59 protein-coding genes (1 of these 59 running past the window's edge) are annotated in these 57671 nt (G+C 40.6%); 32 read left to right on the top strand and 27 right to left on the bottom strand.

Translation table 11 applies throughout. From position 1 onward, the window contains the following. A protein-coding gene (locus MHO82_RS15580; RefSeq protein WP_239185081.1) for an SDR family oxidoreductase crosses the window boundary here: on the top strand, window positions 1-454 show its 3' portion. 257 nt of this gene lie to the left of the window's left edge; 454 of the gene's 711 nt are visible here — the last part of the coding sequence; the start codon falls outside the window, past its left edge; the stop codon is at window positions 452-454. A gap of 168 nt (window positions 455-622) precedes the next feature. Here MHO82_RS15580 and MHO82_RS15575 read toward each other — a convergent pair whose 3' ends face one another. After that, window positions 623-784 carry a rubredoxin gene (locus tag MHO82_RS15575; protein WP_239185079.1) on the bottom strand — a complete coding sequence of 54 codons (162 nt, stop codon included), beginning with the start codon at window positions 782-784 and terminating at the stop codon, window positions 623-625. Window positions 785-1144: 360 nt separating this feature from the next. Here MHO82_RS15575 and MHO82_RS15570 point away from each other — a divergent pair, with 360 nt between their 5' ends. Further along, complete coding sequence (locus tag MHO82_RS15570) at window positions 1145-1747, top strand: TetR/AcrR family transcriptional regulator (protein WP_239185077.1); 603 nt, start codon at window positions 1145-1147, stop codon at window positions 1745-1747. Between the two features lie 445 nt (window positions 1748-2192). On the opposite strand, the gene MHO82_RS15565 is transcribed toward MHO82_RS15570, so the two are convergent. After that, window positions 2193-4667: a hypothetical protein gene (locus MHO82_RS15565; RefSeq protein WP_239185075.1), complete on the bottom strand. Its 2475-nt coding sequence runs from the start codon at window positions 4665-4667 to the stop codon at window positions 2193-2195. A 322-nt stretch (window positions 4668-4989) separates the two neighbouring features. Next, window positions 4990-5403: an alternative ribosome rescue aminoacyl-tRNA hydrolase ArfB gene (gene arfB, locus MHO82_RS15560; protein ID WP_239185073.1), complete on the bottom strand. Its 414-nt coding sequence runs from the start codon at window positions 5401-5403 to the stop codon at window positions 4990-4992. Window positions 5404-5656: 253 nt separating this feature from the next. Between arfB and MHO82_RS15555 the strand changes: the two genes are divergently transcribed. Both MHO82_RS15555 and MHO82_RS15550 read left to right on the top strand, forming a co-directional pair. Then, a complete protein-coding gene (locus tag MHO82_RS15555; protein WP_239185071.1) occupies window positions 5657-7642 on the top strand; it encodes a PAAR-like domain-containing protein in 1986 nt (661 codons plus the stop codon). A 180-nt stretch (window positions 7643-7822) separates the two neighbouring features. Continuing rightward, window positions 7823-8191, top strand: coding sequence for a hypothetical protein (locus MHO82_RS15550; protein ID WP_239185069.1), 369 nt, complete (start codon window positions 7823-7825; stop codon window positions 8189-8191). Window positions 8192-8233: 42 nt separating this feature from the next. On the opposite strand, the gene MHO82_RS15545 is transcribed toward MHO82_RS15550, so the two are convergent. The 3 genes from MHO82_RS15545 to MHO82_RS15535 all read right to left on the bottom strand — a co-directional run bounded on the left by MHO82_RS15545 (window position 8234) and on the right by MHO82_RS15535 (window position 10502). Continuing rightward, window positions 8234-8653, bottom strand: a complete 420-nt coding sequence (locus tag MHO82_RS15545) for a BLUF domain-containing protein (protein WP_239185067.1) — start codon at window positions 8651-8653, stop codon at window positions 8234-8236. A 74-nt stretch (window positions 8654-8727) separates the two neighbouring features. Continuing rightward, the gene (locus MHO82_RS15540; protein WP_239185065.1) at window positions 8728-9438 is read right to left on the bottom strand and encodes a transporter substrate-binding domain-containing protein; all 711 of its coding nucleotides are present in this window, start codon (window positions 9436-9438) and stop codon (window positions 8728-8730) included. 119 nt (window positions 9439-9557) lie between these two features. Continuing rightward, window positions 9558-10502: a LysR family transcriptional regulator gene (locus MHO82_RS15535; RefSeq protein ID WP_239185063.1), complete on the bottom strand. Its 945-nt coding sequence runs from the start codon at window positions 10500-10502 to the stop codon at window positions 9558-9560. 163 nt (window positions 10503-10665) lie between these two features. On the opposite strand from MHO82_RS15535, the gene MHO82_RS15530 reads away from it, so the two are divergent. From MHO82_RS15530 to MHO82_RS15515, 4 genes are all read left to right on the top strand, one after another. After that, on the top strand, window positions 10666-11859 hold the full coding sequence (locus MHO82_RS15530; protein WP_239185061.1) for a glycine C-acetyltransferase: 1194 nt from the start codon (window positions 10666-10668) through the stop codon (window positions 11857-11859). 148 nt (window positions 11860-12007) lie between these two features. Next, window positions 12008-13039 carry an L-threonine 3-dehydrogenase gene (gene tdh, locus MHO82_RS15525; protein ID WP_239185060.1) on the top strand — a complete coding sequence of 344 codons (1032 nt, stop codon included), beginning with the start codon at window positions 12008-12010 and terminating at the stop codon, window positions 13037-13039. A 277-nt stretch (window positions 13040-13316) separates the two neighbouring features. Further along, window positions 13317-14441 carry a M20 family metallopeptidase gene (locus MHO82_RS15520; protein ID WP_239185058.1) on the top strand — a complete coding sequence of 375 codons (1125 nt, stop codon included), beginning with the start codon at window positions 13317-13319 and terminating at the stop codon, window positions 14439-14441. 145 nt (window positions 14442-14586) lie between these two features. Further along, complete coding sequence (locus MHO82_RS15515; protein WP_239185056.1) at window positions 14587-15417, top strand: transporter substrate-binding domain-containing protein; 831 nt, start codon at window positions 14587-14589, stop codon at window positions 15415-15417. A 71-nt stretch (window positions 15418-15488) separates the two neighbouring features. On the opposite strand, the gene MHO82_RS15510 is transcribed toward MHO82_RS15515, so the two are convergent. The 5 genes from MHO82_RS15510 to yjjG all read right to left on the bottom strand — a co-directional run bounded on the left by MHO82_RS15510 (window position 15489) and on the right by yjjG (window position 21668). Then, entirely contained in the window at window positions 15489-18131 is a 2643-nt protein-coding gene (locus tag MHO82_RS15510) for a beta-N-acetylhexosaminidase (protein ID WP_239185054.1), read from the bottom strand. A 442-nt stretch (window positions 18132-18573) separates the two neighbouring features. Next, window positions 18574-18750, bottom strand: a complete 177-nt coding sequence (locus MHO82_RS15505) for a hypothetical protein (protein ID WP_239185052.1) — start codon at window positions 18748-18750, stop codon at window positions 18574-18576. Next, complete coding sequence (locus MHO82_RS15500) at window positions 18750-19748, bottom strand: histidine ammonia-lyase (protein ID WP_239185050.1); 999 nt, start codon at window positions 19746-19748, stop codon at window positions 18750-18752. Before MHO82_RS15500 ends, MHO82_RS15505 begins: the two co-directional genes overlap by 1 nt. A 267-nt stretch (window positions 19749-20015) precedes the next feature. Continuing rightward, a complete protein-coding gene (locus MHO82_RS15495) occupies window positions 20016-20672 on the bottom strand; it encodes a Qnr family pentapeptide repeat protein (RefSeq protein ID WP_239185048.1) in 657 nt (218 codons plus the stop codon). Between the two features lie 321 nt (window positions 20673-20993). After that, window positions 20994-21668, bottom strand: a complete 675-nt coding sequence (gene yjjG, locus MHO82_RS15490) for a pyrimidine 5'-nucleotidase (RefSeq protein WP_239185046.1) — start codon at window positions 21666-21668, stop codon at window positions 20994-20996. Window positions 21669-21783: 115 nt separating this feature from the next. Between yjjG and MHO82_RS15485 the strand changes: the two genes are divergently transcribed. Together MHO82_RS15485 and MHO82_RS15480 are read left to right on the top strand one after the other, a co-directional pair. Then, the gene (locus tag MHO82_RS15485; protein WP_239185043.1) at window positions 21784-22692 is read left to right on the top strand and encodes a LysR family transcriptional regulator; all 909 of its coding nucleotides are present in this window, start codon (window positions 21784-21786) and stop codon (window positions 22690-22692) included. Window positions 22693-22772: 80 nt separating this feature from the next. Then, on the top strand, window positions 22773-22985 hold the full coding sequence (locus tag MHO82_RS15480) for a VF530 family protein (protein WP_239185041.1): 213 nt from the start codon (window positions 22773-22775) through the stop codon (window positions 22983-22985). 63 nt (window positions 22986-23048) lie between these two features. Here the strand turns inward: MHO82_RS15480 and MHO82_RS15475 are convergent, their stop codons facing one another. Continuing rightward, window positions 23049-23249 (bottom strand): cold shock domain-containing protein, encoded by a 201-nt coding sequence (locus MHO82_RS15475; protein WP_239185039.1) that lies wholly within the window; start codon window positions 23247-23249, stop codon window positions 23049-23051. 380 nt (window positions 23250-23629) lie between these two features. Continuing rightward, window positions 23630-24535, bottom strand: a complete 906-nt coding sequence (locus MHO82_RS15470; protein ID WP_239185037.1) for a LysR substrate-binding domain-containing protein — start codon at window positions 24533-24535, stop codon at window positions 23630-23632. 91 nt (window positions 24536-24626) lie between these two features. Between MHO82_RS15470 and MHO82_RS15465 the strand changes: the two genes are divergently transcribed. From MHO82_RS15465 to MHO82_RS15435, 7 genes are all read left to right on the top strand, one after another. Beyond that, a complete protein-coding gene (locus MHO82_RS15465) occupies window positions 24627-25577 on the top strand; it encodes an EamA family transporter (RefSeq protein ID WP_239185034.1) in 951 nt (316 codons plus the stop codon). Window positions 25578-25729: 152 nt separating this feature from the next. Then, the gene (locus MHO82_RS15460) at window positions 25730-26320 is read left to right on the top strand and encodes a TrmH family RNA methyltransferase (protein WP_239185032.1); all 591 of its coding nucleotides are present in this window, start codon (window positions 25730-25732) and stop codon (window positions 26318-26320) included. A 110-nt stretch (window positions 26321-26430) separates the two neighbouring features. Next, window positions 26431-26784 (top strand): tRNA-binding protein, encoded by a 354-nt coding sequence (locus tag MHO82_RS15455; protein ID WP_239185030.1) that lies wholly within the window; start codon window positions 26431-26433, stop codon window positions 26782-26784. A gap of 123 nt (window positions 26785-26907) precedes the next feature. Beyond that, window positions 26908-27057 (top strand): hypothetical protein, encoded by a 150-nt coding sequence (locus MHO82_RS15450; RefSeq protein ID WP_239185028.1) that lies wholly within the window; start codon window positions 26908-26910, stop codon window positions 27055-27057. Between the two features lie 57 nt (window positions 27058-27114). After that, window positions 27115-27681: a hypothetical protein gene (locus MHO82_RS15445; protein WP_239185026.1), complete on the top strand. Its 567-nt coding sequence runs from the start codon at window positions 27115-27117 to the stop codon at window positions 27679-27681. Window positions 27682-27838: 157 nt separating this feature from the next. Beyond that, on the top strand, window positions 27839-28162 hold the full coding sequence (locus MHO82_RS15440; RefSeq protein WP_239185024.1) for a DUF2834 domain-containing protein: 324 nt from the start codon (window positions 27839-27841) through the stop codon (window positions 28160-28162). Between the two features lie 438 nt (window positions 28163-28600). Then, a complete protein-coding gene (locus MHO82_RS15435) occupies window positions 28601-29254 on the top strand; it encodes a class I SAM-dependent methyltransferase (RefSeq protein ID WP_239185022.1) in 654 nt (217 codons plus the stop codon). Between the two features lie 204 nt (window positions 29255-29458). Here the strand turns inward: MHO82_RS15435 and MHO82_RS15430 are convergent, their stop codons facing one another. The 6 genes from MHO82_RS15430 to MHO82_RS15405 all read right to left on the bottom strand — a co-directional run bounded on the left by MHO82_RS15430 (window position 29459) and on the right by MHO82_RS15405 (window position 34895). Beyond that, window positions 29459-29770 (bottom strand): AzlD domain-containing protein, encoded by a 312-nt coding sequence (locus tag MHO82_RS15430; protein ID WP_239185020.1) that lies wholly within the window; start codon window positions 29768-29770, stop codon window positions 29459-29461. Next, entirely contained in the window at window positions 29770-30483 is a 714-nt protein-coding gene (locus tag MHO82_RS15425; protein ID WP_239185018.1) for an AzlC family ABC transporter permease, read from the bottom strand. The genes MHO82_RS15430 and MHO82_RS15425 overlap by 1 nt, the downstream gene beginning before the upstream one ends. A 135-nt stretch (window positions 30484-30618) precedes the next feature. Next, complete coding sequence (locus tag MHO82_RS15420; RefSeq protein ID WP_239185016.1) at window positions 30619-31470, bottom strand: AraC family transcriptional regulator; 852 nt, start codon at window positions 31468-31470, stop codon at window positions 30619-30621. Between the two features lie 201 nt (window positions 31471-31671). Further along, complete coding sequence (locus MHO82_RS15415) at window positions 31672-32394, bottom strand: YebC/PmpR family DNA-binding transcriptional regulator (protein WP_239185013.1); 723 nt, start codon at window positions 32392-32394, stop codon at window positions 31672-31674. A gap of 383 nt (window positions 32395-32777) precedes the next feature. Next, window positions 32778-33317 carry a hydrolase gene (locus MHO82_RS15410; protein WP_239185011.1) on the bottom strand — a complete coding sequence of 180 codons (540 nt, stop codon included), beginning with the start codon at window positions 33315-33317 and terminating at the stop codon, window positions 32778-32780. A gap of 198 nt (window positions 33318-33515) precedes the next feature. Beyond that, window positions 33516-34895, bottom strand: coding sequence for an MATE family efflux transporter (locus tag MHO82_RS15405; protein WP_239185009.1), 1380 nt, complete (start codon window positions 34893-34895; stop codon window positions 33516-33518). Between the two features lie 152 nt (window positions 34896-35047). Between MHO82_RS15405 and MHO82_RS15400 the strand changes: the two genes are divergently transcribed. The 7 genes from MHO82_RS15400 (at window position 35048) to MHO82_RS15370 (ending at window position 43400) form a co-directional block, all read left to right on the top strand. After that, window positions 35048-35953, top strand: a complete 906-nt coding sequence (locus tag MHO82_RS15400; RefSeq protein ID WP_239185007.1) for a LysR family transcriptional regulator — start codon at window positions 35048-35050, stop codon at window positions 35951-35953. A gap of 559 nt (window positions 35954-36512) precedes the next feature. Next, entirely contained in the window at window positions 36513-37397 is an 885-nt protein-coding gene (locus tag MHO82_RS15395; RefSeq protein WP_239185005.1) for a hypothetical protein, read from the top strand. Between the two features lie 27 nt (window positions 37398-37424). Then, window positions 37425-38123: a nucleoside monophosphate kinase gene (locus MHO82_RS15390; RefSeq protein WP_239185003.1), complete on the top strand. Its 699-nt coding sequence runs from the start codon at window positions 37425-37427 to the stop codon at window positions 38121-38123. A gap of 16 nt (window positions 38124-38139) precedes the next feature. Then, window positions 38140-38679 (top strand): non-canonical purine NTP pyrophosphatase, encoded by a 540-nt coding sequence (locus MHO82_RS15385; RefSeq protein WP_239185000.1) that lies wholly within the window; start codon window positions 38140-38142, stop codon window positions 38677-38679. Further along, window positions 38676-40415 (top strand): hypothetical protein, encoded by a 1740-nt coding sequence (locus tag MHO82_RS15380; RefSeq protein ID WP_239184998.1) that lies wholly within the window; start codon window positions 38676-38678, stop codon window positions 40413-40415. Before MHO82_RS15385 ends, MHO82_RS15380 begins: the two co-directional genes overlap by 4 nt. A gap of 228 nt (window positions 40416-40643) precedes the next feature. Continuing rightward, window positions 40644-42107, top strand: a complete 1464-nt coding sequence (locus tag MHO82_RS15375; RefSeq protein WP_239184996.1) for an NTP/NDP exchange transporter — start codon at window positions 40644-40646, stop codon at window positions 42105-42107. Window positions 42108-42191: 84 nt separating this feature from the next. Further along, the gene (locus MHO82_RS15370; RefSeq protein WP_239184994.1) at window positions 42192-43400 is read left to right on the top strand and encodes an MFS transporter; all 1209 of its coding nucleotides are present in this window, start codon (window positions 42192-42194) and stop codon (window positions 43398-43400) included. A 67-nt stretch (window positions 43401-43467) separates the two neighbouring features. On the opposite strand, the gene MHO82_RS15365 is transcribed toward MHO82_RS15370, so the two are convergent. Then, window positions 43468-44661, bottom strand: a complete 1194-nt coding sequence (locus tag MHO82_RS15365) for a hypothetical protein (RefSeq protein WP_239184992.1) — start codon at window positions 44659-44661, stop codon at window positions 43468-43470. A 356-nt stretch (window positions 44662-45017) separates the two neighbouring features. Between MHO82_RS15365 and MHO82_RS15360 the strand changes: the two genes are divergently transcribed. Then, the gene (locus MHO82_RS15360; protein WP_239184990.1) at window positions 45018-45326 is read left to right on the top strand and encodes a hypothetical protein; all 309 of its coding nucleotides are present in this window, start codon (window positions 45018-45020) and stop codon (window positions 45324-45326) included. 251 nt (window positions 45327-45577) lie between these two features. On the opposite strand, the gene MHO82_RS15355 is transcribed toward MHO82_RS15360, so the two are convergent. Further along, window positions 45578-46933, bottom strand: coding sequence for a PLP-dependent aminotransferase family protein (locus MHO82_RS15355; RefSeq protein ID WP_239184988.1), 1356 nt, complete (start codon window positions 46931-46933; stop codon window positions 45578-45580). Between the two features lie 266 nt (window positions 46934-47199). Here MHO82_RS15355 and MHO82_RS15350 point away from each other — a divergent pair, with 266 nt between their 5' ends. The 3 genes from MHO82_RS15350 to nagA all read left to right on the top strand — a co-directional run bounded on the left by MHO82_RS15350 (window position 47200) and on the right by nagA (window position 51263). Continuing rightward, window positions 47200-48879, top strand: a complete 1680-nt coding sequence (locus MHO82_RS15350) for a methyl-accepting chemotaxis protein (RefSeq protein ID WP_239184986.1) — start codon at window positions 47200-47202, stop codon at window positions 48877-48879. A gap of 335 nt (window positions 48880-49214) precedes the next feature. Next, a complete protein-coding gene (locus MHO82_RS15345; RefSeq protein ID WP_239184983.1) occupies window positions 49215-49739 on the top strand; it encodes a hypothetical protein in 525 nt (174 codons plus the stop codon). A 381-nt stretch (window positions 49740-50120) separates the two neighbouring features. Then, window positions 50121-51263: an N-acetylglucosamine-6-phosphate deacetylase gene (gene nagA / locus MHO82_RS15340; RefSeq protein ID WP_239185189.1), complete on the top strand. Its 1143-nt coding sequence runs from the start codon at window positions 50121-50123 to the stop codon at window positions 51261-51263. An 89-nt stretch (window positions 51264-51352) separates the two neighbouring features. Here the strand turns inward: nagA and MHO82_RS15335 are convergent, their stop codons facing one another. Beyond that, window positions 51353-52108: a matrixin family metalloprotease gene (locus tag MHO82_RS15335; protein WP_239184981.1), complete on the bottom strand. Its 756-nt coding sequence runs from the start codon at window positions 52106-52108 to the stop codon at window positions 51353-51355. 399 nt (window positions 52109-52507) lie between these two features. Here MHO82_RS15335 and MHO82_RS15330 point away from each other — a divergent pair, with 399 nt between their 5' ends. Beyond that, on the top strand, window positions 52508-52876 hold the full coding sequence (locus MHO82_RS15330; protein WP_239184979.1) for a hypothetical protein: 369 nt from the start codon (window positions 52508-52510) through the stop codon (window positions 52874-52876). Between the two features lie 114 nt (window positions 52877-52990). Here MHO82_RS15330 and MHO82_RS15325 read toward each other — a convergent pair whose 3' ends face one another. From MHO82_RS15325 to MHO82_RS15315, 3 genes are all read right to left on the bottom strand, one after another. Continuing rightward, entirely contained in the window at window positions 52991-53128 is a 138-nt protein-coding gene (locus tag MHO82_RS15325; RefSeq protein WP_239184977.1) for a hypothetical protein, read from the bottom strand. 22 nt (window positions 53129-53150) lie between these two features. Further along, on the bottom strand, window positions 53151-53585 hold the full coding sequence (locus MHO82_RS15320; RefSeq protein ID WP_239184975.1) for a MarR family transcriptional regulator: 435 nt from the start codon (window positions 53583-53585) through the stop codon (window positions 53151-53153). A gap of 111 nt (window positions 53586-53696) precedes the next feature. Next, a complete protein-coding gene (locus MHO82_RS15315) occupies window positions 53697-54326 on the bottom strand; it encodes a cytochrome b/b6 domain-containing protein (protein ID WP_239184973.1) in 630 nt (209 codons plus the stop codon). Window positions 54327-54463: 137 nt separating this feature from the next. Between MHO82_RS15315 and MHO82_RS15310 the strand changes: the two genes are divergently transcribed. From MHO82_RS15310 to MHO82_RS15300, 3 genes are all read left to right on the top strand, one after another. Then, a complete protein-coding gene (locus MHO82_RS15310; RefSeq protein WP_239184971.1) occupies window positions 54464-54967 on the top strand; it encodes a cytochrome c in 504 nt (167 codons plus the stop codon). Between the two features lie 39 nt (window positions 54968-55006). Beyond that, window positions 55007-55471 carry a hypothetical protein gene (locus MHO82_RS15305; protein ID WP_239184969.1) on the top strand — a complete coding sequence of 155 codons (465 nt, stop codon included), beginning with the start codon at window positions 55007-55009 and terminating at the stop codon, window positions 55469-55471. Between the two features lie 94 nt (window positions 55472-55565). Continuing rightward, a complete protein-coding gene (locus tag MHO82_RS15300; RefSeq protein ID WP_239184967.1) occupies window positions 55566-56009 on the top strand; it encodes a YtoQ family protein in 444 nt (147 codons plus the stop codon). Between the two features lie 168 nt (window positions 56010-56177). Here the strand turns inward: MHO82_RS15300 and MHO82_RS15295 are convergent, their stop codons facing one another. Next, on the bottom strand, window positions 56178-57299 hold the full coding sequence (locus tag MHO82_RS15295) for a BspA family leucine-rich repeat surface protein (protein ID WP_239184965.1): 1122 nt from the start codon (window positions 57297-57299) through the stop codon (window positions 56178-56180). Window positions 57300-57337: 38 nt separating this feature from the next. Continuing rightward, on the bottom strand, window positions 57338-57671 hold a 334-nt coding region (locus tag MHO82_RS15290; protein ID WP_239184963.1), incomplete at its 5' end, for a DUF285 domain-containing protein.

Below are 57671 nucleotides of genomic sequence, written 5' to 3'. Positions count from 1 at the left end.
TTGCTCTGGCATTTATACCTGGAGCCATTGGACTGATGTGGAGATCAGTAAGATGGTTGAATTGTGGAATGCGAACTTTATGACGGCATTTGTCTTCGGGAGGGAAGTGTTTAAATTAATGGAGGAACAAGGTGCAGGTTCACTAATGTTTGTTTCTGCGCGTGATACCGTGCGTAATATACCAGCAGGGTTTGGGCCTTACATGGCTTCAAAAATGGCATTGAACGCGTTAATTGAAAGCTTAGCGGCAGAGGGGGCACCCTCAAATATTCAAGTGAATGCGGTATTACCAACGATTGTTGATACTGAAGTGAATCGAAAAGCACTCCCTGATGCTGACCACACGACGTGGGTAGCGCCATCTGATCTAGCGGAGTTAATGATCGAATTGGCTCAACCAAATAAAGTGTATCTAAGTGGTTCCCTGATAACGGTGAACAATAAGATGCATTAACGCCCACACTCATGTTTTTAAGCGTGTTTGTATTCATAATAAGCTAACTCTTTCTTACGAAAGATGAGCCTGAGACCCAGAACTCAATCTAACTATCAGATAGAGAACTTTAGTTGCGGCTAAAGTTTGGGTCTCATTTTCCCCTTATTTGTTAGTTATTATTTATACCTAAAGTGTTCTTTCAAATTGCTCTTTACCGAATAAGCAAACAGGGCAACGCCAATCTTCGTCAACACAATCCCAAGGGGTTCCAGCTTTTATGCCCGATTTCGGGTCGCCAATCTCAGGGTTGTAAGCATAACCACACACTTTACAAACATGTACTTCCATTGTTTTACCTCTCATCTAGTTATTATTCTGGGGTACGCAGGTCTTTTTTCTGAGTACTTTCATGATTGCCCCTTGCTTCCACATACATACCCCGCTGATTGTCAATATGGGGATAGCTACCCACATGACAAAGCTAGAAAAGTTGGGATTTGAGCTCCATGGTGAATACACATATGTTCCTAATAGTGCAGCCATTATGAAGTGAATAAGTCTTGTTAGATGTCTAAATGTTAAGCTATTCATATTTTTACCTCCTATGTTGACGTTGTCTACATTTTTTACGCTATCCCAAAATGTTGACTCTGTCAACATAAGGTGAGAGCATGATCAGGAAGGTGAGTAACGAGGTGTAAAAGAAAAATGAGTAATAATAGTTATCACCACGGTGATCTAAAAAGTGAGTTGATGAAAGCAGCTACAGTAATACTGAGAAATGAAGGAATCGATAGTATTACTATGCGCGGTTTGTCCTCTGAGCTAAATGTCTCTAGAACTGCTCCTTATCGTCATTTTAAAGATAAGGAAGAGCTGTTATGTGCTATCGCGAAAGAAGGCTTTAGAAAATTTGGTGCAGTCATGGCTAAAACTTGGGAGCAAAATATAGAGCGACCAGCCGCTGAACGTTTTGCTGAGGTGGGGTACAGTTACATTAAATTCTCTAGTGAATATCCTGAATATTATAGTTTGATGTTTGGGAATCATTCTCTGCTAAAGCATTCAAACTCTCAACTGAAGGAAGAAGCTGACTCAACATTTAACTTTCTCAAAGACATGCTCTCTTACTGTCAAGATGAGGGGGTATTTGAAGTTGAAGATAAGGTTCTCCAAGCTCGCTTTGTATGGTGTGCGTTACATGGTTATTGCAGTATTATCACTACTAATACGAATGAGATAGCGGCTTCTATGCTAGATGATAGCCGTCTATTTTTAGATAAGATTATTTGTGGTCTAACAAAGAAATAAAAATTTGTTATTTCAGTGATATGGGGCTGGGTAAGTCAGGTAAGCGTCTAAGCTACAAGACTAATACAATGGCTGTAAACCTGTTGAAATGCCCCTAGATAGCACGAATCAGTTCAAGTTCAGCTTCTATCATTCAGTTTTCTGATAAAAATGAAGCAATGAGTAGTCAAATACCTAATTTTTGCTCTGTTAATGTGTCGTAACTCATAACTGGACAGAAGTTCGTTAGAGTTAATCGTCCAGAATCCTACTTTCAGATAACTTCTCGTACCCTAAACACCAGAACGGCACCACTTCTCAGGGGGCCGTTGATGAAAAGTTATGGACAGAAATGAGCTAGATTAATTTGTAATACTCGTCCTTTAGAAAATTCATTTCTTAATCATAACAAACTGTAAAGTAGCGACAATTGTGCAACCATGACCTATGCTCTTGTGCTCATTATTTACTCATCCAACCGCTCAAAAAACGCATGTGTTCTTTCACCGTAAGGCCCTAGCTCAGTAGGTACCTCAGTAAAGCTATCTACCTCATTCGCAACAATAACCTTCACTTCAACATTAGAAACTTTTTCACGAATATTATCAGTTACTTTCTTTATTTTTGCCTTGTATTCATCAACATCAATCTGATCTTGGCAGTATTGCTCACAGATAAGAAAAGCTATATCAGGGGACAACCTTTGAATTTCATCAATAAACGCAGTGACTTCGTTTGGATTGTCTATAAAGCTAGCTGCACTTAGTTTAACTTCTGCCGCAACAAATCTACCATCAATGACAGCAAGTAAGTCAATCTCATTATTCTCATTGCGTTCACGATTTTTAAATAGGTTAACTTCGGGTAAATAAAATGCCTGTGCACGACGAAAAATATCCATTAAATGATCGATAGCCCATAGTACGGTCAATCCATTTTGCTCTATAAGTGCGGAGGCTATAAATGGAGAAACTTTGTACTTCCATTCCATATCAATTGGCGTTTTATGCAGCTTCTTACAAATTGAGCAATTGTTATCCAGTTTGATTGTGTCTAGAGTCAATCCATTTTCATTACCGCAGTATGAGCAACGCCATCTGTACTCCTGAATTAATATGTTTTGATGAACTAAGTATTCGATGGTGTCTTTAAGGTTGTTTTTTAAATACTGTTTTGTTTTACCAACGTTTCCAAGTCTCATTTGATCAGTAATGTGTGCGAGGCTGACAGGAGTATTTTGATCAATTATTGATGTTAGCTTATTAAGAGAAAATGACGCTTTGTCATTGTCAATCGACTTTCTAACTATTTTTCGCCAGTAAGAATTAGCTAAGATGCCCGCATGAGATAGGTCACCGTTAAATAATGAGATAACACCACGGTGTTTTTGACCTTTGTCGGACAATTCTAAGTCATAGTATTTTTCAGTGACCAATTGTATACGCATATCACGTTCAAACCTCATCCTGTGGGTATGCTCTAGAACGAGACACCGCAATACTTCTTCTTCACTAGGTATGGACAAAGTAATAGTTAACTCATGTTGTGGTATTCCATTAAAAATTTGCTGTGGTGCATCAGGGATTACGGTAATGGAACCTTGTCTAGATACTTTCGCACGATTTTTAGTGAACGCTAATGTCACCTCAAGTCGTCTCGGTAGCTTCCAATCATTGAAACCACCTACCACTTGATAATTTTCTTTTGGTTTCTCTATATATAGGTTGGAGACACATTGCCCTATTTTAAAGTCATATAGGTCAGGCGTTAGATATTTAAAGTGCTCAACTTCATCTACTACAAACTTATTATCGCGCTCATAGACTTTTAGAGACCTTGTTTTTCCTGACTCAATACTATAATGACGACTGAAAGCTCGCTCACTCGGTAATGCAGGACTGTCGAAATTGCTTGGCACCGTAACATGACTATAAGTATAGTTTTGCAGTTGTTGGGCTAGTTGTTGGCAGTCCTCTTTGGTAATAGATAAGCTCCGTAGGCTTAAAGAATTAGGGCCATTGCCGTGTCCTTTGAAATTATGAGCATTAATGAACGTACCTAATGCTATTAAAAAGTTATCGTCATCAAGGTGAGATTTTGAAATACAGAGAGCGCTGAAATAATGTCGTTCGTTGTTTTCAGACAACAACCTGCTATTCCAAAAATTCAGCCTATCTGCTGCGGTATCACCAACAAATAAATTAAAGCTATTTGACCATTCATAATCATTTGGGTGATTAATTGTTGATGTATGAATGCCCGAAAGCGTTGAGAAAGTTTTGGCCTGTTTTTGGGCCAATTTACCCATAAGTTCAGCTAAGCTATGACAACGCTCATTACCAACATTGTTATATGTGGGCAGATCTTGTGCACAATAACAAACAGTGCCGAAAATATTCTGCCGCCCAAGATTAGCACCACCTCCTCCCTGAGATATACCAAAGTTATCTGGTAAGAATCGATATTCATCATTTTCATAGTGTTGCGTTATGTACATATTTGGCTGAGTTTCATTCGACCAACCTTGGTACTTCGCATAAGGGCTGTTAATCGTAGAAATTGCTCTAATAGGAACGAAGCCATAAGGCCAACTAGGAATGAATTGATTCCACCTCTCAACTTCACCATGAACCTCATGCTTTATCATTTCAATAGGTAGAGATTTCTTATTGATTATATTGACTTGTTCTGGTGTTAGATCTGCGTAGGAATAAACAAAATCCGCATCATATCGTTCTAGCCAATCTAAATATCTATCAGGTATGAAACCGTCATTACTGAAAGGGATTAATAAAGATTTAACACCACCCCAACGAGAGTATGCTTCGTCAAAAATGCCATCTAAAATCCAATGAGTGTTGTCATCAGCTAAAGGAACAATAAATGCAACTTTAACTGGACGATTTGAGTATCTTACATTGACGCTTTTTTTATTTTCCATTTAGCAAAACTTATCAAAACCATAGTCCTGTTAGCACTCTGCAATAGTGTTGAAGTTTGGTCAAATCGTTCATCATAAAAAGAAGTCGAAACGCTTTGCTAACAAGCTCTGGGGCAGAACCGATTTAGGGCAACCTATTAGGTCTAGTCACATTGGGAAACGAAACTGACAGTTTCCCTTGGTAGTGAGCCTAATCCAGTTAATGATGGCCCACAATGATCAGGCTTGGAGTCCATGCGTGGATCACTTCTACGTTGATCATCATGTCTATGCCATCTTTGTTATTAAGTGGCGCTAACAAGTCTATGGAAGAACTGATTTACTACATCTTAACTCTGCCTCTGAGGCTTTTGGTTTGTCCTCTTTGCGTTTTCTTATCCATTCGCCGCTTTTGAGAGCCTTTGGTTGGCTTTGTTGCACGGCGCGCTTTTTGTTGTATTGCTGAATCTTGAATTAACTTTTTCAGCCTTTCTAATGCATCTTCTCTGTTTTGCTCTTGGGTACGAAAGCTTTGTGCTTTGATGATGATCACCCCTTCTTTTGTGATCCGGCTATCGGACAGCTTTAATAATCGTTCTTTGTAGAAGGCTGGCAGCGTAGATCGTTTTATATCAAAGCGAAGGTGGATGGCGCTGGAAACTTTGTTCACGTTTTGCCCGCCAGCACCTTGTGCACGAATGGCGGTTAATTCGATTTCCCAATCGGCGAGTTGAACATTATTAGAGATGGTGATCATGACTATTTAGAGGGTGATGAGTGCGTTACCTACCAGTATATCAAAGAGCGCTTTTGAGGTAATTAATATCTTAATTTTATCTCTTAACTCTAACTATATCATGCGGTTATATTTACAGGGCTTATGGTTTTTATGCCTATCTTTTTTGTTTAAATGACAGGTTTCTTGACCTTATTACCTAGATTTTTAGTGAAATTTTATGCCCATGTTTTCATATAATATTCCACCTTGAAAACTCTGTAGTGGAATAAAAATGGGCGTAACAATAAGTGCGGATGGGTTAAGCGTTATTCATCAAGGCTCTGGTGGTGAGGCGGCGGCGACTTTGCCGGATGTGTGTTTAACCACAATGGGAAATTCAACGGTTGCTGTTGCTTACGGGAATAATGCGAAATCGGCAGACTTAGCCGATGGCTCTGCCACGGTAAAGGCTGATGGCGGGCAAAGCCTTGCGATTAAAGGGAGCTCATTTTCGAAAAGTAGTGGCGATGCTGGTGGCGATAAAAAGGGAGTGACTTCTGGCACGATTGAAGCAGAAGCTAAGTTTATTTCTGCGTCACCGACGGTAAAAATTGAAGGTAAAGGCGTGTGTCGTTTATCAGATCAAATGACCATGAATAAAGCCAATACCATGTGTTTAGGTGGGGCTCAAAACCCTTCTGTTTCCGTATCTAAAGATGAAGTAGGGACTTTTTCTTTTACGCTTCGGTGCCGTTACCCAAGTGAAGGGGAGCCGTTTAAGAATGCGGCGTACACGATTAAAGACGACAAAGGCAAGGCGCTAAGTTCGGGAGTTACTGATGACAAGGGAGAAGCTGTTGTATCGAATATGCCGCCAGGCACGACTTGCCATGTGGTGTACCAGGAGTCACAAGACCCATTTACACTGAAAGATAAGCGACTGCATAACCGCTACCGTAAGTCTTTTTTTGGCGATGATGATTTTTTTGAATGTGCGTTAGGGGGAAGTAATCTTTTTTGGCGAGCAGCAACATCCAGTGCTTCACAAGATCCATTTGATTTTGAAGTCGCTTTTATTCCAGTCTTGAAACTGCACATTTTAAGTTCTGTGACATTTAACGCCACAGAAGAAGTCGTTCAGGGCATTGTGAACAATTTACAGCTTCTGTCAGTGCAAGAGTCTCCATCTCTTTTATCTAAACTCACTGTTTTTGTGGGGATCTCTGTACTGCAAGATAAAGAAGGGGAGGTAATTGAGCTGTTAGCAAGCCTAACAAGAAAAGAGACGAAACATAACCTAATGGCGATGCTAAGACGCCTTGGTAGCGGAAATGTTGAGGAATATATTAAGGCGTTTAAGTGGGATGACATAAACCAACGCATAACAAAAGAGACTCTTGAGTTTATAGAGAAAGCGCTCGTGTCTATGCAGGTATTGCAACATTATGCCTCGGTGCATAAGGGATACACCGTATATGAAGAATCTTTTGCTAAGCAAATCGACCAACTTAAAGTAATGAAATCCAAGTTGACGGATTGGTATCAAGATGTGGTGAAGCATTTAAGTGAAAGGGTCGAGGATATCTTTTTTCAGGCTGGTGAAGTCTCGGTGGTGCTTCCTCATGCCCATTTTTCAGAAAGCCACGTATTAAATACGATTGTGAAGACAATGCGTTATGAACCAAATCTGTTTGTGGATGACGTTTCTGATTGGTCGAATAATTCAAGAAAACGGTATATTTTCCAAGTTGGCGAAAGGGGAGGCAGTAATTGGCAAGACTTTGAAAATTATGCCAAAGACTCGGTGAAGCATAATGGCATTCCTCGAGAAAACATTTTTACAGAATACCCAAAGGCGGATGTTAACGGGTACTATAATCAGCCAACTTCCAACAGTTTAGCCAAACTGGATAAATTTTGTCGTATCGATATTCCGGTTCATGGTAACAGCAGTGGCCCTATAGATGCTGGTAAGGCGATCACTGTTGCGGCTTTAACTAAAACGTTGATGGACGCTGGGCTAAAAGAAGTTGGGGTATTGAGGCTGGATTCTTGTAATGTTGGCGATGGCCCGTTTTTATTCTTATTGCAGAATCACTTCCGAGATAAGGGCATTAAAGTTGGGTATTTTGCTGCTCCTAATGGGTTGCTTAACATTACTCACTTACCACTGACTGATATTAGGCCGGTATGGAAATTACCGTTTATTGGGGACAGTTGGTCCGTGAGGAAAGGAACGTTGGACATCGCCTTTCCAGGAACGCGCTATGTGAGTTGAGCTGTTTTTCTCCTCTCATTACTTTGTAAGCTGAGGTTCGCCTTGGCTTTTTTATGGTTAACTTTTGGAGCGTGGTAACAAGTTTGAGCAGTAAGTTTGATCTGGTGTGCAACAATAAAATGCGAAAAGCGTAGTATGGATTTTATCGTAACTGGTGGATATGAAGCGGAGTGACATATTATGTTAATAAGCCATACCGAGCTAAGTTCAACCCAGCTAACAGACAAGCTACACCGTATTCTTGTTGGTACAAACTCGAATTTATCTTTCAATCGTAATGATTGGAGTGGCGAAGAAAAAGAAGTGGCTCAGCAGTTAGAAGAAACGTACCCCAATGGGATTGTGTTTTTGAACTTAACGGATCAAGAGCGGCTCATTGCTGTGACGATTTTTGCGCCAGTGGGGTACTCTGAATACGCTTTAGTTGAAGTGTCTCCCTCTTCTTTGTGCCGTAGAACGTTAAAAGAAAACTTTGATGGGCGGTGGGTGCTGCTTGATGAGCATGAGGCTAACCATAATTCTTGGCCTGTGGTGGCTTGTGAAATGTGAGGATATAGAAAAAGCAGTTGGATACTTTTTCTATATGTACACTCAGATAATGCCAATTTCTTTGCTTAGGTGACTCAGCAAATTATGCGCACTTTCGCCGGACATGTGATAGGGGTTAAAGTGAGTGTCTCCGGAATATTTCAGGTTGAGGTTTTTTGTAAAAGCGATATCTGGCACATACCCCATGCTCCACTCAGAGAACTCACGACTGGAAATCTCTTTATATTCTAACAGCATGAGGTTTTCATGCCTCTGATCGTTAAGAATTTGATGGTACGTTTGATTCACTTGTTCTCTAGGCCCTTCCAAGCATTGTAAAAAGTAGCTGCGATTGAAAAACAGCAGTCCCGTAATGTGGCGTGGGGCGTTGTTGTCTCTGGCAGAGATTAAAATATTTTGGATGTCTGCTTCCGTAAATCCGTCTGAAATGGTGCTGGTGTAAACTAAGCGTACTAAGTGCATTTCTACTCGTCCTTTTTAGTCGTTATAGAAAAACTATAGAAAGGATATTATGCATTGCAATGCTTATTTGGTGCTTACTCTACCGCTTGGTATTTAATGATTAATGACTGTTGAGTTCCATCTTGAATTAGTCGATCGAGTTCAGCTTGAAGTTTTTTAATGATGTTATCGTGTACTGATTTATTGCAAGCAAGCCCCATTTTGATAGAGAAAATATCAATGACTTTTTCGACAGGCCTGCCTTCGTACTGCATTGACAAGAATCTTGCTTCAGCCATTGCGACCATATCAACACGTTTGGCTTTCAGTTTTAAAATAGACTGATTGACGTCTTTTGCTTCGTCCAGTTGAGTAAACCCTTTATCCGCCAGATAGACACCACCCACATCTTGGCTTTGGACACCAATTCTGTATTGTTTTGCTTCCTCAAGTGTAGACAAATGGATGGGGTTGCCCTGCTCTTTCACTAATATAGAGGTATCGAGAAATAAAGGCTCTACCCACTTGAAAAGATTGGTTCTTTTCGGTGTGTTCGACGTGGTGAAAACACAGGTATTATCATTTGTTATTGCCGTATTGTAAGCTCTTGTCCAAGGGAGTACCGTCATCTGATATTCAACCCCAGCGAGTTCCATGATCAGTTCGACTTGTTCTGTCGCTATCCCTTTAATCTGTCCCGCTTCGGTGTAGCTGAGAGGTGCGTATTCTTCCGTATTAATATTTAATGGTTGAGCCAGAGTAGGTATGGAACAGAGAGTGAAGCAGATAACCAATGAAAATTTCATCAAACCTCCTTTGTCCTTCTGGTAGGTATAGTTAGAGCAAGGGGAATTTTCAATCTCTCATAGATGAGCATCATTGGTTGCCCCGTAATGTGGCGTGGGGCGTTAGTGTCTTGGCTTTCCTATTCGGTGTACGTAAAACTTGAACCTTGCAGCATAGGCGATAGGTGCTCCATGACGTAGTCTACAAATAAACGTAGCCGTGCTGGCATGTATTTGGTGGGAGCGTATTGCAGGGCAATTACTCCATGATAATTTCCTTTGATGGTCCAGTCATCGAGAACGGGCAGAACGCTACCATCCGCTAACGATTCTTTGATCACAAAGTCGAGAAAAATACCGATCCCAAGGCCATCTTTTACTCCATTTAAACGCATTTGTGAGTGGTTAACGGCATAGCGACCTGTCACTTTTACAGTGTGAGTTTCTTCTCCTTTTTCTAGATTCCAAATGTGATCGGTACTGGTCTCACCTAAGTACAAACAATCGTGATCCAGTAAGTCGGTTGGTACTTTAGGTGTGCCACGGCGTTTTAGGTAGTCAGGGCTGGCACACAACGCAAGGTTTACTTTCCCTACTTCTTTCATTACCAAGCCTTCTGTCGGTGTTTCCGTTAGGTTAAATACCACGTCAATACCTTCGGAAATAATGTCGATATCGCCATCTGTGGCTTTTAGTTTTAATTCAATGTTGGGGTATTGGTTTAAAAAAGGCGTCACGATAGGTTGCAAGACAATACTTAAAAACGCTTTTGGAGCCGCAACGGTTAATGAACCCACGGCTTCGGTGTGCTCGGAGTTCGATATATCGACAGCTTGCTGGGCCGCATTCACCATGGTGACACATTGGTCGTAAATTTGCGTACCGGCTTCGGTAATGATCAGTTTCCGTGTGGTGCGTTCGAATAATTTTACCGACAGAGCGTGCTCTAATCGTGTGATGAGCTTGCTTAAGGCCGATGGGGTGACCCCCAGTTTTTTTGCCGCGCCAGTAAAGCTCCCTTCGTTCACGACTAAGATAAAAGTGGCTAGATCGGGTAATAGGGCTATCAGTTTATTTGTGACCATGATTCATTAATGTTTTTCCAAGTAAGGGGATAATAGTCGTAATCGTGATCAATTAGAATCACTGAAAAAGGTCTTCTTGCATGAATATGGCCCCTAAGTGCGCTTTTGCGCAGGGTTTCATCAATAAGAGCATTACCTAGAACAATAACGATAGGGAAACATTATGTCTTCTGCATTCTACGAGCAAATTAGTCAGCAAATCGAAGAAGTAAAAAGTGAAGGTTTGTACAAATCTGAGCGTGTTATCACCTCTGCGCAAAAAGCGGCAGTATCGATTTCAACAGGTGAAGAGGTATTAAACTTCTGTGCAAACAACTACCTTGGTCTTGCGAACCACCCAGAGTTGATTGAAGCAGCAAAAGGTGGCATGGATGAGCACGGTTTTGGTATGGCTTCAGTACGCTTCATTTGTGGTACTCAAGACTCTCACAAAGTGCTAGAGCAAAAATTATCTACGTTCCTAGGTAAAGAAGACACAATCCTATACACGTCGTGCTTTGATGCGAACGCTGGCCTATTCGAAACCATTCTAGGCAAAGAAGATGCAATCATTTCAGACGCACTAAACCACGCTTCAATCATCGATGGTGTTCGTCTGTGTAAAGCGATGCGCTTCCGTTACGCGAACAACAACATGGAAGAGCTAGAGCAGCAACTGATCGCGGCTAAAGAAGCGGGCGCTCGTCACACGCTTATCGTTACTGATGGTGTGTTCTCAATGGACGGTGTTGTTGCGAACCTTCCAGCTATTTGTGACTTAGCAGATAAGTACGATGCACTAGTGATGGTTGATGATTCTCACGCAGTGGGCTTCATGGGCGAAAACGGTGCAGGTACGCACGAGTTCCACAATGTTGTTGATCGTATCGACATCATCACAGGTACGCTAGGTAAAGCAATGGGTGGCGCTTCAGGCGGTTACACATCTGGTAAGAAAGAAGTGATTGACTGGTTACGTCAGCGTTCTCGTCCATACCTATTCTCTAACTCTGTTGCACCAGCAATTGTATCGGCATCTATCCGCGTTCTGGATCTTCTGGCTGAATCTGGTGACCTACGTACGCAACTTTGGGAAAACTCGGCACATTTCCGTACTCGTATGGAAGCGGCTGGTTTTACTATGGGCGGCGCTGATCACGCTATTATCCCTATCATGCTTGGTGATGCAAAAGTAGCGGCTGAATTTGCAGAGCGTGCACTTGAAAAAGGCATCTACGTTGTTGGTTTCTCTTTCCCTGTTGTGCCAAAAGGCCAAGCTCGTATCCGTACGCAAATGTCAGCGGCACACTCGCGTGAGCAACTAGATCGTGCGATTGACGCGTTCATCGAAGTGGGTAAAGAAATGAAGCTAATCTAAGCTTTGTTCATCGAAAAAGTTTAAGGCGAAAGGGCTGTGGCTCTTTCCCTTAATGTTGTCTATTTCGAATACAGATTAGCGCGTAGAAAAATAACATTATCGCCCAGTAATAGCGGTTAGCCCCTGTATTCATGCATGAGAAAAGAAAATGAAAATTAAAGCATTATCAAAATTAAAACCAGAAGAAGGTATTTGGATGACCGAGGTTGAAAAACCGGAAGTTGGCCATAACGATCTTCTGATCCGCATTAAAAAAACCGCGATTTGTGGCACAGACGTTCATATCTATAACTGGGATGAGTGGTCTCAAAACACAATTCCTGTACCTATGGTTGTGGGTCATGAATACGTAGGTGAAGTTGTTGGCATGGGCCAAGAAGTGCGTGGTTTTGAAATTGGTGATCGCGTATCTGGTGAAGGTCATATTACTTGTGGCCACTGTCGTAACTGTCGTGGCGGCCGTACTCACCTTTGTCGTAATACAACGGGTGTTGGTGTAAACCGCACTGGTGCATTTTCTGAATTCTTAGTGATTCCTGCGTTTAACGCATTTAAGATCCCGGCTGAAATCTCAGATGATTTGGCTTCTATCTTTGACCCGTTTGGTAATGCGGTTCACACTGCATTGTCTTTTGATCTTGTTGGTGAAGACGTGCTGATCACAGGCGCTGGCCCGATTGGTATCATGGCAGCAGCAGTTGCTAAACACGTAGGTGCTCGTCACGTTGTAATTACTGACGTTAACGAATACCGCTTAGATCTTGCTAAGAAAATGGGCGTAACACGCGCTGTAAACGTGATGGAAGAGAAGCTGGAAGACGTAATGGCGGATCTTGGCATGACAGAAGGCTTTGATGTGGGCCTTGAAATGTCTGGCGTACCTTCTGCGTTCAACAGCATGCTAACAAACATGAACCACGGCGGTAAGATCTCTCTGCTAGGTATTCCACCATCAGACATGGCGGTAGACTGGAACCAAGTGATTTTCAAAGGCTTGGTCATTAAAGGTATCTACGGTCGTGAAATGTTTGAGACGTGGTACAAGATGGCTTCACTGATTCAATCTGGCCTAGATTTAACGCCTATCATCACTCACCACTATAAGATTGATGATTTCCAGAAAGGCTTCGATATGATGCGCTCAGGTATGTCAGGTAAAGTTATTCTAGATTGGGAATAATATAATACCTGATTAATAAGCGTAATTGATGAAATCCAGCAAGACGTTGTTTTGCTGGATTTTTTGCTTTTCAAGCGAAAGTGACTTCAGTTTAATCTTTATTTATTAATCACTTAGTATAGTTTTGTTGAATGTCTGACCATTGTTTTTGGACTCAACATCCCATTTTTCCCATCTCGTGAAATTTTATAAATCCAGCGTGATGTAAATCAAATATACTCGCCTCTTTTCTGTCACATTGACGTTGTCATTCGTAAAATTTACCGCAGGAGAGAGCATGGCTCTGGACTTTGAACTGAAAGAATATCTGTCGCATTTATCCCGTTTAGTAAATGTAGATTGTGGGAGTCATACTCCTGATGGTATTCAGCGTATTGCCGATATTCTTACTCCTATGTTTGAAAATATCGGCTTTACGGTTATTCGACACCAGCCCCATCCTGAGTCGGGTCCATGCTTGGAAATCACCAATAACCCTGAAGCAGATCATTATGATGTGATGTTATGCGGGCACATGGATACCGTGTTCCCTGTTGGTACTGTGGCTGAGCGACCGTTTAGCCATGATGATAAAAACGCTTATGGCCCTGGCGTGACGGATATGAAGTCGGGGTTACTAAGCGCGTGGTACGCGTTAAAAAGCCTGTCAGAAGAAAAACGAGCATCGCTGGACATCGTGATGGCGATAAATTGCGATGAAGAGATCGGCTCGGTGTATTCCAAAGAGTGGCTGCAATCTATCGCGAAAAAAAGCACCCAAGTCTTGGTGTGTGAAGCCGCAAGGCCAAGTGGCAATCTGATTCGAGCGCGCAAAGGTAACGCCAAGTACCAACTGGAATTTCATGGTATTGCTTCTCATGCGGGGTCGGCGTTGGCGGAAGGCGTGTCAGCCATTTATGAGTTGAGCCGATGGTCGCTAGCCATTAAAGACATGGTGAACCTAGACACTGGAACAACACTGAACGTTGGCCTAATTGAAGGTGGTATGGCGGTTAACGTGGTGCCTGATTACGCAAAAGCCATGGTGGATTTACGTTTCTGGAATAATGAAGAAGCAGAGCAAGTACACCAAGCATTGGTTAACATGGCGGAAAACCCGTTTGAGGCAGGTGCTAGAGTCACGGTAACCCGCCAAAGCTTTAAGCCATCGATGTTGCCTACCTCAGACACTGAAGCGTTAATTCAGTTAGTAAGCAAAGAAGCTGAAAGTTTGGGCATTCAATATGGCTGGGAAGACGCTGGTGGAGGCTCTGATGGTAATTTTACTGCGGCAGTCGGTGTGCCAACATTAGACGGTTTTGGCCCAATGGGGGCGGGTTTCCACAGTGAGAAAGAGTATTTAATATTAGATTCTATTAAGCCTCGGATTGAGCTTCTGGTTAATGTATTAGAGCAGCTGTAATTTCCTTCTTTAACGGCCTGATTGTGTTTTAGCGATCAGGCTGTCTTTTCATCCTTCCTTTCTTCCTTTCACATTCGATTAAGTCAGTCATATCTATACTCATAGTTACACAACTTGAGTTAAATAACCTGATTGGGTGATGGCGATGCAGAGAGTGGTTGTAGTGATGGTGTGGGCAATGCTTTTTTCACTGCATGTGACTGCGAAACCAAGCATCCCCTCGCTTTCTGAGCCCATCCCCATTCTTTTTTATGAAGACTTCGAGCCTTTTTCTTACCTAGACAGTAATGAGCAAGTGGCTGGCTTATACCCTTTTTTAGTTTCGAAACTTTTTGAGGAATTAGGCCATGACATTGTATTTAAAATTTACCCATGGCAGAGAGCTAAAGCCTTAGGGATGACGGGGCAGCATATTCTTGCGGGAGTGCTAAAAACCCCGTTGCGAGAGAAGGTAATGGATTATAGTGAAAACTTTTATACGGAAAAGTCGGTGGTGTTTTCCAATGTCCATGACACCAAGATTATGTTCCGTCCTGACGATATGCTCAGCTTAACCTTTGTTGTGGCAAAAGGGTGGAGCCTTGGCGACCAAGTGGACAAGATGATAGAGAAATCGCACATAAAAACGCATGAGGTGATCAATAACTCTCAGGTCATTCAAATGGTTAATGAAAGGCGGTTTTCTCATGGCATTACCGAGAAATTCATGGGGGAGCTATTTATTAAAAAAGGCAGGCTTAGGGATACAAAGTTACAGCCTTTTGTATTGCATGAAGGAAGGATTTATTTGGCGTTTGGTAAAAAATCCCCTCATCACCATTTACAGCCACAAGTTGATCGGGTGATCAGAAAATGGAAAAAACAAGGAAAATTGGATTGGTTGGTGCAGGTGTATAGTAACCGAATGAGTCCGCATGAAATCAAATCCAACGAAGCTGTAGATGCTCATCCTCAGCTTGAGGCCAATGGTTTTTAAATGCGTAAAGCGTAAGAAAGCCGACGAATGAACGTCGGCTTGTAGGTATAAAAATTATTAAGGTAATGAGCTTAGTTTACGCTAATTACTCGGCTTGCTCGTTCTCCTGAGTGGGAAATAGAGCGTACTGTAACCGCCCCTGTAACTTGTGGTTTATCACTATCACGGTAGTCATTCCAAGTTTGCCCGTTGTTTGTTGAGTATTGCAAGGCAACACCTGGGAATGGTGCGTTCATGGAAAGCACGCCATTGCTGATTTTTGCACCCGGAACAGGTAAACGGTAATCAATGCCTGCTTTTTCTAGTTTTGCAAGCTCGCGTTGACCCATGACATTAGCAAATGAAGCCCAATCTGAAGTGCGTTGGGCTTTATCGACTAAATTAGAATCTTGAGAGTACTTAACGCCTGTCTTGTAGTCGTTTTCCCAGCTTGCTTTGTGCCATGCGCGCTCTGCGGCAGCCAGCACGCGTGGGAATACCATGTATTCGTATTGTTCGTCGGTACGAACCGTTTCACTCCATAGCTGGGCAGATAATCCATAGAATGGCTTGGCGTTGATAGTGCCTTCACCTGTGAATCCGTTACCATCACGATCCAGCGAGGTTTCCGCATTCTGAGGCAGGTTTTCTGGTGCAAAGCCGAACATTTTGCGTGTGTCTGTGGCACGGGTTGCCCAGTAGTAACCGCGCTCTTTTGGATCGATCTCGTAAGGCATGTCCATGTAGACGTAGTCTGGGTTAGAAATAATGACGTCATAGCCTTTCTTCGACCAATCATACGCTGAGGCGGTGCCACCCCAGTACAGTACATCCCAGAAGTTAACTTTTACGCTCTCAGTATCAAAGGCGGTGGCATCTTTCGAGTATTTCAGCCCGTCTTGCCATGCTTGGAAATGAGGAATATTGTGCTTCGCAACGATTTCTGACACTTCTTCTGCAAAGTAGCTTGGTAAGTGTTTGTAATTTTCAACGATGCCGCTTTGGATTACGGCTTGGCACTGTGGTGATTTTGCAAAAGGCGCATCTTGCTTGGCGAGGTCTAAGTCACCTTTCCATGCGATTTTTTCTTCATCATTAATGTCTTGGAAGCCAGCATTCAATTTGATGTTTTTTGCTTCATCGCCCCCAAAATGCCAAGTTGTCAGTGGTACACCTGCTTCATTGTGCATGGCTGCAACTTCTGAGACCACCTTATCAACAAATGTTTTAGAGGACTCTAGGCAAGGGTTAATAAAGCTTTGGCGGTTGTAGAACTGCACGGTAGTGACGTTGGAAGTATCTTGCGGGTCTAGTAAGCGGTATTCGTTCGCTTCCGCCATTTTTCCTTCAGCACTTAAACGAGCGTATCGTGCTTCCATTGACATCACAGCAGCACGGGAGTGAGCTGGCATGTCTAGCTCAGGGATCACTTCAATATTACGGTGTTTGGCGTAGGTTAAAATGTCTAAATAGTCGTCTTTGCTAAAGTAGCCTGAGCCGAAGTTATCTGCATTTGCCCCTGAACCAAGTTGTGGTAACAAACACTCTTTTTCAGAAGGATCAAAGCAGCGCTTTCCACCTACGTCTGTTAGCTCTGGCAACCCCGGGATTTCTAAACGCCAACCTTCATCATCTGTTAAATGAAGATGCAGTTTATTGAGTTTGTACGCCGCCATTTGATCAATGGTTGCTAAGATGGCTTCTTTTGAATGGAAGTTACGCGCTACATCCACCATGATGCCACGGTATTCAAAGCGTGGCTCATCTTCGATGCGTAATGTTGGAATGGTGGCGTCATCAATACTGACAAGAGCAAGCAGTGACTGAACCCCATAAAAGGCACCTGCGTCATCAAAAGCAACGATGGTGGCTTTTTCTTTTGTTACCTCCAGTTTATAAGCGCCAGAGACGCCATTTTTAAATTGGTTTTTATCGAAATTAATACCGACTTGATAATCACCATTGGTGTTTAAACCAAGTAGGGCAGCACGTTTATTTAAGGCTTCTTTTTGTTCTGCTTGAATGCCAGCAGACACAATAGAAATGCCTTGGGAAAGATCGGCAGTGCCATGGGTTAAGGTTGTTTTTAGCGGAGTAGGTATGATGTGGCTAGCGACATTTTGTTGTTTAACGTCCGCATTTTTTTCAAAGCGAGATGCCGCTGTGGCAAAAATGTTGTTATCGCTAGGGGTTCTTTTTAGTAGCTCACCGTTGAGCTCATCAATGTATTGGCTGGTTTCTTCTGTATCTAGAGAGACGATATTACGTGGTTCTGCGTTAGGAGCGGTAACGAAGGCTCGTGGCATGAAGTCGGTTTCAAATAATTGCCAATACTCACCAATCATTGGAATGACAACCGTTTCACCAGCAGCAAAACCATCAAAGTTTTCGGTTGGTTCTAGTTTGTGTAAATCGCCCGTCACACGGCTGATTTTAAATTGATCGTTATCGGTTTCTAAAATTAAACGAATGCTGTGAAAGTAGATGGTCCAGTCTTTAGAATCGACGGCATTTCCTGTGTTAACTAAGGTCATATTTACCTTATTACACGATGCCCACTCTGCTTGTAGTTCCTTACAGTTAAGCCCTTCATTAGCACCGTGGTTTGTTACTACGGTGTAGTTAATGTCAAGGTTATTCGCTAGATCATCCACGGGATCTTGGGCTGTTGGGGCCATAGAGCACGCCGTTAAGCTTGCTAAGATCATGCTTGGTAGTATTGCTTTTTTAAACATCATTCACCCAGTATTTTTTTATTGAAAATTAAGTTTGAGTGAATCCTAACTAGCTTTATTTTTAGCGTGAATTAAATATTTGATAAACTTTGCTGTTAATCACAAATGCATTTTAATATTGTTAACTAGATCAATATTTACCATATATACGTATATTCATATCGTTTTGTTTACATAATTGATAATAACTTTTCTGTCATTTTTAGATCTTAATTTTGCGAGTTACTTCAATTTATTTTTGTTTTTAAGTGACTGTTATTACTATTTTTATTGAATATGATAGTGGGGAATTTAGGTGATGTGTTGTTTATTTTATGTCCTAAAATATATGAATATTAACGATGCATATAAGTTTTTTATTTGTTGTTTTTTAACATAAAATTAAATCTTTTTAGGAGTAAAAAAACGCCAGCTTACACTGGCGATTTTTGTTCTATTTGGGTTACTGCTTGAGTAGGTCGTGGATAAATAAGGCTTCCGTGACGCTGATATCGAGTTCCCAACTGTACTTTATGGCATCCCAGTCCAATTTTGAGAGCGGGTAATCACTTTCTTTACACGCTTTTTTGATATTTTCAGAAAATTCATCCCAGCTTTCTGCTCTGTTGTATTCGTTCATTAGCTTTTATTGGCAAAAAACCATTTAGTTAAGTAGCTATCAAGTGGTTTAAAAGCAGGGTTTTCCCAGCTGACCATTTGGTTCTGTGTTAATGATCCTAATGCGCCAGTATCTGAAAAGGAACTGCCATTTGAGCCACGCAGTTCTCCAGCTGGTGTATTTCGCGCTGAGTCAACTTTGTACTCATAAACTGTGCCCAGTAATGCCCCTGGGTTTAAGTTAGTAGCTAAAGTATGTACTGAATCTGGCTTTCCGTTGGAAATATCATCACCGTCATCATTAATGGTACTACCATTTTCTGTGCATGGATTTGGGGTGCCAAGTGCTCTGTTATTATCTAGTTGCTGGTTGCCATAGTTGCATTCATCGTAAGTTAAATATTCTTGATTGTTTGCTTGAGCAATAGGCTTCATCGTGGTGAGTGCAAGCTTAAATTGGTCGTATGCTTGGTTTAGCTCTGAACCCGGAGCTGAGTTTGTGTTTTGATCTATATAGTAATCATATAGTTGCATCAATTTTTGGTAAGTTGTTGGGTATTGAGTCTCATCTTTTCCTTGGTTGGTGTAGATAAGTTCAATGCCATCGATAATGGTTCCTTTTTTGTTATTCAGTTCTAAAACAAATTCCCCTAAAGGCCCATTAAGTGACTGTTCGTTCTCTATCACACCAATGACAATGCGCTTTGCTGCAAATTGATCTCGGACATCTTGGTGAGCCCATTGCATCATGTTGTTTGCTTGGTTAACAACGCGCTGTTGCTGAGCATCGTTGATCGTATTTCCGAGCTTTATAACATAAATACCATTACTAAAATTACAGTTTGGGACATCTGCTTTTGTTGAGCAGTTACTAATTGAGTCAAATACTTTTACTGTCGTTTGTGCTTGAGCAGAAGATGTAGACGAAGCTGAAGGCACGGTATTTGAGTTTGTATCTCCATTACATGCAGTAAGTGCTGAGCAAATGAGTACGGACAGCGTTGTACGGCCTAAAATCATAGTGAATCTCTTATTTTTGTTGTTGTTCTGAAAGTAATTGTTTTTTTGCAACTAAAAATAAAACGACGTTCATTTTTGGTGGATGTTACTTTATTGACCAGTTAAATAAGAAGTCAGACCACATATTGTATGTCAATAGTGTGATCTATGTCACTATATTTTTTGGGGTTAATGATCATTTATCTGAGAGGCTGCTTATTAGACTGTGGCTGTATCAGAGCTTATAAAGCAGCGTAAAATGATATTTTATGAAGGTTATAGCGATGCTTAATTGCTTTCTATGATCAGACCAAGTTGGCTAAGTAATTGTTCTTGCTGCCATTCACAAATGATGACGCCTTTTAAATTGATGCGTCTAATATCAAGCCCGTAAAGATCGGAATGTGATAGGTTGCACCCTTCGATGTTAAATTGCCCCCAGCTTTCTTCTGAAAACTCCCCACGGCTTAAGTCGGATCCTGTGAATGATGCACCTATTAAATTGGCTCCGGTCCATCGGTTTTCAAACAGTTCGCACTTCTCTAAACGGATATCTTCTAGGTTACTGTAAGACAGGTTACACCCAGTAATGTAGGCCGAACAAAAGTAGGTATGTGGAGTAATGTAGTTTGTAAAACTGGCTTGCGAAAAATCAGCGCCACTTAGATTACAGTTTCTAAATTCGGCTCCAAAACATTGGGTACCTTTAAAACTTGTCATGCCTAAGTTGCAATCTTTGAAGCTGGCTTCTTTGAGTTTGGTGTAATTGAATAGGCACCCTGTGACATCACCTGATTCTAAAAATACGCAGTTAGAAAATTCGGCCTCAGTAAGGTTAGCTCGGCTAAAATCACAACGATAAAAATGACATTGGCTGAATGTGGCCGCTTGCAGATCTTGTTCTGAAAAATCTTCGTCGTAAAAGGTTTTATTGGTAATGTTCATTGGCTAAATCTGGTGGTTGTTTTGGTGCAGAGTACTACTAAATTCGAGGGGAAATCCATTAAAAAACATCAAAAAAACAGAAAAAATAGCAGTGTTTATTTAGTGCTTATTATTGGCTCCTAATGGTGTGTTAATGCGCTTTTGTTAACGCTATTCTTATGCTCGGGTGAATTGTGTTGTTATGGCTTTATAGGTGGATTTAGGGCTGTATTTGGCGATGTGTTATTTTAGTGGCAATAAAGGTCAGAAATAGTGAAAAATGCGCCGGATTTTCAGCCACGCGCATTGAGAGAAAAAATCGTGATACCAAGGTAATGATGGCTAAGCACACAGCAAAGTTTGTAGTTCCGATAAAGAACTCACTTGGTAATGAGGTTTAATGTGTTCTGGTTGTGGCGTGTTGTGAACATTAAGCCAGCAGGTATGAATCCCCGCATTGAGTCCCCCGAGAATGTCTGAATGCGGGTTATCCCCAACCATTAGGATCTGCTCTTTAGGTGGGCGGCCGATCTGGGCAAAGGTGTGATCGAAGATCTCGATATCGGGTTTAGCAACACCGACTTGCTCAGAAATGATCAGGGCAGAAAAAGCATCTTTTAATCCGGTACGCTCTAGGCGTATGGTTTGAAGTTCGGTGAATCCATTGGTAATGATGCCCATTTTCACTTTTCCAGATAAAGAATCAATAAGCTCTTTTGCTCCCGGCAGCAGTGAACAAATGTCCGCCATTGCATTTAAGAATTCAGTATTTAACCGTTGGGTTGAAACGTTGAGCTTTTTTGCCCAAGCGTCAAAGCGAATGTTTTTAAGCTGCTCGGCAGTAATGCGTCCATCTTGGTAATCAACCCATAATGGTTTATTGACGGTTTGATATTCGGCGTAATCTTGCTTTGTAAAATCCACATTAAAGCGAGAAAACATCAGCTTTAAGCCTTGGTAGGCATCAAAGTGAAATAGGGTGTCGTCTGCATCAAACAGAATCCATTGGTACTTCATTTAGGGTCACTATTATTTATTTGGGTTGATGATGGTCACTTTATATTGTTTTTATTTGACTGATAATCCTTGCTCAAGGAAACTGATTGTTGAGTTTTAGTTGACAAAGGCCGTAATGAAAAGTTTTTCTGCAATACCTGTATTTATTGCCGTGGTGGAATGCGGAAGCTTTTCTGCCGCAGGACAAAAGCTGGGTACTTCAAAATCGGCGGTGAGTAAGCGCATTAATCAGTTAGAACATGATTTAGGGGTTCGTTTATTACATCGTACGACTCGTCGGTTAAGCTTAACGGAAGCCGGAGAGCATTATTACGATTACGCGCGCAAAGCATTTTTTGCTGCTTGTGAAGGGGAAGATGCCATTACGCAATGGCAAGGAAAGCCTAAAGGTATGCTGCGTGTTAGTGTTCCTATGTCGTTTGGTCGTCTTCATATTGCGCCCTTAGTGTCGAGATTTTTGTCGGAATACCCTGATATTCAGCTAAACATGACCATGGATGACAAAATGGTTGATTTAGTAGAAGGGGGCTTTGATATTGCTATTCGTATTGGCGATTTACCCGATTCCAGCTTGATTGCTCGGCGCATTGCTCCATGTCGAAGTGTGGTATGTGCGTCCCCTGAATATGTGGAACGCCATGGAACACCTAAAACCCCTCAAGACTTACAACAACATAATTGTTTAGTTTATTCGTATTTTCGTGGCGGCTCTGAGTGGCGTTTTTCTGGCAGAAATGGTGTGGTGAAAGTGCTTCCCAAAGGCAATTATCAAGTGAATAACAGTGCGGCAATAAGAGAGGCACTGATTACTGGGCTAGGAATAGGCCAAATGCCGACTTTTATTGTGGGGCCTGACTTGGCGGATGGGAAGTTGATACCATTATTAGAAGGCTACTCGTTACCTTTACATGCCATTTACGCGGTTTTTCCTGAGCGAAAACATTTGCCCGCTAAAGTACGGGTATTTTTGGACTTTGTGGTAAAACATTTAGGTGAAGAGCAGCCTTATTGGGACCAGTATTGACGGTTGATCCTGCCATCAGGTAGGAATTGAAAAAGAAACTGATATACTGCGCGCTCATTCACTAATTGGCATTGTAGTACATGACTCAGGCAAACAACCCATTGCACGGGATTACACTTGAAAAACTTCTGACAGAATTGGTCGAACATTATGGCTGGGAAGAGCTAGGTGCGCGCATTAACATTCGTTGTTTTAACGATAATCCAAGCATAAAATCGAGTTTGAAGTTTTTGCGTAAAACCGAGTGGGCAAGAACCAAAGTTGAGAACTTGTATATTAAAACAATGAAATGACACTAGGCTGTGCTCAGCCGCCTAGACTGCCACCGAGTTTGACTGGGTGGCAGTAACGATTTGTTAGATAAAGCGAATTTTGATGGCTTGTAACTTAACGGCTGAGTCATCCATGATGAATTCCACTAAGCGGCCAGACATTGGCTGGTTGTTATCACATACGCTGCTAGCATCGAATTGAATGTCGCCACCAAGATCGCAAGTAATAAAACCATTTTTTTGTTGTGAATTGAACGAGCGGATAATTCCGGTTTGTAAGATCATAGTATTTCCTTTGCCCAAACAATGCTTTTTAGCGTTATGTTTGTGGCTATTTCATTGAGTAAAGTTGTTTATCGCATCGCGTTATTTTTCGCGGCGGTACATATCTTTTAACTCACTGACCTTTTGTCTCTTACGCTATGAGTGATCACCTAAACTCAATAGCTCATCATTGCTCTCATGTGAAATTAATCGGCAATGGAAAGAAATCACTTCCATGATATTTTTAGTTTCTTCTATGCAGTAGGCTCTATGGAAAAACAGAGAGTTCGAAGGGTTCTTAGAAAATCACGAATAGGTCTGAGTTACAGACCACTACAGCCTAGATCAGTTAATAGTCTCTTGTAAACACTTATTTTCATTTTTATGTGATTAATATCACCTTATCTATCTTCAGAGAAGGCCTGTCGGAGCCAATTTCTGAGGCTAAGTACGCTTTCTAATTTTAGTTTTTCGGGAGCACATGCAAAATAAAAGGCTTTGTGCGGGTTTAAGACGGGGGAGCCAATTTGAGTGAGCATACCCGCCGCTAGATCATTTTTAATAAATTGATGGTGGGTAACCAGTACGCCAAGCCCAGTAATTGCGGCTTGCATTGCTTGAATGGTGGCCGCAAAGTTCAAATTATTATGATGAGTGGGTACGGAGTGCCCTGTAGCTTCACACCAAATCGTCCAATCGTCTTTTCGCCTTGGGTTGGTTACGTAGATTGCAGGGTACGTAGCTAATAATTGAGTGGTGAGATTTGTGTGATTTTTTATGGTGTTCAGCAGTTTAGGGCTACATACGAGCACTAAGTTATCGTTCCCTAAATGTTCAAGGTGGTATTGTCCCCAATCTTCTTTTTTACCGTGGATCAAAGCGACATCTACACCTTCTTTAGATAAATCAAATACAAAGGGTAAATTCGAAATTCGGATATCTATGTGCGGGTAATTTTGCTGGAATTGATCAACTTGGGGGATCCACCAGTGCAGAGCCAAAGAATTGACCATGTTTAGGGTTAAGCGATGATCATAACTGGGTGCGCTGATTTCTTCGCTGGCGGCCACGATTTCTTCGAGGGCGGGGGCCACTTTTTTGTAGTACTTCTTTCCTATGCCATTTAACCGAACTTGCCTTCCTATACGATCAAATAGTGTGCAATTAAGCTGAGTTTCCAGTGTTTTAATGGCTTGGCTGACGGCAGAGTGACTGACGTTCAGCACATTAGCGGCTTCTGTCATGCTGCCTGTTTCTGCCACCGCGACAAAAGCATAAATGGATTTGAGAGGAATGAGCTTTTTCATCTGTAAGTTTTTCTAACAAATATGGTCAATATTACTCGCTTTTTCTATGTCTGTAATCACCTTACGCTATAAGTCTGTAGAAGGAGTGTGTATGTCGTTATCTATCAAGCCTGTTACCTTTATGTTGGTGTCTACCTTTAATTTGTCATTGAGTGGGTTATTAGCCAAAACGTTAACTGGTGTTATTAGCGTAGAGTTGTTGAATCTAATCCGGTTTTTAGTACCTGCATTGATCATGTTGTGGCTGCTTTTATTGATTAAATGGGAATTGCCAACCAAGGCGAATATACGTCCATTACTGTTTCGTGCGTTTTTTATTACCCTTACTCAGTTGTGTTTTTTATATGCGATTAACGCTTTGTCTTTGGTAGAGGCGGTGGTGCTTTTTAGTACTGGGCCACTGTTCATGCCATTGTTAGAAAAAATAATATTTAGAGCCGCCATAAGGCCCATCACGATTGTAGCGATCATGATTGCGTTTGTCGGGGTGGTCATTCAAGCCGGAGTCGGGAGTGGCTTTCAGTGGCGGGTAGAGTTACTGATTGGGCTCGGCTCCGGACTGTGTAATGCTTTGTCTCAGGTGTGTATGTATCGTTCGAGTAAGAGCTCGTTATCTGCTTTGGCGGTTAATACGTGGTGCATGGTGTTTGCAACGGGGCTTGCCCTGCCAGTATTTTTGATGCATTCGATGGTGGTTAATGTCGATTCAGTGGCACTGTTTAGCGCATTAGAGAATCCAGTTTTTGTTCTTGGTGCCATTCTTATGCTCTCTATTACGGTCATTAATACGCAAATGTTTCGCGTGCGAGCTTATCAGTTAGTGGAGTCTGGTACTCAGTTAGCCCCTCTCATTTTTACTAACTTGATTTTCGCTTTTATCTGGCAGGTGGTATTTTTCGAACAAGCGCTAGAGAGTCATAAAATTATGGGAGTGATGGTTATCGTGAGCGCCATTATTTTGAATATGTTGGACTCGGCTGCATGGCTAAAGAAGTGGGGCACATATATTGTGGATAATCCTCATCGAGTGAAGCTAACCTGATGTGTAATTTTATTTTACTCAGTTTCAGTGGAGATTGAGTTCAGTGATCTAAAGGTCTGGACATGCTTTTAAAGCGGTGTACTTTACTAAGTATAAGATATATAGATATTAATTAATATATTCAGTATTAGGTGTTTAGGAGAAAGTGTTTCGTGTTACAGGATCAAAGCAAAAAACGAGCTTTAAGAAAGAGAGCGGATGAAGTAAAAGACTTTAAGTGTAAAAACCTTATCGTGGTTTTAGAAAACCCTAAAACTCTCAAAAATATTGGCTCTGTTGTTAGAAATGTAAACGCCTTAGGTGCTGAGAAAGTCTATATTGTTGATGAAAGTGGCTCGCTACCAGATGACTGGCAAGACATGCGTCATTGGAATCCACTCGTGAAGCCATCAGCCTCTGCCGTTAAGTGGAGTTTTGTAAAAAAATTTAACTCCACGGCGTCTTGTCTTGAACATCTAGAGAGTAATAAATTCGAGTCAATTGCTACTTCGCCTCACGTAAAAGGAAAAGTAAACGTAGAGTTAGGTAAAGGTAACTATACGCAAAAACGGTTGGCAGTGTGGTTTGGTAATGAGTCTAAAGGGCTAAGTGAACAAGTGATTGAATCTAGCTGTTTCTGCATTAATATCCCAATGTTTGGAATCGTTGAAAGTCTGAATTTGGGGACATCGAGCGGTATAGTTTTGTATGAAATTACAAAGCAACGCAGAGAGTTTCAAGACCGTAAATACGGGCGGAGTTAACATAACACTTAACCATATTTGCATTTAAGATGCTTTTAGATATTGCGGCATTGAGTTGTTTTCTGCCGCATACATAGACATGCGTTCTAGATAATGTTGAGGTAATAGGTATGGAACAGGCTCCAATTAAAGATGAGATCACATTTGATGACTTCGCAAAAATTGATATTCGTGTAGGGCAAATTATCGAAGTTAGCGACGTCGCTAAATCCGATAAACTCATGAAGTTAACGGTAGACTTTGGTGATCATACACGTTCAATTTTAGCCGGCATAAAACAAGAGCGAGAAAACCCAAAAGAAATCGAGGGAAAACAAGCTCTGTTTGTAGTCAACTTGCCTGAAAGAAAGATGGCAGGAGAAGTGTCGCAAGGTATGCTTTTTGATATCGGCTATGAAGACAAACTACAGCCATGCTTAGCTTGTCCGGAAACCAAAATGCCGAATGGAGCGAGAGCTGGGTAACCTTTCGGGTAGAGCTCTTTACCACATAGCTTAAATATCTGCTTAGATGTGTGTGATTTTTACTTTACCTCAACCTAGCTTGAGGTATTAAGCTTCCCTAAACGATGAAAAAGGAAGCTTATTATGCAGAATAACTATGTAAAAGAACTCGCGATTAAAACATACCAAGAAGAGCCAAAGAAGATGTATGTTGAGGCCAAGTATCAAACATTTCATACTCTTAGCTTTGTGGGTGGTATGTTATTGTCGGTAGGGTTAGTTGGCTTGTTCTAATTCTTAATTTTGCGGATTAATAAAGCGTTATACGAGGCTTTAATAGGTAGGAATATAATGAGTATTGAAAAGGATTTGATTGAGCACTTTAGTGGGTTAGATATACCTAAGAAGCTTTTATCATTACTACGTTTTGATAATGAAGTTGCGCAAAGTACGTATTTTTCTGAGGGCTTTGAGTTTTCGATTGATAGAGAAAGGTTTGGCTTAAAAACATACTCAGAGCATGAAGCCTTTCTCGATTCCATTTATGAATTTGCATGTGCAGATGGAAGCGGATCTTCCTATGGTTTTTGGTTAAAAGATGGGAATGCGAACCTTGATGTTGCACCCATAGTTACTTTTGGAAGTGAAGGCGGTTTTCACGTTGTTGCTAATAACTTTAATGAGTTGCTTCAAATACTGACGTTTGATAGTGAGCCGATGATTGATTGGGATGAAGTTGATTACTTTAAAGATCCTGACGACTTTGAACCAAGTGAAAAAAGTAAAGAATACCGAGAATGGTTAAAAAGGGTATGTGGTTTAGAGCCTATCAGCAATGCAAATGATATTGTTAAAAAGGCACAGCAAGAGCATAAAACGTCTTTTGATGCTTGGGTTGCGAATTTTTATGAAGGTTAAGCACCGAATCCGAGTGACTGCCTCACGTTTATAATCATTACAATTAAGGTGATGATTTTTACGCGTCACCTTGGATATGGATGCCAGTATGCTTGGTTAATGTTGTTCGGCATACTTGATTGTTCGTTTTACGATAAAAATCAGCAAGGATGGTGATATGGCAAGGTTTTACTTAGTTCTGACTTTTTTAGGAATACTGCTGCCTTATGGGGCGCTTATTCCGTGGTTATTCACTAACGGGGTGGATCTTCCTTTATTACTGAAAGAAGCGGTAGTAAACCCCATTAGTGTATTTGCGTGGTTAGATGTATTGGTTTCAGCGGTAGCTCTTTTGGGATTTATTGCCGTTGATGGTGGTAGAAATAAAGTAAAATATCGGTATTTGGCAATGCTGGGAACGGTGTCCATTGGCGTGTCTTGTGGTTTGCCTTTGTATCTCTATCTTAAAGAAAAGCAGTTAACACCGCTGTTGAGTGGGTAAGGTATCATTGTTGATGCTATAAGTATGTTTCGATACATGAGCCTATGGAAAGTAAAAGAAGTTGTTGTTGCTGTAGGTATTGGGTTAGCCGCTTTGATTTCAAACTATATGACATCGTATGATTTAAATTTTGAGGTTGGCTTTCCTAATACGTAGTAGCAGTTAATATTTTTATAATCCTGAATTGTTCTTATGTAAGCGTCATCCTGCTTCCTTATATTACGAGTTAGGCAATAATATTCACAGGGGTGATTATAAGTTTAAATAATATAATTAGGTAAAGGTTATGTTTTATATTTAACTTGGGTTATGTTGTTGAACGAATATTTATTGAATCTTTCTAATATCCTTGTTGCATATCTTTCTCTGGTACGCTTTGCCTTCTTCATTTTTTAGTATAGATTAAAGATTAACAACTTATAACTATATGAAACTAAGATGAATAAAGAAGCAACTATTGCTGGGCAAGCTGTTTACTCAAAAAAAGTACTTTCAATATATGATTTTTGGGTTTTAGGGGTATCAAATCATTACTTTTGGAAATGTCCAACTCGATTTATTAGTGAGCAGTTTTCAAAAAAAGTATCATCTAATCATTTAGATGTGGGGGTTGGCTCTGGGTATTACCTTAAGAATTTCTTACCTCAAACAACAAATCGTATCGCTTTATTAGATTTGAATGAGAATAGTCTTGATACCGCGTCAAAAGTAATTAGTCATTTTCAACCAGAAGTTTACAGTGGGGATGTACTTGAGCCGCTTCAGTTAAATATTGAAAAATTTGACTCTATTAGTGTTAACTATTTACTTCATTGTTTACCTGGCGATATTGCCGAAAAGGGCATCATTTTTAAGCATTTGAAAAGTTATATGAATAATGGTGGAGTGTTGTTTGGCAGTACGATACTTGGCAAAGGTACGGATAAAAACTTCTTCGCGAAAAAATTAATGGCTATTTACAATAAAAAAGGAATATTTAGTAATCATAACGATGAACTTGATTCACTAATAGCATCATTAAATGAACACTTTACAGATGTTGAAGTTAAAGTAATAGGTTGTGTAGCGTTATTTTCAGGGAAGAAGATATAACAAATACATCAGCGTTATTTATTATCTGAATCCAAGTTATACTCGGCAACCTAAGTGTGCCGAGTTTTTCGTTTTGGGTATGTTTATATTTTAATCATGAATATCTGAGCTTTAATGCTTTTCTAAGGGATATGTTATTTTTGTTACGGCCTCATTATTCCAAACTGGATGACCTTAAGGTAATTTCGAAATGTAGTCTGATTTTTAGAGTATTTTCAATAAAATAAAAAAGGCGCTCATGCTGACGATGGTGGTTAGGAGCGTGTTCTTTGTTTTCCAAGCAACCATAAAAGCAATTATTGCCGCTAATAAATAAGGGTTTTTCAAGCCAATGTCGAGGTTGCCATGTGGAAGAAACACAATAGGAGCCCAGATGGCGGTTAAAATAGCCGGACTGGCGAAACTTAAAAATCGTTGGGCTTTGTGGTTTAAGCGCAAAGGTAGCTTGGGTTCTAGAAAGACATATCGACTTGTGAACACGATGGCGGCCATCGCAAAAATAGTTAACCAAATCATTATTTTTTCTCCTTGGTTGAACAAAGGTAGCCACAGGTCATAGCCCCTAGGCTAGCAATGATTAGCCCTCCTTCGATTTGTGCCCATGAGCATAAAACTGACAGCACAATAGCCGTGATCACCGTAAGCAGAACCGATAGGCGTTGTATTGTCGGTACAACAATAGCGATAAAGGTGGCTGCAATGGCGAACTCCAGCCCAAGCTGATCTAGGTTTGGAATGTATTTACCGGCGATGATGCCTGCGAGTGTGGCTAGATTCCAACACAGATAAAACCAGAAGCCTACACCAAGGGCAAACCAACGATTAAATTCATGCTTTTTTTGGTGGCCGCAAATGGCGAATAGCTCATCTGTTAATAGAAAGCCCAAACCTAAGCGCCATCGTAAAGGTAATGAGCTGATGTGCTGTCGCATAGAGATGCTGTATAACAAATGGCGGGAAGTAATAAAGAGTGTGGTCAGTAAAATGGTGGCAACTCCTGCCCCTGCTTTTAACAACCCTAGTGCCACCAATTGTGCTGAGCCAGCAAACACAATAGCAGACAGTGCTTGGCCCTCAATAGGCAGCAAGCCGATTTCTACGGCGAACGAGCCTGCAAGCAAGCCCCATGGAATAACCGCAATACAAAGAGGAGTGACGGCTAAGGCGCCTTTTAAAAAATGCTGGCGATGCGTATGTTCTTGAGGTGATTGAAAGGTTTGAGTATGCATATTGAGCTCGTGTTATTGTGTTTGTTATTAATTCACATTACCGCGCTCGTTATTGGAAAACTTGTACATTCTTGCTCAATTGGTGCCAGTTTACTGATTGGAGTCGTGTTTTATATGGATAGAAGCGTATGCCAATTAGCTTTTTAATTGCTTGGCGTATTGGCCTGGCGTTATCCCCATGGCCTTTTTAAAGTGGCGATGCAGATGGCTTTGATCGTGAAACCCTGTTTCTTGGGCTACATGAGAGATTTTGTTCCCGTTTCTGATCAGACTTTTTGCAAAACGTAATCGAGCCTGAATTTGGTAAGCATGAGGCGGAAAGCCAAATTGCTTTTGAAAGGCCCTTACTAAGTGACATGGGCTTAGCGAAGCCAGTTTTGCTAGATCTTGTAGTGAGACATCGGCGGATGGAAAGTCATCTAAAAACTCTTTGACTAGCAGCACTTGGCGCTGTGCTGGGGTTGGTGTGTCTAGCGGTAAACGCTGTTTTCCATGTTGCGCCATCAGCTTGGTAAGCACACCATAAATCAAAGTTTCTCGTAGTAGCTTGTTGTCTGACTGAGCCAGAGTATTAAACACAAGCTGGAGCTGGCTGGCGAGTTTGGGATCATGAACCACAGGAGAAGGGAAATAAGGCGCACCATGTTGTGACAGCCCCAACTCTTGGCTAATTTGTGCAAATTGTTCAGGCAGTGGATACATCGCCCGATAAGACCAGCCTGCTTCTGTGGCTGAATGGCCATTGTGCACTTCATCTGCGTTAACCAGAATAATACTGCCCTGAGGCGCTACATGATTGCCCCCAGTTCGGTAAAAACGCTGAGCACCATCATCAATTAAGCCAATGGTATAACCTTCATGGCTATGGCGAGAAAAGTTTTGGTGATGGTAGCTGGCAGACAGGACCTCCAGCCCTCCTAATTCTTGAGCATAGCTATAGATTGCACTTTCTTTTGAAGGGGGCGTCGCTTGATTATCCGTATCCATTTGAGTCCTTACTGCAATCTATACATGGCGGTTTTCATTTATCATAAAACATTTTGGTATGATTTTTTTGTACAAAATTGCTCATTTTGAATCGAGTTGAGGTTGTCAGATGAGTAGGAGCGGTGGTGGTAAAAAGAAAAGAGCAGGTATAAAAAAACCGAGCAGTCGTTGCTCGGCTTTCGTATTTTATAAGGTATATGATTACGCTTTGATTTCTGCGTTGTGGTATACCTGTTGTACGTCATCACAGTCGTCTAGCATGTCTAGGAATTTCTCGAACTGTGCTACGTCATCACCAGTTACCTCAGTCATTGTTTGAGGTACAAACGTGATTTCTTCAACGTCCAGTGTTACGTCAGGCATTTCAGCAGTGATTGTGCTTTTCACTTTGAAGAATTCAGTGTGAGGAGCAAATACTGTGATTACGCCGTTTTCTAGTTCGATGTCGCTCACGTCAACGTCAGCCATCATTAGTGTTTCTAGTACTGCTTCTTCGTCATCACCTTTGAACTGGAATACAGCTTGGTGATCGAACATGTGAGCAACAGCGCCAGGGCCACCGATTTTTGCGTAGTTTTTAACAAAACATTGGCGAACATCTTGGAATGTACGGTTGCCGTTATCTGTTAGACAGTCAACGATTACGCTACAGCCACCTGGGCCAAAACCTTCGTAGCGTGCTGCAGAGTAGTCTTCACCACCGCCGCCAGCAGCTTTGTCCAGTGCTTTGTCAATAACGTGAACAGGTACGTTGTCTTTTTTCGCTTTTGAAATCAGATGACGTAGAGACAAGTTCATGTCTGGATCTGTACCACCGTTTTTAGCACAAACGTAAATCTCTTTACCGTACTTAGAATAAACTTTGATTTTTGCGCCTTGTGTTTTTGCCATTGAGGCCTTGCGCACTTCAAAACTTCTTCCCATTGGAATGTTCTCTCTGTTTTTGTTAGGGATAACTTAGCGCTGATTTTATCAGAACCAAGGTGGTTTGGGCTAGCTCCCCTTGTTGTTTGCCGTTTTTACGAGCTTTATTTTCCGAAAAATGAGAGAAATTGTAGGTAGGGTTATGTAACTGGTAAGGAATCTTGACGTTATTTTGTTTGTTCTGTTAATAAACAATCTCGTTTATGGGATAAAAATAGAGTGAAACAGGGAAGCTGGTTAAGTCTTGTTTTCTTATGAATCGAGATGGGCAGTCAGAAGAAGTGGCAGAAGTGATTGTTTGGCTTGTGTCGGATAAAGCCTCTTATGCCACTGGTGTGTAGTGGTTTATCGGTAGGAAAAGTGGTTGTTTCCTTGAATTCAGGTTATTTGATAATGGCCTGAATATCTCGAAAGCAGGGGTGTTTGGCATCTTGTAATAGTTCAAATAACCACATTTCAGTGCAGGTGGATTGCGCCCCGGCTTGATGCATTTTATTTAACCCCATTTGTTTGTTTTGAAGGGTGCGAGATGAGACCGCATCTTCAATTACTTCCACATGGAATCCATTAGCCAGAAAATCCATTACTGATTGGTAAACGCAAATGTGGCTTTCTATTCCGCATACTACAAGCTGGTTGACGTTTAAGCTTTGTATGTGTTTTACGATGTTTGCATTACCCCACGCACTAAAGGTGGTTTTTTCTAACGGGGAAAGATCCGTGAGCAGCTCTGCCACTTCTGGTGTCGTTGGGCCGAGACCTTTTGGGTATTGCTCGATCCAAACAATGGGTAGGTTTAACGCTTGAGCGCCACGAATGGATTGTTTGATTTTTTGGATAAGTTGATCTTTTTCGTGCATCGCTTGAGCGAGCTTTCCTTGCACATCAACAATAACCAGTGCAGTGGATGTTTGTTTTAGCATGTGTCATTCCTTGTGCTAATTACAAAAATAATAATTTAGTTGCATATCTACTGTAACGATTCTGCTGATGTACTTTCGAGATGTAGATTCCAAGTTATGTAATTTTGTCTTTGGTTGTTATTAGGCTAAGAACGTCACAGGGTAGGTCGTAAGAGAAAATTAAGGCACCGCTTAAAAGTCAGTGCCTTAGGAAATAAATTAATCGGCAGTCGCAAGCTTGCCTGTCATGCTAGGTGTCGAGGGTGCTATGGAGTGGCAGCGCTGTTTAATGTCCCACCATACCAGTGGCGCAACAATCACAAATAGCGCTATGTTAGATAAAGGTACGGCTAGCCATACGCCGTCTAACCCTAACCATTTTGGCATCACATAGAGGAAAGGCAGCTGAACGAGCATATTACCTGCAGATACTGCTAGCGCTTTTCCGCCTTGGTTAACGGCCATGAAATACACCGAAGCTAACACAATAAAGCCATCTAAATACATGGCTAACAGATGTAAGTGGATGCCATTTTTCGTTTGAAGCACTAATTCTGCATCGTTATTACTGAAAAACTCCGTTACCCACACAGGGAATGCATTGAGCAATACTGTAATCACAACCCCTGATGCAATCACCATTTTGGTGCCAAGTACCATCATTTTACGGATGTTATCGGCTTGTTTCGCACCAAAGTAGTAACTTACTGGTGGTTGAACCCCTTCCGCAATACCTTGAGCGAGAAAGTAATAGATCATCATTAAATAACCAATGATGGCATAAGCACCTACTGTGGTCGCTGATCCATAATCCATCATGAGTTTATTATGAATAGCAATAACAAAGCTGGTGTATAGGTACATCACTAAACAGGATGAGCCGAGTGCAATTGCTTTAGCGGCTAAGCCAAAATCAAAGGTGAGAGTAGGCAAAGACAGCGTTAAATTGGAATAACGAGTAAAGAAATAGCCAATACCTAACAGCGTGACAATGGCTTGAGCAATAACCGTTGCAAGAGCGGCACCGTATAACGCCCAATCAAGCAGTGCGATAAACACATAATCTAATACAATATTAGTTACAGCTCCCACAATCATTAAAATGGTGGCAAAGGTTGGGCTCTCATCATTTCGGATCAGTAGCGGCAGGGCTGTTGCTGCTAATGAAAAAATACCGCCATACACAAACACATCAATATAGTCATGGGCTAATGCGAGGGTATTCCCTTGAGCACCTTGCGCTAATAGTAATGGAGTACCAAACGCCATGAGCAGCCCCATGGAAATAAGCCCCAGCGATAAAAGTAGCCACAACCCTGAGCTTAATGCTGCTTTGGCGGTTACAGGGTCACCTTCACCTTTATTCATCGACATTAAGCTACCGCTGCCCATGCCAACCATGAGCCCGAGGGCGGCAATAATACAAACCACAGGCCAAGCCATATTGACGCCAGCTAGCCCGTCGGCACCAATGTAGTTACCAACAAAAATGCCATCAATGATTTGATAGAGGCCATTAATGAGCATGGCAGCAATCGAGGGGATGGCGTAACGCCAAAAGGTGCGTTCAATAGACGCACTAGAATCAAAATGAGTCATGATGGTATCTGCGTATTAAGTTTAAGGAGTCACCTTATTATGAGGCGATTTGAGATTGATGAAAGTTAGTATCTATCCGAAAAGCGGATGGATTGAAAGGCAAATACGTTTTACACTTTACTTATCGTGTAAAGTAACAATACAACATCAAGATGAATTGGACCTTAGATCAATTAGACGCTTTTGTTATGTCTGTGAAGCAGGGATCGTTTTCTGCGGCGGCAAGAAAGTTAGGGAAAGCACAATCACGGGTCAGTACCGCTATTGCGAACTTAGAAGCAGACTTAGGATTTGAGCTGTTTGATAGAAGTGCACGTCTTCCAGTTTTAACTTCTGCTGGAGAAGAAATGTTCCTAGAAGCGCAAGCGGTGTTGGATCAGTGTCAGCGTTTAGAAGCACGTGCCATGACGTCGGCTGTTGGTGAAGAAATTGCGCTGGTTGTGGCAATGGATGAAGCCGTACCGATTGTGTCTTTTGAGTGTTTCTTTCAAACCATCGGGGAGCTGTTTCCTCAATTAAAACTGACCATTATTAATGGTTCGCGAGATGACATTGCCAAATGGGTGGATGAGAAGAAAGCCGATTTAGGAATTCTGTTTCATTTAAATCAGCTCCCGGATTCATTAGAAATGATGCCCATCGGTCAGTTTAAAAATATTTTAATCACTGCTCCTAATCATGGTTTGGTGTCTGATACCCCTCCCACACTGAATGATTTAAATGGTTACCGTCAACTGGTGATTCGTGATCGGGTCGGAGAAACACAAGAAAAACCAATTTCTGCAAATCATTGGTATATAGATAGCTACTATTACATTACGTCGTTAGTGATACGTGGCTTAGGTTGGGCGCTGGTGCCAGAGCACATTGTCGAGTCCGATTGGTATACCGATCAGGTGGTGGAGCTTTCAACAGAAAATATTCCGTCTTCGTTGTGGGTAGAAATGGCGGTAGTAAAACGCCGAGATAAAGGGTGTGGTAAAGTTATGAATTGGATGATAGATGAGATTGAACGTATGTATAAAGCTGAATATAGCACCGTAAAAAAGGGTCAGTAGTCGTTCTAGTTCCTGTCAGAGTTCTGTAGATAAAAGGGCTCTGCCACTTACACTTTTAATCACCTTTCTTATTTTTCTACTTATTTATCCTTCTGATATAAAATCCATCCTTTCAGTGCTACTTGTTTTATAAAGTTTCAATGCTAATACTATTGAATCATAAATGCAACAAGTGTTTAACTTTTGTTGTGCACTGATTCTGATTGTATATGTTATGTCTCATTTTAGATTTGTTTTTATTATGTTTTTGTTGCGTTGTTAATTGTTGAAGTTATCATTCCCGAAAAATAATCCTATTGGTAAATGTATTATTTGAATGATTCACTTTTTATTTTTTTATAATTCGCCTTTACCACTTTATTATTTTAGGTTTTAGAATTTGTAATGAGTAATTAATCTATATAACCATGTTAAATGAAGGGTTAAAGTAATCAATCTAGTTTATAGATTGATTGTTTATTATTCTACGTTTTCTATTTATATAGATTATTTGTGCTATAAAAATAAACATCAATAATAAACAATTAAACTTAATAACTAACTGGAAAAGAGTCAGCCTATGTCTGAATTAAATGTAATGGAAAATAATGATAAACTGGGAAAACATGGATTTTACTATACTGATAAGCAGTCTTACTATCCTGTTCCTCCAGAAGATAATTCAAATTTTAAATCGACTAGAATACACTTCCACCTTGATGCAGAATGTCATGAAGATGTAACCGATATTGTGGCGGAAATTTTTAACCAATCCGAAGGTGTTAAAGATAACCTTAAAATTTACCCTATTAATTACTTGGAACTTGGACCTCAAGTTAAAGAAAACCTAATTTATCAGCAGATGATGAATTTCCATGAGATCACAGATTCTAAAGATGAAGCATTTGTAACTGGTCGATTTGGCGATGTCTTTGATCATGAAGCAATGAATGCTGTTCTTCTTGCAACAGAAAAAACAAAAAAAGAAACAAGAAGAATGGTTGAGATCGAAGAATATATCGGTTTATGGAAGTTTGATACTGATGGTTCTGTAATAACAGAGCATGAGTTTGAGCCTGTATTCGTTGATATGTCTTTATTATCAAATTTTTCAAAGTATCTCTGTGATCCAATTCCAACGTACGAATTGCATTTTGGATTTAATATTCCTAAAGATAAATACCCTGAGATGCCATTGAAATTAAATGATCTAATGAATGCTTGCTCAGAGGCAGGGCTTAATTTAGGTGGATGGTTTATTTTCAGTCACACTGAGCGATGGAGTTATCGTTCTAATGAGTTTACTTATACCGACGAAAGTGACTCACTTGAGCAGCTATTTAAGAAAGCAAAAGCACTTAGAACCTTGATGCATGATCTTGGGTTTACTGATATCGAGCCCGATTTCTCATTAGAAATTGTGCATGGAATTTGGGCTTTTGAGCCAGAGCAAGCAGCGTTGTAATTTGGTTTATAGGCTAGGGTAAGAAAAGTGAAAGGTACGGTTGATAATAACAAGGGATTGAAAAGTAAAGTTATTTTATTTATGGGTTTTCCAGGCTCAGGCAAAGGAACACAGGGAAAAATATTGGCTGATGAGGGTAAATTAAATATTCCTCACCTTTCCACTGGAGAGTTGTATAGAAAAGAAGCAGAAAAGAAAACCGAACTTGGTAAAAAAATGCTTCACTATATGAATCTTGGTGTACCCATACCAAATGACTTAACATTTGATTACTTGAGTAATGAGCTTAGTTCTCCAAAATATGATAAAGGCTTGATTCTTGATGGTTATCCAAAGCAAATAGATCATCTTAATTTTCTTGAGAAGATATTAGAATCTCAAGGAAAAGAAATTGCTTCAGTATTATATTTTTCAATAAAACGTGATGAAGTGGTAAAACGATTAAAAGGAAGGTTATTTTGCTCTGGATGTGAGAGTAACTTTCATGATCGCTTTCATCCCCCTAAAGTTGAAGGCAAATGTGATAGGTGTGGTTTAGATCTCTTTAGAAGAGAAGATGACACTGAAGATGCCATCAATAAAAGGCTTGATGTTTTTGAAGAAAAAACAAAGCCATTAAAAAAGCTTTTTGAAGAGCGTGGGGTTTTAGTTCAGGTTGATGCGAATAAAAATATTGAACAATTAACTAACGAGGTTTTAGAGCAAACATCTTTAGTTTTTTCTTAATGTGAAAAGGTAAATCATGCTTATTAAAATAAACTCAGGTAATCTGAATAAAATAAATGAATATAAGCAATATCTTGAGAGTTCAGGCCATGAAATAGAAACAACAGACATCGATTTGAAAGAGCCTGTGAGTAATCATGAAACAATAACATGCTATAAAGCATCTCAGTTTTCTGATGAAATTTTAATCGATGATGTGTCTTTAGATATTGAAGGATTTGATATTGGCGTTAATGTACGGTGGTTTTTAGAGAAAGGAGAGTTTCACAAGGAAAAGTATTGGAATCGAAAAAGCTCATTTAAATGCTGTATCGGGGTAAATAAAAATAACACCATTTATATATACAAAGGCGTTGTAGAAGGAATAATCACTTCACCCCGAGGGAACGAATTTGGTATTGCCCCATTTTTTTTACCAAATGGTGCAACTAAGACATTAGGTGAAGAGATGCCGCCTGAGCTGAATCCTAGGTATTTAGCTCTCAAGAATTTTTTAAATGATCAGTGGAGTTTAAAGCTAGATCCAATAAAGAAATGGGATGGTGAATTTCAGTGAAAGCACGAGTAATACTTCATACAGATGAAAAGAATAAAGTAACGGAATTTGGTAAATGTTTTTCGCTTTATGATATTAACGTCATTCAAGATTTAACACCGGTACCAAAGTCTCAGATCATGCAAGACTTATTGGATAAAGATCCTAAGCTGCTTGCTTTTATACAAGAATCGACTCACTTGTATAAGGCAGATACAGAGGAGGTTTGCGATTTTATTGACCTTGAGCTTGTGGATCATCACTCCGTGTTGGATGTGTATACGCTTTCTAATGGAAAGGTGGTGAAAAAGCGTTATCGCCATATTACGAAAGGGTATCTTGATTTTGCTCTGAGATGCCAAGACGGAAACCGCGTTTTTGGTTGGGATGATGTGTTTGTGGTTAAAGAAACGCACACAAGTTATCACGAATTAAAGGAGAAAGGGTTAAAAGTCTCCTCTCGTGATATGACTATCTCTCAATTTATTGAAGATCATATTCATTATAAAGTGCCGCTGAATATGTATTATTATCCACAGAAAGCCAAGGAAGTGATTGACTTTGAGCTGTCTGTGAAAGACTTCATGAAGAGTAATTCGTACATACAGAACCCGGTAGTTAATGATATCGGCTTTAACCATTTATTTGACAAAGTGTTAGATAGTGGCGTGTTTTTTCGTTCCGCAGTGAATCGTAGGCAGAAAAACTATTGGCTACCTGGTCTTAATGCTGGTGTTCCATTAACACGCAAAAAAGACCCAATCCATGAAACCACATTTATCGTTCACGATTTTTGTCATTTCTTAATTCCTGATCTTATTTATACAGGAGCGAACTCTAAGCAGCATAAAACCGCTTATATTTTATACCGAATGATGAGCGAGGCTTCTACGTTAGTTTTAGCCGACATGTTGTTTGTTGATTGCTTACAGAGGTCTGGGATTGAATATAATTATGCCAAAAGGTGTATATACCCTTTATTTTCAGATCTTGGGTTAGACTTCAGCGATAAGAGTAAATTTAGAGATAACCTTAAAACGTTAGTAAAAGCAAATGCTGCTTATTGTTTAAAAGGTGATGATAGTGAGTATAAAAGGCTGTTAGCTTTAGGTGATAAAACTCACGATAGCCTTGATTTATTCAAAGGTAAATATCATGCGTTCTTTTGTGAAGACTACCGATGGACACAGAGAAACTGGGTATGTATGTCTTCTAAGCAGGATAAATTTAAGAGTTGGTGGGAGTTTGTATCACCACTTGCCAAGATTTATCAATTAGACATTCAAACGATTGATGACTTTTTGTCTATTAACAGCTTGGATTTATCCAATGAAGAAGAGACCATAAACACAGTTGTTAATCATGTCATTGATAAGCAGATCATGACGTTTTTTGAGCCGTCAGTTGAGCACCCATACTCAAGCAAAACGAAAGCATTTATTCGTTATATGATGGGGCAATTCTTGATATTTGAATACTTCGATTTTGTAGAAAGTTCTCAGATATACAAGAATAAGATAATGGAGGTATTGTGCAGCCCTCAATTTGATGGGAGTTCAGAAATGATAAAAAGTATTCGGTGTTTTTATCAAGATTTTCTTAAAGAACTATTATCAAAAAACATAATATCGAAGGATGATTGTAATACATACAGCGATGTCTTCCCTCTTTTTGACCCATATTTTGTTTTCTACGATGAAGACAAAGAATATTATCCAGAGCTTAAATCTATTTATAAAGAGATTCTTTTTAAATAATTAAGAAATGAGTCAGTTGCTGTTCCATGATAATTTTATTGAAAGCACCATAGGCTAGATTTGAAGTCATATGTGACTCTAATATTACTTATAATAAGAGTTAATGTTTATTTAGCCAGATAAATAAATGCATCTGGAATGGCAGATTATAATTTCAATCATTTGTAATGAATATTTTATTAACCTATTTCTACAATCATAAAATTGAAATAACTAGAGGAAGTAAATTTGATAACAAATTTCTTTTTGAAAAATAAACAATTTATTTTGATGATGACATTGTTGTCATGTTTTACCTTCAATACAAAAGTATTAAAAATTTTAAAAGATACCTTAGTTGTGGCCAACCCAAACTTAGGTGCACAATTGATCCCATTTTTAAAAACATGGGCATTGATTCCTTTTACTATATTGATTATTTATATATTTAATAAACTCTCAAACAGATATTCTCCTTTGCGGGTTTTCCAGATCCTGACTTCTGCATTTTTGTCATTTTTCTTTATCTATTACTTTTTCTTATGGCCTTATACTCCTAGTGTGCTCCCGTCTGGTGCTATAGATGTTGTTTACAACCTGCTACCAGATGGCTTACATAGTTTAGGCTTAATGATTGAATACTGGCCTATTTCTTTGTTTTATGTCATGGCTGACTCTTGGTCTATTCTTTTTATTTCTCTTATCTTTTGGAATATTATTTCCCAAATTGTACCGCCAGAAAGAGCGAAGGAGACTTATCCATGGTTTTCATTAGATATTAGCGCCATTGTCATAGGCTTTATTGCTCTGTTTTTTGTACTTTTTGAAAAAATATTCTTACAAGGTTTAGATTCGGCTTGGTCATTTAAGTTTTCTAGCTATATGGCTTTGCTGATATCGGTGTGCCTCTTACAGCTTTATGTTTTTTCGCAATTGGTAAAACGTGAAAAACTGCCTCCTCTTCCAAGTAAAAAAGGGGAAGGGTTGAATGTTAAAGATAAGAAAAAATTGATTCGGTCTCCATTTTTTATAGGTATCGCTATTACGGTATTCTTAATGGAATTTACGGATGCTTTGTTTGATACAATATGGAAAGATGTGCTTAGTCGGGCTTACCCAGACCCTAGTGACTTTAGTAATTACCTTTCATGGGTGACAGCCATTAACGGTGTTCTAGTTACATTCACGGTATTTTTTATATCTAGAAGGTTGTTGAAAAAATACAGTTGGACAAGAGTGGCTATTTTAACACCTATATGTTTAGCGTTAACTAGCACGGTATTTTTTGCTTGTTTATTTTTTACAAGTTTTTCTACTACGTTAGCTGAGCTATTTTCTGTTAGGCCAGAAGCTGTGATTGTATTTGCTGGCGCTGTGCAAGCGTGTGTAATGCAATTAGCGAAAACTACGTTCTTTGATAATACTCGTGAACTTGCCTTTTTATCTTGTTCAGTTGAAGAACGAAGAATCGGAAAGTCATTTTCAGATGCATTTGCTACCCGTATGGGTAAATCGACCGCTTCTATTACTCAACAATCCTTATTGCTTCTTTTTGTTGTATTACCTGCAACATATTCATACATGTCGATGCTGATTGTTCTATCTATTCCGATTTGGATATATTCAACGTGTCTTGTTGGTAAACATTTAAAGTTACGGAATAAAGAAGAGCATATTTTAAAGGAGGAAAAGGAATTAGCCACTCACTCTTAGTGGCCTAAGCGGCTGATATTATCCCTAATTTAGGTTAAGTCGTTATTTATATTTATTAAAAAATAGGATTAGGATAAAAACATAATGGAAACAAGAAAGCCTTTTTCATCAGCGGAAACTCGTGAAAAAGAGAGTACAAAGTGGCACATTATTTTGCTTTTATGGGGCGCAGGTATTCTGGCAGCAATGCAATTTGCAAAGTTCTCTATTACTTATGATTCGCTTATCAATCATTACACTTCTGGCCCTGGAGCTATGGGGATCGCTTTATCTATTGTTGGTATCGTGGGGCTTTTTTTAGGCTCGACAGCGGGTGTTCTTGTTGGACGTATCGGTTTTAAGAAGGTATTAGTTGGCTCTTTGTTACTAGGTGGGATCTTATCCATTTTACAAGCACAAACCCCACCTTTAACTCTTTTGGTGTTTAGTAGGGCGCTGGAAGGTCTTTCTCATTTGGGTATCGTCGTTGCTGCTCCAATCTTGATTGTTATGAATTCTGGTAAGTCACATCAGGCGATTGCAATGGGACTATGGGGAACATTTTTTGGTGTTGGGTATGCGGTTGCTGGTTGGCTTGGCTTACAGTTCATAGAGCTGTTTGGTTTTCAAAGTATCTACGTTATTCATGGTTTAGCGATGTTCACGCTGGCCACTGTCTTTATGCTGTTATTAAAGGTGAAGAGAGCTGAAGTGGAAGGTTTTTCTTTGCGTTTGTTCATCACGAATCTACCGAAAGACTTACGCCAAGTTTATTCAAATCCAAGAACCTGTTTTCCCGCCATTATCTTTCTGTTTCATGCGTTGATTTTTGTTGCCTTGCTGACCTTTTTACCTAAGTTGGCAGGTGATCAAAAGATGACTGATTGGCTGACGGTAGTGCTGCCTCTGGTGAGCATGGCAGGGACCTTCATCGCTGGTTTTATCTCACAGTATTTACTCTCTCCTAAAACACTGGCCAAGCTCTCTTTTATTGGAATAAGTGTATGTATGTTACTCATTCATATTTATGCTGATTCTTTTAAAGTGTTACCTATCTTGTGTATTGGTACTATGCTCTGTTCGGGGCTGGTTCAAGGGGCTGCTTTTGCGTTGATCCCTCTGATGACAAAAAATGAATTTGAGCAATCAAACAGTATCGGAGCGATTGCTCAGCTTGGTAATTTAGGGGCGACAGTCGGTTCTCCTCTCATTGCTATGGCTTTTGCGCAATTCATGACATTAGGCATGGCTGCTGTAGTTATTGTTATTTGTGGCTTCGGCATTGTTAGCGCTTATCTTGCGAGGAAGTACTAGGCGTTGGTGTTGGGCTTTACATGAATATAGCGTCGTCACACGACGCTATATTTTATTTCGGCTTTGATTACTTTGGCGTTTTGATAAAACGAGTTTTTACGTCTGAAGCTCTCACATCCTTGGATGATGGTGATTGTTTATTGAGTCTACGTGAGTGATGTTTATCACTGAACATCACGCCTGCTCCGTGGTAGCCCGTGACTATGGGTTGCTGAAAACCATGTTTATGTAACGCATCACATAAATATTGGCCTAAAGGTTGTTCGTCTATCTTCTTTTTACCAATAAGCTTATATTTCCATAAGTATTTTGGTTTTTCTGCTTTGTGTAGATCTTTCTCTGCAAAAGATTTTGGTTCTGTTGTGTCTGCGCTATAACAAGCAAGTGTGCGAAAATCGATGAATTGTTTGTCAATACCACCACTTACCAGCTGTTCTACAACTTGTTCTACGGTTAACGCACCCGTTATGCCATTTTCATCGGAAAAGAAGCCTCTCGAACCCGCTAGCCCATGACCTAAAATATACAGTTTACTGGACTCTGGACTCAGTTTAGATAGCTCGCTCGGTGTGGCAGAGTTACTTATTACTGATAATTGGTTTAATACATCATAATGGGTTAAGAAGCGCTGACTATTTTTTAAGGCTTGATTAAACTTTTGCTCTCCGAGGTTTTTTTTCGTTTCTGTAATGGAACCTTTATATGACTTTATTATGTTCGGTAATACCTCCGTGTCATCTTTTAATTCTTTAAGTTTGAGCCTGCGAAGGCGTTCAAAGTTTGTTTTGTCATTATCATCTTTTACGATAACGGGATATAAAGGCTTTTTATTGGTAAACCGGCCAATATTTTCTGCAAAAGCCATATCAACAATGTCTTCACTCACAAAAGGGGCATAAATAACGCCCTGTGTTTGAAGTGGGGTGTTACCAGCCTGAGCTGTTGCCTGTTGAGCCCTAGAAGCAGAGCTTTGTGATGCCGAAGTTCCTGATGCGGTAGCCTGACTTGAGCCAGCCTGGGTATTCTGAGCACCAGTGATGGGGTTAGCAGCGGAAGCCTGAGATTGCGCATTTGCTTGAGCTTGTTGTCGCCCTCTTTCTACGACGGCACTCGGGTGTTTGGATTTGAGTGGATTTAGCCCTGATTTTTTAGCGCTTTCAGGCTGAGCTTCAAATTTTGCAACTGCTTCATCATAACTCCAAGAAGAGTGAGCCCAATACATGGATTCTGGAGGTGGAAAGGGGTAATCGTAGTTATTCATATGTTACTTATTTATGGATAATTTATTATGCAACAATATTAATATTTTTGTGGGTGGTTTTCTTCACAAAGTAATAGTGTTATTCACTATATTTCATTCTGTTTTTGTTGTTCAGAAGTGAAAATAATTATAATTTATTCAGTTATTTATGGTGGTTATGTTTGGTTGGTGATGTAATTTTGTGGTGGATACTTTTTGGTGTTATTGAATCTGTTCGCTTGATTTGTTGTCTTTGAGATAAATTCCGTTACAAATCTTATTTATTGCTGAGATTGCATTTGTGCTTTAAAGCAGTTTATAACACCTATTCGTTTACTGGGTAAATCATGCTTGAATGGGATCTAAAAGGAAGAAGAATGAAAGCTTTGTTTGAGAGAACTGAAACAGAAAATGAAATCGTGATCGTTCAACAACCCTATATGTTGTACTTAATCTTGGCGGTACTGGTTTCTGGGTGGGTGTCGAGTACAAATCAAGATGTTGATTGGTTAGTGTTTGCTTCTGGTACCGTGTGGTTTGCGATGATCTTATTTGTCGTCTGGAATGTAAAAACGATTTTTAAAACCAATAAAGAAATTGCGAGAGCCATGAAGCGCGGTGATGTGAGCATATCTGGATCTCGCTTGAGTTTTAAAAATCCAGTGACATTTAAAATTAAAAAATAGAGTGGTGTTCAACAACGGATACGTGCCAGTGGTTTTATGAGTGCGAGCAATGCCACCAACGATGATAACTGAAAGAAGGGATTGTTGTGTGTTGTGCTCCTATGGCACGTTGCCTTGTTCATCCATACAACTCAAAGAGCTTCGAACTTTTAAAAAGGCATAGAGAAAGTCTTGAACGATCTGAATGAGGTTGCGATATATCGAAGAGGAAAGGGCTACTGAGTTAGTAAGAAAGGTTTTGATTACTTAACTCAGTAGTCGTCGAGAGCACATTTATTGTCTGATAACGCCAAATTATTCAGTGTGATAAGAGACTGTTCAAGTTTTACATCACTGTCGCAAGCCACTAACGAAATACGGATAGCGTCAATATAATCACCTTCGGATACGCAGAAATGTTTGCTGGCATTAACGGTAATATTGGCTTTTTTTGCCGCGACATAAAACTGGTTAGCATTCCAATGTGTTGGCAACTCTGCCCAAACATGAAAGCTGTTGGGTTCTCGGTGTAAGGCAAATTGCGTTAAACAACGTGTTGCTATTTGCTGCCTTTTGGAAGCACTGTTTTTTTGATATTGCGCCAATTCAAAAGCTTGCCCACCTTCTATTAAGCGGGAAGCCAGTTCAAACATTAATGGCGGGGGCATCCATAAAGAAGCCCTTGTCATCACATTCATTGTTTCCACCCATAGTTTTGGTACAACCATATAAGCACAGCGTAGCCCTGGGCTAACCGCTTTAGATAAACTGGAAAGATAAAAGCACTGCTCTGGAGCAAGTTGACTGATGGCTGGTAAACGAGCTGGGTTAAGAAATGCGTAAATATCATCTTCAATGAGGTAAATATTGTGTTTTTTGATCACTTCTGCTGTTTCATGCCGACGTTGGGCTGGCATGGTGATTCCACATGGGTTCTGATGAGAAGGGATCACAACCGCTGCTTTGATGTTCTTTTCTATAATAGCTCGCTCTAATTTTTCAGGGCAGATACCAGCATGATCTAGCCCAATCCCAACTAAATTGATTCCTAATTGCTGTGCGATAGAAATAATGCCTGGGTAGGTAAAGGTCTCTACCGCCACAGAGTCGCCAGGCTCCACTAGCTGCTGTAGCAGGCTGAATAATGCATTTTGAGCACCATTGGCAAGCAACACTTGTTCAGGGTTGATGTCTATTTCAGTGTAGTGTTGGCACCACTTTATGCCTGCTTGCTTATGAATATCGTGGCCGCTGTTTTCAACGTACGTATCAAAAAGGCCATGTGATTTTTCTTGGGCGATTAAGGCTAACTGGTGGTTTAGTAAACTGTTTTGTCCCACGTTTATGGGCTGCAAAATGGATAGATTCGCTTCACTATGCTCTTTGTTGGCCAAAATTACATCAGTAATGGAGGGCGGTTGTTTAACAAAGGAGCCTTTGCCAATAAAAGATTCAATTCGCTGCTGCTTAATTAATTCTTGGTAAGCCTTAGAAACGGTGACTGTGGTTGTTCCGTAGCGCTGGGCGAGTTGACGGTGTGTGGGTAGCTTCTGGCCTGTTTTTAATACTTGAGTATCAATTTGTTGTGCGATATCAGCAGCAATACGCAGGTATTTAGGGGGCGGCATACATAAACTCAACGAATGGGCGTAAGCGTTTAGTTTATGAGAATTTGGCTAAAGAGTGTATGAGTATCATTAATGTGTCATCAAAACTTTCGATCTTTGTTGTGGTGAGTTCTTTCTAAGTCCCTTCTTTTATTGTTGTTTTATTTATTTTTTCTCACTTAATTTATATGACTATAATTTCATGTGAAACATGTATCTCACCCTGCTTATTTATGTTAATACTAAATAAGAATCAGGTGTGTTGAACACGACAGAGGATGATTGCGATGAACATGCACAAAGTTGGCATACGAGGAAAACTACTACTCCTTTCATTAATCCCTTTAATAGTTGCTCTAATGAGTACGTTAACCGTTGTACTTTGGTCGGAGTACAAATTGGTTAATGAAAATATTGAGCAATTTCGTACTAAATTGATTGATGAGCGCAAACAAGAAATGAAGCGCTCGATTGAAATTGCAGTAGGAGTAGTAAACGCGCGAGTACAAGAAAGTACAGCGCCTAATGAGCAGTTAGAGTCGGTAAGAAAAACACTACGAGATGTACGCTTTGGTGGCTCCGGTTATTTTTATATTTTAGATACAGATGGTTATATTTTATTTCATGGGCTTAAACCGCACCTAGAAGGTGAAAATCAACTCCATATGACGGATCCTAGCGGTAAGAAAATCGTGGTGAGTTTGATTGATACAGCATTGAAAAGTGATGGTTTTACGACTTATGTCCATAAAAAACCCAACACAGAGGGGCTGGTTGAGAAAATCAGTTATATCCAGAAGATCCCAGGTAAAAATTGGTTGATTGGTACGGGTGCGTATGTGGATGATATCGAAAGAGACACAGAGCAATTCCGAGCTGAAGTCATGGTTGAGTTTAACCGTGGTATTAAGCTGGTTGCTGGGCTGATATTGGTGGTAATTGTGCTATCGGTGACCGCAATTGGCTTTTTTGTTAAGCGTATTGTTAAGCCTATCCATGGCATGGTACACACACTGGATTATGTGGCTGAGGGGGATTTAACACGTCGCTTTGAAGTAAGAGGTGGGGATGAAATTGCGCATTTAGGTAATGCGTTGAACCACTTTATCTCTCAGCTTCAAAAAAGCATTACTGATGTGGCGAAGACGACTCAGGTTGTGTCTCAGTCTGCGGGACAAATCAGTAACCAGACTCAGCAGGTTGTAGACCAATTAACCATCCATAACAACGAAACTGATCAGGTGGTCACGGCGGTAACAGAGATGAGCACCACCGCTCAAGTCGTGGCTGAAAATGTAAGCTTGGTATCTGATGCGACGAATAAAGCGTCTGATGATGCTTCCTTAGCTCAAACGAAAGTGGTGAGTTCTGTCACTTCTATGCAAGAACTTGTTGGGGAAATGAGCAGAGCGTCTGAGCATATTCAATCGCTACGAGAGCAGTCAAATAGCATCAATAATGTATTAGGTGTGATTGGAGATATCGCGGATCAGACAAACCTGCTTGCACTCAATGCGGCCATTGAAGCAGCCCGGGCTGGTGAGCAAGGCCGTGGATTTTCTGTGGTTGCTGATGAAGTTCGTACGCTTGCAAGCCGAACCCAGCAAAGCACCATGGAAATTAAAGAAATGCTGGATGAGTTACATCGCTTAGTTAACCATGCGGTGGATGGGATCAGCAACAGCCATAATACGTCGAATCATGCTGTGGAAGCGTCTGATGAAATTGCGGTGAGTATTTCGTCGGTGGCAGAAGCAATTCACCGTGTTAATGAAATGGCCATTCCTATTGCAACGGCGGCTAACCAACAAAGTTCGGTAGCAGAAGAAATTAACCGTAATTTGGTAGCGATTCGTGATGTTGTTAGTAGCCTTACGTCAGCAGGCCAAGAATCTGCAGAAATTGCACAGCTTCTGAATGAATCAGGCACTCAACTTAAACATTTAGTTGGGCAATTTAAAGTATAAATAGTCATTTCAATCTTATAAAAATGGCAGTTATTATACTGCCATTATTTTTAAATATAATTTTATATACTCATGAAAAGAATGAATCTAAGATTGGTTTTGAATTCTTTTTCTATATAAAGTGGTAATTTTAGTTATGTAGAATTATATCTATTATTGAAAAATTAGGAGAATATCACTGTTTATCATTTATAAATAATGAGAGTGTCTAATTATCATCACAGAGGTAGAGATGAAATAAGGGGCAGTTCATAAATATCGATCGTGACCTTGACCAAGATCCTAATTTACGATACTTATTAGATTAATAAGTTCATGTAATCTAGGTATTTGTTTTGAATGAAATTAATACTAAATCAATAGAAATTCCTGAGTTATTGACATCGGGCTGGCAGACAATGTTGGATCTGGTATCAGAAGACGAACAGATCCCAGCCTCTTTAATTATGAGATTATCTGAAAGTACCATTGATGTGTTTGTAACGAGTAATTCACTCTATAATCCTTATTTCATTGGTGACAAAGAAGCGTTAGGGAAAGGGCTATATTGTGAAACGGTTATTTCCACTCAATCGAATTTACTGGTTGAAAATGCGCTTAATGATGAGCAGTGGTGCAATAATCCAGATACCAATTATGGAATGATTTCCTATTTTGGGTGCCCGATATGCTGGCCTAATGGAGAGCCTTTTGGGACGATTTGTGTTTTAGACAGTAAAGAAAATAAATATAGTGAAAAGCTATATAAAAACTTGAACTTATTACGATTAGCTATTGAAGCGAATTTAAAATCTTTATATCAGCTGAAGGTTATTGAAGCGAAAGATAAACACTTATCGAGAGATCCGAGCTTGATGTAATTCAAATTAAAGAATAATTCTTATTCAGAACATTTACGTTTTTTGTTTTAAGAGCTGTTCCATCGTGTCTTATTTTTGAGCATGCGGTATTGCTTTACCATACTTCCCCTTCCGATCTATCTTCCTTCCCCTTTCCCTTACTTAACGGTTTGTTAGCTTGCCTCTCTGCGATCTCCATATAATAGGCCAAGAGGGCAGCATAAAGGTGATCTTCCTTTAAGTTTCTTTATGTCTTTGAATTGGAGCGAAATGATACAACACTTAATGGAGTAATTAAGATAAAGTGAAATAAGGAGAATGGGTGACATAAAGAGGTACGTAGATGCCTGCCATTCATCCTAAATAGACATAATTAAAATGGATTTCATCATGAAAAAAGAAATAACTATTTCAGCGCTTGCGGCAGAACGTATTTTTGATGGGGAACAGTTTCATACTCATTCGGCGTTAGTGTGGGATGAAAATAAAATTGTTGGCATTGTCCCTGTTGATAATTTGAGTTCAGATATTAATTGTATCGATCTTGGTGATTGTACTATCGCGCCGGGGTTTATTGATTTACAAGTCAACGGTGGTGGTGGAGTGATGTTTAATCAGTTTCCAACGCCGGAAGGTATCCATACCATCATGCAAGCTCATCGCCGACATGGCAGCGCTTACTGTTTACCTACTCTTATTAGTGACACTATGGAAACCATGGCTGACGCATTAAGTGCAGTACAGCAAGCCCTCGAAGATAAACAATCAGGCATATTGGGTGTGCATTTAGAAGGGCCATGGCTCAGTAAGGAGAAAAAAGGTGCTCATGATCCACGGCATTTTTTTGACCCTAAAATACAAGATCTCGCGTCTTTACCTTGGTTAACACAAGGGGTCACATTAGTGACTCTTGCGCCGGAAGAAGTGAATAACAGAGCATTGAAATGGTTAAGTGAACAAGGAGTCATTATTTCTTGTGGTCATAGTAATGCTGATTTTGATGTCATTAATCGTGAAACCAAATCTCATATTCATGGCTTTACTCATTTATATAATGCCATGTCGGCGCAACAAGGGCGGTTTCCCGGCGTAGTTGGTGGAGCGTTAAGTAACGATGGGGCGTGGTGCTCAGTGATCGCCGATGGTTTTCATGTCCACCCAAACAATATTTTAATGGCGTTACGTAATAAACCGAAAGGGAAGTTATTCATTGTTACCGACGCTATGGCATCGGTGGGCAACCCGAAGCAAAATTTTGTGCTAAATGGCAATACCATTACGTTAGATAACGGTAAGTTAATTGATCGAAATGGTAATTTGGCTGGCGCGCACATCGGTATGGATGAGTCAGTAAATAACTTAATTCATTGGGGAGTGGAAGAAACAGAAGCGTTGAAAATGGCTTCCACGTATCCAGCTTATGCCATAGGCATGGAAAAGGAGCTAGGTTATTTAAAGCCAGATTATCGTGCTTCTGCGACGGTGTTAGACGACAAAGGTCAAGCTAAAGGCGTGTTGGCGGATGGAGAATTAATGCTGTTTTAGTTTTGTTTACGAATAGAAAAGCCACCTTTTAATAGCATACAGTAAAAAGTGGCTTTTTATTGATAAGTAATGTTAGTGGGTAGCGACTATTAAGCGTGTGGTTGACGTTTACGCCAAACACCAAAGCCGAGCAACCCTATTCCAAATAATGCCAAAGACGATGGTTCAGGTATTAATATGGCGGCGGGGCCATAAATATGTATCGCACCTGCAATGTCATCGGCTTGTGGCCCGCGGAAGGCTTCCGAGATGAATGGGTTCATCAGAGAATCAGGAACGGCAGTATGATCAAGTCCAATAGAGTGGCCAATTTCGTGAGCAGCCACTTGGAAGATATCAAAACCTGGCCCACCAAATCCTATTTTCCAGAGTTCATCAATATCAAAGTGTAAGTCCCCAGCGGCTGCGCCCCCATTTTCTGGCGGGAAAAAGGCATGAGCTAATGTGCCAAGAGCGCCATCAAAAACATGTCCGGTTATACGAATATCAACGGCATCTGCGCCGACATCGAGCCAGCCAACGCCAGGATCGGCAACTTCGATAAAGGTGAGGTCAGCAACCGCAGACCACGCATCAAAAGCCGCAATAATTTCATCTTTAAAGCCTACTGGCATGAAGGTGGCGAGATCCACACTGGTTCCAGCGCCTGCATCTGTTGTTAGGCCACTTCCCATTAAACTCCATGTTATGGTTGCACCTGTACCAAATACGGGTGATCCCCATTTACCTGGAATCGTAGGGCCAACTACAAAGTCAGAGCTGATTGGAACGGACCAAGCTGGTGTGGTGAAGAGGTAGCCATTTAATAGTACCGCTAAAATAACTAGTTTTCTTTTCCAACTCATCTACGTGCCCTCTGCATAGTATCGTCGGGAGGTGCTGAGCAATAGATATTCACATTGCTAATCACCTAAGGTGTCCGTTTTAGGTAAAACGACAAACGTGATGATCAAGCACTAATTACGCCAAAGGGCATAGTGTTATTATTATTAAAGAGTTAAAGAAATAACGGTGTTAAAAAGGGCGTCTAATTCTTCGAAATTGTAAAATAAGCTGACAAAAATCCGTTGGCGACCTCTTTTCGTGCTCTACAGATACTTGGAATATGATCAGCTACACTTGGATGCATTAGCTCGAAATGAGTCAATTACGGTAAATAAACCGGAGGCTTTTCTTCTATGTTGAATGGTTTTAAAAGGTGGTTATGGTCTGGTTTACTTTTATTTAGCGTAGAGGGGCATGCCATGTGGGCAAAAATGACCGAGGCTCAGTTGCTCGAATATTCCCAGTTAATTATCACGGGAGAGTTTCTTGGTGAAAGTGAAATACGCGATCTAACAAAGATCGGCACTGTTAACTTAGGGGTGATTCGTGTTGATAAAATATTGAAAGGAAAAGTAGAAGGCACATTGGTTTTTCTTGCTCTGCCATCTGGGGAACAACCAAAAGCCAGTAGTTCAATTAATTATTCTGTGGGTACAAAAGGGCTTTGGTATTTAAGGCACCGCAGTGAAGGTGACACTATTTACCTTGCCGATCACCCACAGCGCTTTGTTGATGAAGCCGAAGCGAGTGAATGCATTATTCGTTTACAGCAACAGCTCACAAAATAGCGGTTAAGTGAACTCAGGATCAATGAACTGTAAAGTTTACTGACACTCACGCTTCAATAAGTGCATAAGTACGGCCAAAAGGCTACGTAATAGTAGCCCGTGGGAGAATTGTTGTTAATCCTGCTGCTTTATTTGTTTAGGCTGCACATAACGTTCGACAATCGCTTTTAGATTGTCAGGCTGTAAAGAGGCGTAGTAAGCAGTAACATTGATCATATCCTGAGTGGTTAAATGCTGAGTTTGTGCTTGCATGCCCCCGCTGCGAGAACGTGATTTATACGTCGATGTCTTTCACCATTTTCTGTAAGAGCGAAATCATTTGATCTTGCTCTTCATCGTTTAATGAAGACAACGCCGCTTCGTTAATTTGGGTGGGTAAATGGATCAATTTATCCTTCAGAGCGCGGCCTTCATCCGTTAAATAAATACGAAATGAACGGCGACTGTTAGGATCATCTTGGCGTTCGACTAAATTCAGCTTCACCAATTTATCTATGGTTCGGGTGGTAGTGGAGCTTTCCACTTTGGATTTTATGGCGATTTCTCGCTGGGTGACGCCTTCTTCTTCCCATAAACACATTAATGTTGGCCATAGCGCAATGGAAAGGCCATGCTCTTTTAGGCCAGCATCAAGTTCGTTTTTGAGTTTGAGGGCCACGACATTGATAAGCCAGCCCAAACTTTTTTGACGATCGAATGAAGTACTCATTATTTTGATTCTTTCTTGGTTGTGATTAGGGAGAATATGCGTAGGCACTGTCTATGTTTGGCACTATAAGGGATAAGTCGATGATAAGCCATATCAAATCCCTCTCGCTTATCACGCTACGCCCGATGCTTTTAACAGGGTGAATACCCCACCAACACAGGCTAATAAACAACTAAAGGCGAGTCTTTTTTGTTTAAATTTCGGCTCTGTAATGCCTTGTTGGTGAGGCTGCTTTCCGGTAAACATGGCCTTAACCAAGGGGATTCGTTTGAATTTGTAAAACAAAATCGCAAACAGATGGAAGCCAATAAGCAGCAGTAACAAGCGAGCCCCTAAACCATGAAGCAGCCCAATAAGCGCGGTGTTTTCCAGAATGAAACTATTGTCACTGAGCCATGCATCGAATACCCCCATTAAAATGAAACCAGTAAGGCATTGGGTAAATAAGCACAGTAGCATGGTGATGATCATCCAGCCGCCAGCAGGGTTATGGCCAACGGTGGTTTTTCTTTTTCCTTTCAAATAACGCCACACGGAAGCCGGAGAGGCCAGAAACTGACTGAATCGGCTGGTGTCACTGCCAATGATCCCCCAACTTAATCGCCATAAAAGCAACATAAATAAAGCGATACCAATGAGTTCATGTGGCCCATTACCGCTAAATCCAGACACTAACAAAACGGTGCAAAAAAGGGCTTGTAGCCAGTGATAAAGCCTTGTTGGTAAGTCCCATACTTTCATTGTTTTTTCCTCTTACGATAATGTTGGTAGAAATAATTTACACTGCAATTGTTGCTCAAGCAATAATTGCAGTGTAAATTAAATGTAAGTCAGCAACCAATGATGGTCTTAAAACCAAAATGCAAAGAGGATTGAACATGAACCAACAAACCGCACAGGCACATTCATCAGAAACGATACACAGAAAAGCAGTAATGGCTTCGATGGTTGCACTAGTTACTCTCGGTGCTTTGTTCTCTACGGTGGCATCGGCTGCTGAGAACTTATCCAGTGAAAAGATCATTAACGCACGTCAGAGCCATTTCGAAACCATAGATAAAAACATGAAGCAACTAGGAAAGGCATTAAATACAAGCACGCCTGATTGGGTAAACGTTCGTGTTCTCGCTGAGCAAAGCCAGCAAGCCGCCAGTGGTTTAAAAAACGCGTTTCCTCAAGGCAGTGAAGACGGAAGCCGAGCAAAATCAGCCGTGTGGAGTAAACCAACCCAATTTAATCGTTTAATGGCAGAGATGGATCAAGGCTTTACCGAGATGCTGGTGGCGGTGAATAACCAAGACAGCCGCTCAGCTCAGCAAGGGTTAAAGCAAGCGGGGGCTACCTGCAAAAGCTGTCACCGCCAGTATCGCTCATTGTGGTAATGGCTTTATCTATTTTTATTGTTTAAAGAGGAACAACAGATGACTAAATTGATCATGAAACGCATTCATAAAACGGCGGCGGTGACAGCCTTTTTATTAATAGTCTCTTTTTTCACCAGCAGCGTAGTGGTGGATGTTTTTGGCAGCCATGCGGATATTGCCGCAGTAAAACAAACGATTTTATACAGTGTGGGCGCACTGATGCTTGCCATGATGGCCACGGGAATAAGTGGCGCTAAGTTGTATAAAGGCAAACTTAGTGGTGTGTTTTTAGTGAAACAAAAGCGCATGAAAATGGCAGCGGCAAATGGCCTGTTGATTTTATTGCCAGCGGCAGTGGTGTTAGCCAACTGGTCGGCAGTGGGGCAGTTTGATTCGTGGTACTGGGCGCTGCAAGGAATTGAGCTACTGGCTGGCGCGACCAATGCCACGTTACTGGGGCTGAATATTCGTGACGGGGTTCGTTTAGGCCGTAAGAAAAAGCTATCTTCGTCAATAAACTAGATCAAACTAAGTACACAATTTTACTTTATTGTATACAATAATTCCGAGCAAAGGGAATTCCCCCTCCAATATTCTAAGAATTTAAGAGGCAGCAATGAAATACAAAGTGTACTTGTCGGGCGAAATACATTCAGATTGGCGAGAGCAGCTGATCCAAGGGGCTGAAGCCAATCAACTACCCATTAAATTTTACTCAGCGGTGACGGATCATGAACTTAGTGATGCGGCAGGAGACGTGCTAGGAGAAGAGAGTGATAATTTTTGGCGTGATCATAAATCCGCTAAAGTGAATGGGATTCGTACCAAAACGTTAATTGAAAAGAGTGATATCGCGATCATTCGATTTGGTGATAAATACAAACAGTGGAACGCTGCTTTTGATGCTGGCTACTGTGCCGCTTTGGGAAAACCTTACATTACTCTGCACAGCGAAGCGTTAGTTCACCCACTGAAAGAGGTTGATGCCGCTGCAATGGCGTGGGCAAAAACACCAGAGCAAGTACTAGAAATATTAAAATACGTCATTAGTGCTAAATAAACTCAGCATAAACTTCGGCTAAATGGCACCAATAAACTGACTTACGATGGAGTAGAGCCAGTTTATTGGTAAACAGTGGCCAGTTGAATTTTGTAACTATAAACCCAGCCACTGTATTTTACTTTTCAGGCGCTATTTTTAAGTATTATCGCCATTTACTCGGCAATTTTAGTTAACAAAATACGGCAGTTGTTCTTCTGTTAAAGCGCTGTCGGTTGAGAAATTTTCGTGCTTAGTTACGTTGCTGACATTCCAGTTTGTTAGATCTTGGGAGAAAACTTTTGCTTCTTTAAACATGAGTTCCATATTCGTAACATTAGAGGTGTCCCAATGGCCAATATCTTGGTTGAATGTAGGAGCGCCACTAAACATACTATCCATTCTTGTTACGTTAGAAGTATCCCAATGACCAATATCTTGGTTAAATGCATGAGCCCCTCTAAACATGCTATACATCTCTTTTACGCTAGAAGTATCCCAGTGGCCAATATCTTGGTTGAATGCTTCTGCGTTTGAAAATATCCAAGACATGTTTGTTACGCTAGAAGTATCCCAGTAACCAATATCTTGATTAAATGCATGAGCCCCTCTAAACATGCTATACATAGTTCTCACGCTAGAAGTATCCCAGTAACCAATATCTTGGTTAAATGCTTTAGCCTTACTAAACATGAGATACATATCTTTTACACTCGACGTATTCCATCGGCTAATGTCTTGGTTAAATGCTTTAGCTCCATTAAACATAGCAGTCATGATTACCACGCTAGAGGTATCCCAGTGGCTAATGTCTTGGTTAAATGCTTTGGCTCCTTCAAACATACTATGCATGTTTGTTACCCTAGAGGTATCCCAATGACCAATGTCTTGGTTAAATGCTTCAGCTCCAGCAAACATACTATGTATGTAGGCAACATTAGCGGTATTCCAACGGCCAATATTTTGGTTAAATGCCTCAGCACCCATAAACATCTCAGACATACGTGTCACATGAGATGTGTCCCAGTCGCTAATATCCGCATTAAATTCTTTTCTGTCTTCAAATACCTTACTCATGTCTGTGACTTGGCTGGTACAAAAGCGAATATGCCCCTGTTCTAGGTTATCTAATAAGGTTTTGTTTTTAATTAGAGTGTTATCCACCACCACATACACACGGCCGTTTTCAAGTACAACGGAGTTGACTGGGGCATCTGGGCATTTTACAGAGATATCACGGGCATAGGCACCGCTGCTGGCAAGCAAAGCCGTACCAAGAAGAAGAGGGGTAACTGACGTTGAGGGTTTCATAGTATTTCCTAGTTTTTCTGTGACAATGAAAAAGGTAATTAGTGGTTGAACAGAGGAAGGGACTCTGGTGTAAGGGCGCTGTCTTTAGCAAAATGTTGGTGCGTAGTAACACGCAGCACGTTCCACGACGACAAATCCTGATTAAAGCGCTTCGCCCCTTTAAACATGTCATTCATGTTGGTCACGCGGGAGGTGTCCCACTGGCTGATGTTTTGATTAAAGTATTCGTGTTTGGCAAACAGCTCGCTCATGTCTGTCACCTTTGAGGTGCACAGCTTTATGTTGCCATCAAGAAAGTTCTGCCAGTAATCGGGGTTACGAATAAGCTGGTTATTCACCACCAAATACAGTTGTTCGTTGTCAATCATGATG

Source organism: Vibrio sp. Of7-15, assembly GCF_022347565.1.
Lineage (GTDB): Bacteria > Pseudomonadota > Gammaproteobacteria > Enterobacterales > Vibrionaceae > NORP241.
Note: the sequence above shows the minus strand (reverse complement) of the source record. Positions and strands in the feature narration are given on the sequence as shown.

Excerpts from the sequence above, each read along its gene's own strand:
- MHO82_RS15575 (WP_239185079.1), bottom strand. The coding sequence starts at position 784 with ATGGAAGTACATGTTTGTAAAGTGTGTGGTTATGCTTACAACCCTGAG.
- MHO82_RS15570 (WP_239185077.1), top strand. The coding sequence starts at position 1,145 with ATGAGTAATAATAGTTATCACCACGGTGATCTAAAAAGTGAGTTGATG.
- MHO82_RS15565 (WP_239185075.1), bottom strand. The coding sequence starts at position 4,667 with ATGGAAAATAAAAAAAGCGTCAATGTAAGATACTCAAATCGTCCAGTT.
- arfB (WP_239185073.1), bottom strand. The coding sequence starts at position 5,403 with ATGATCACCATCTCTAATAATGTTCAACTCGCCGATTGGGAAATCGAA.
- MHO82_RS15555 (WP_239185071.1), top strand. The coding sequence starts at position 5,657 with ATGGGCGTAACAATAAGTGCGGATGGGTTAAGCGTTATTCATCAAGGC.
- MHO82_RS15550 (WP_239185069.1), top strand. The coding sequence starts at position 7,823 with ATGTTAATAAGCCATACCGAGCTAAGTTCAACCCAGCTAACAGACAAG.
- MHO82_RS15545 (WP_239185067.1), bottom strand. The coding sequence starts at position 8,653 with ATGCACTTAGTACGCTTAGTTTACACCAGCACCATTTCAGACGGATTT.
- MHO82_RS15540 (WP_239185065.1), bottom strand. The coding sequence starts at position 9,438 with ATGAAATTTTCATTGGTTATCTGCTTCACTCTCTGTTCCATACCTACT.
- MHO82_RS15535 (WP_239185063.1), bottom strand. The coding sequence starts at position 10,502 with ATGGTCACAAATAAACTGATAGCCCTATTACCCGATCTAGCCACTTTT.
- MHO82_RS15530 (WP_239185061.1), top strand. The coding sequence starts at position 10,666 with ATGTCTTCTGCATTCTACGAGCAAATTAGTCAGCAAATCGAAGAAGTA.
- tdh (WP_239185060.1), top strand. The coding sequence starts at position 12,008 with ATGAAAATTAAAGCATTATCAAAATTAAAACCAGAAGAAGGTATTTGG.
- MHO82_RS15520 (WP_239185058.1), top strand. The coding sequence starts at position 13,317 with ATGGCTCTGGACTTTGAACTGAAAGAATATCTGTCGCATTTATCCCGT.
- MHO82_RS15515 (WP_239185056.1), top strand. The coding sequence starts at position 14,587 with ATGCAGAGAGTGGTTGTAGTGATGGTGTGGGCAATGCTTTTTTCACTG.
- MHO82_RS15510 (WP_239185054.1), bottom strand. The coding sequence starts at position 18,131 with ATGTTTAAAAAAGCAATACTACCAAGCATGATCTTAGCAAGCTTAACG.
- MHO82_RS15505 (WP_239185052.1), bottom strand. The coding sequence starts at position 18,750 with ATGAACGAATACAACAGAGCAGAAAGCTGGGATGAATTTTCTGAAAAT.
- MHO82_RS15500 (WP_239185050.1), bottom strand. The coding sequence starts at position 19,748 with ATGATTTTAGGCCGTACAACGCTGTCCGTACTCATTTGCTCAGCACTT.
- MHO82_RS15495 (WP_239185048.1), bottom strand. The coding sequence starts at position 20,672 with ATGAACATTACCAATAAAACCTTTTACGACGAAGATTTTTCAGAACAA.
- yjjG (WP_239185046.1), bottom strand. The coding sequence starts at position 21,668 with ATGAAGTACCAATGGATTCTGTTTGATGCAGACGACACCCTATTTCAC.
- MHO82_RS15485 (WP_239185043.1), top strand. The coding sequence starts at position 21,784 with ATGAAAAGTTTTTCTGCAATACCTGTATTTATTGCCGTGGTGGAATGC.
- MHO82_RS15480 (WP_239185041.1), top strand. The coding sequence starts at position 22,773 with ATGACTCAGGCAAACAACCCATTGCACGGGATTACACTTGAAAAACTT.
- MHO82_RS15475 (WP_239185039.1), bottom strand. The coding sequence starts at position 23,249 with ATGATCTTACAAACCGGAATTATCCGCTCGTTCAATTCACAACAAAAA.
- MHO82_RS15470 (WP_239185037.1), bottom strand. The coding sequence starts at position 24,535 with ATGAAAAAGCTCATTCCTCTCAAATCCATTTATGCTTTTGTCGCGGTG.
- MHO82_RS15465 (WP_239185034.1), top strand. The coding sequence starts at position 24,627 with ATGTCGTTATCTATCAAGCCTGTTACCTTTATGTTGGTGTCTACCTTT.
- MHO82_RS15455 (WP_239185030.1), top strand. The coding sequence starts at position 26,431 with ATGGAACAGGCTCCAATTAAAGATGAGATCACATTTGATGACTTCGCA.
- MHO82_RS15450 (WP_239185028.1), top strand. The coding sequence starts at position 26,908 with ATGCAGAATAACTATGTAAAAGAACTCGCGATTAAAACATACCAAGAA.
- MHO82_RS15445 (WP_239185026.1), top strand. The coding sequence starts at position 27,115 with ATGAGTATTGAAAAGGATTTGATTGAGCACTTTAGTGGGTTAGATATA.
- MHO82_RS15440 (WP_239185024.1), top strand. The coding sequence starts at position 27,839 with ATGGCAAGGTTTTACTTAGTTCTGACTTTTTTAGGAATACTGCTGCCT.
- MHO82_RS15435 (WP_239185022.1), top strand. The coding sequence starts at position 28,601 with ATGAATAAAGAAGCAACTATTGCTGGGCAAGCTGTTTACTCAAAAAAA.
- MHO82_RS15430 (WP_239185020.1), bottom strand. The coding sequence starts at position 29,770 with ATGATTTGGTTAACTATTTTTGCGATGGCCGCCATCGTGTTCACAAGT.
- MHO82_RS15425 (WP_239185018.1), bottom strand. The coding sequence starts at position 30,483 with ATGCATACTCAAACCTTTCAATCACCTCAAGAACATACGCATCGCCAG.
- MHO82_RS15420 (WP_239185016.1), bottom strand. The coding sequence starts at position 31,470 with ATGGATACGGATAATCAAGCGACGCCCCCTTCAAAAGAAAGTGCAATC.
- MHO82_RS15415 (WP_239185013.1), bottom strand. The coding sequence starts at position 32,394 with ATGGGAAGAAGTTTTGAAGTGCGCAAGGCCTCAATGGCAAAAACACAA.
- MHO82_RS15410 (WP_239185011.1), bottom strand. The coding sequence starts at position 33,317 with ATGCTAAAACAAACATCCACTGCACTGGTTATTGTTGATGTGCAAGGA.
- MHO82_RS15405 (WP_239185009.1), bottom strand. The coding sequence starts at position 34,895 with ATGACTCATTTTGATTCTAGTGCGTCTATTGAACGCACCTTTTGGCGT.
- MHO82_RS15400 (WP_239185007.1), top strand. The coding sequence starts at position 35,048 with ATGAATTGGACCTTAGATCAATTAGACGCTTTTGTTATGTCTGTGAAG.
- MHO82_RS15395 (WP_239185005.1), top strand. The coding sequence starts at position 36,513 with ATGTCTGAATTAAATGTAATGGAAAATAATGATAAACTGGGAAAACAT.
- MHO82_RS15385 (WP_239185000.1), top strand. The coding sequence starts at position 38,140 with ATGCTTATTAAAATAAACTCAGGTAATCTGAATAAAATAAATGAATAT.
- MHO82_RS15370 (WP_239184994.1), top strand. The coding sequence starts at position 42,192 with ATGGAAACAAGAAAGCCTTTTTCATCAGCGGAAACTCGTGAAAAAGAG.
- MHO82_RS15365 (WP_239184992.1), bottom strand. The coding sequence starts at position 44,661 with ATGAATAACTACGATTACCCCTTTCCACCTCCAGAATCCATGTATTGG.
- MHO82_RS15360 (WP_239184990.1), top strand. The coding sequence starts at position 45,018 with ATGAAAGCTTTGTTTGAGAGAACTGAAACAGAAAATGAAATCGTGATC.
- MHO82_RS15355 (WP_239184988.1), bottom strand. The coding sequence starts at position 46,933 with ATGCCGCCCCCTAAATACCTGCGTATTGCTGCTGATATCGCACAACAA.
- MHO82_RS15350 (WP_239184986.1), top strand. The coding sequence starts at position 47,200 with ATGAACATGCACAAAGTTGGCATACGAGGAAAACTACTACTCCTTTCA.
- MHO82_RS15335 (WP_239184981.1), bottom strand. The coding sequence starts at position 52,108 with ATGAGTTGGAAAAGAAAACTAGTTATTTTAGCGGTACTATTAAATGGC.
- MHO82_RS15330 (WP_239184979.1), top strand. The coding sequence starts at position 52,508 with ATGTGGGCAAAAATGACCGAGGCTCAGTTGCTCGAATATTCCCAGTTA.
- MHO82_RS15325 (WP_239184977.1), bottom strand. The coding sequence starts at position 53,128 with ATGCAAGCACAAACTCAGCATTTAACCACTCAGGATATGATCAATGTT.
- MHO82_RS15320 (WP_239184975.1), bottom strand. The coding sequence starts at position 53,585 with ATGAGTACTTCATTCGATCGTCAAAAAAGTTTGGGCTGGCTTATCAAT.
- MHO82_RS15315 (WP_239184973.1), bottom strand. The coding sequence starts at position 54,326 with ATGAAAGTATGGGACTTACCAACAAGGCTTTATCACTGGCTACAAGCC.
- MHO82_RS15310 (WP_239184971.1), top strand. The coding sequence starts at position 54,464 with ATGAACCAACAAACCGCACAGGCACATTCATCAGAAACGATACACAGA.
- MHO82_RS15305 (WP_239184969.1), top strand. The coding sequence starts at position 55,007 with ATGACTAAATTGATCATGAAACGCATTCATAAAACGGCGGCGGTGACA.
- MHO82_RS15300 (WP_239184967.1), top strand. The coding sequence starts at position 55,566 with ATGAAATACAAAGTGTACTTGTCGGGCGAAATACATTCAGATTGGCGA.
- MHO82_RS15295 (WP_239184965.1), bottom strand. The coding sequence starts at position 57,299 with ATGAAACCCTCAACGTCAGTTACCCCTCTTCTTCTTGGTACGGCTTTG.